At 68.2% G+C, this 57,671-nt stretch carries 53 protein-coding genes (2 of these 53 only partly in view); 19 read left to right on the top strand and 34 right to left on the bottom strand.

The features are described 5' to 3' along the window. The 5 genes from ABD225_RS15400 to ABD225_RS15380 form a co-directional block, all read right to left on the bottom strand. Window positions 1–541, bottom strand: the 5' portion of a protein-coding gene (locus tag ABD225_RS15400) for an Abi family protein (protein WP_344087418.1). Its footprint begins 452 nt before the window's first position; 541 of the gene's 993 nt are visible here — the first part of the coding sequence; the start codon lies at window positions 539–541; its stop codon lies off the left edge, out of view. Window positions 542–652: 111 nt separating this feature from the next. Continuing rightward, window positions 653–1,585, bottom strand: a complete 933-nt coding sequence (locus ABD225_RS15395; RefSeq protein WP_344087415.1) for a DUF5655 domain-containing protein — start codon at window positions 1,583–1,585, stop codon at window positions 653–655. Continuing rightward, window positions 1,578–2,669 (bottom strand): restriction endonuclease subunit S domain-containing protein, encoded by a 1,092-nt coding sequence (locus ABD225_RS15390; RefSeq protein WP_344087412.1) that lies wholly within the window; start codon window positions 2,667–2,669, stop codon window positions 1,578–1,580. Before ABD225_RS15390 ends, ABD225_RS15395 begins: the two co-directional genes overlap by 8 nt. A 152-nt stretch (window positions 2,670–2,821) precedes the next feature. Continuing rightward, window positions 2,822–5,584: a type I restriction endonuclease subunit R gene (locus ABD225_RS15385; protein WP_344087409.1), complete on the bottom strand. Its 2,763-nt coding sequence runs from the start codon at window positions 5,582–5,584 to the stop codon at window positions 2,822–2,824. A 48-nt stretch (window positions 5,585–5,632) separates the two neighbouring features. Beyond that, window positions 5,633–5,842, bottom strand: coding sequence for a hypothetical protein (locus tag ABD225_RS15380; RefSeq protein ID WP_344087406.1), 210 nt, complete (start codon window positions 5,840–5,842; stop codon window positions 5,633–5,635). 56 nt (window positions 5,843–5,898) lie between these two features. Here ABD225_RS15380 and ABD225_RS15375 point away from each other — a divergent pair, with 56 nt between their 5' ends. After that, the gene (locus tag ABD225_RS15375) at window positions 5,899–6,426 is read left to right on the top strand and encodes a hypothetical protein (protein ID WP_344087403.1); all 528 of its coding nucleotides are present in this window, start codon (window positions 5,899–5,901) and stop codon (window positions 6,424–6,426) included. A 34-nt stretch (window positions 6,427–6,460) separates the two neighbouring features. Here ABD225_RS15375 and ABD225_RS15370 read toward each other — a convergent pair whose 3' ends face one another. The 8 genes from ABD225_RS15370 to ABD225_RS15335 form a co-directional block, all read right to left on the bottom strand. Next, the gene (locus ABD225_RS15370; protein WP_344087400.1) at window positions 6,461–7,759 is read right to left on the bottom strand and encodes an ATP-binding protein; all 1,299 of its coding nucleotides are present in this window, start codon (window positions 7,757–7,759) and stop codon (window positions 6,461–6,463) included. Window positions 7,760–7,847: 88 nt separating this feature from the next. After that, window positions 7,848–8,174, bottom strand: coding sequence for a DUF202 domain-containing protein (locus tag ABD225_RS15365; RefSeq protein ID WP_344087397.1), 327 nt, complete (start codon window positions 8,172–8,174; stop codon window positions 7,848–7,850). Between the two features lie 5 nt (window positions 8,175–8,179). Then, window positions 8,180–8,557, bottom strand: a complete 378-nt coding sequence (locus ABD225_RS15360; RefSeq protein ID WP_344087394.1) for a YidH family protein — start codon at window positions 8,555–8,557, stop codon at window positions 8,180–8,182. A 16-nt stretch (window positions 8,558–8,573) separates the two neighbouring features. Then, window positions 8,574–9,095 carry a DUF3806 domain-containing protein gene (locus tag ABD225_RS15355; RefSeq protein WP_344087391.1) on the bottom strand — a complete coding sequence of 174 codons (522 nt, stop codon included), beginning with the start codon at window positions 9,093–9,095 and terminating at the stop codon, window positions 8,574–8,576. 13 nt (window positions 9,096–9,108) lie between these two features. Continuing rightward, a complete protein-coding gene (locus ABD225_RS15350; RefSeq protein ID WP_344087388.1) occupies window positions 9,109–9,432 on the bottom strand; it encodes a rhodanese-like domain-containing protein in 324 nt (107 codons plus the stop codon). Window positions 9,433–9,456: 24 nt separating this feature from the next. Further along, entirely contained in the window at window positions 9,457–10,995 is a 1,539-nt protein-coding gene (locus ABD225_RS15345; protein WP_344087386.1) for a S10 family peptidase, read from the bottom strand. A 150-nt stretch (window positions 10,996–11,145) separates the two neighbouring features. After that, window positions 11,146–12,006, bottom strand: a complete 861-nt coding sequence (locus ABD225_RS15340) for an Fpg/Nei family DNA glycosylase (RefSeq protein WP_344087383.1) — start codon at window positions 12,004–12,006, stop codon at window positions 11,146–11,148. A gap of 3 nt (window positions 12,007–12,009) precedes the next feature. Next, window positions 12,010–13,098: an App1 family protein phosphatidate phosphatase gene (locus tag ABD225_RS15335; RefSeq protein ID WP_344087380.1), complete on the bottom strand. Its 1,089-nt coding sequence runs from the start codon at window positions 13,096–13,098 to the stop codon at window positions 12,010–12,012. A 61-nt stretch (window positions 13,099–13,159) separates the two neighbouring features. On the opposite strand from ABD225_RS15335, the gene ABD225_RS15330 reads away from it, so the two are divergent. Both ABD225_RS15330 and ABD225_RS15325 read left to right on the top strand, forming a co-directional pair. Further along, window positions 13,160–13,855: an N-acetyltransferase gene (locus ABD225_RS15330; RefSeq protein WP_344087378.1), complete on the top strand. Its 696-nt coding sequence runs from the start codon at window positions 13,160–13,162 to the stop codon at window positions 13,853–13,855. Continuing rightward, window positions 13,852–15,042, top strand: coding sequence for a hypothetical protein (locus tag ABD225_RS15325; protein WP_344087376.1), 1,191 nt, complete (start codon window positions 13,852–13,854; stop codon window positions 15,040–15,042). The genes ABD225_RS15330 and ABD225_RS15325 overlap by 4 nt, the downstream gene beginning before the upstream one ends. Window positions 15,043–15,049: 7 nt before the next feature. Here ABD225_RS15325 and ABD225_RS15320 read toward each other — a convergent pair whose 3' ends face one another. Further along, window positions 15,050–16,009: a DUF2207 family protein gene (locus tag ABD225_RS15320; protein ID WP_344087373.1), complete on the bottom strand. Its 960-nt coding sequence runs from the start codon at window positions 16,007–16,009 to the stop codon at window positions 15,050–15,052. Window position 16,010: 1 nt separating this feature from the next. Next, a complete protein-coding gene (locus ABD225_RS15315; protein ID WP_344087370.1) occupies window positions 16,011–18,203 on the bottom strand; it encodes an alkaline phosphatase family protein in 2,193 nt (730 codons plus the stop codon). Window positions 18,204–18,232: 29 nt separating this feature from the next. On the opposite strand from ABD225_RS15315, the gene ABD225_RS15310 reads away from it, so the two are divergent. Further along, entirely contained in the window at window positions 18,233–19,555 is a 1,323-nt protein-coding gene (locus tag ABD225_RS15310) for a glycosyltransferase 87 family protein (RefSeq protein ID WP_344087367.1), read from the top strand. Here the strand turns inward: ABD225_RS15310 and ABD225_RS15305 are convergent. After that, a complete protein-coding gene (locus tag ABD225_RS15305) occupies window positions 19,461–20,072 on the bottom strand; it encodes a TMEM165/GDT1 family protein (RefSeq protein WP_344087364.1) in 612 nt (203 codons plus the stop codon). The two genes, ABD225_RS15310 and ABD225_RS15305, sit on opposite strands and share 95 nt — an antisense overlap. Window positions 20,073–20,173: 101 nt before the next feature. Between ABD225_RS15305 and pheA the strand changes: the two genes are divergently transcribed. The 4 genes from pheA to efeB all read left to right on the top strand — a co-directional run bounded on the left by pheA (window position 20,174) and on the right by efeB (window position 24,697). Beyond that, window positions 20,174–21,103, top strand: a complete 930-nt coding sequence (gene pheA / locus ABD225_RS15300; protein ID WP_344087361.1) for a prephenate dehydratase — start codon at window positions 20,174–20,176, stop codon at window positions 21,101–21,103. A 258-nt stretch (window positions 21,104–21,361) separates the two neighbouring features. Continuing rightward, complete coding sequence (gene efeU / locus ABD225_RS15295; protein ID WP_344087358.1) at window positions 21,362–22,210, top strand: iron uptake transporter permease EfeU; 849 nt, start codon at window positions 21,362–21,364, stop codon at window positions 22,208–22,210. Between the two features lie 44 nt (window positions 22,211–22,254). Next, window positions 22,255–23,406 (top strand): iron uptake system protein EfeO, encoded by a 1,152-nt coding sequence (gene efeO / locus ABD225_RS15290; protein ID WP_344087355.1) that lies wholly within the window; start codon window positions 22,255–22,257, stop codon window positions 23,404–23,406. Further along, complete coding sequence (efeB, locus tag ABD225_RS15285; RefSeq protein WP_344087352.1) at window positions 23,387–24,697, top strand: iron uptake transporter deferrochelatase/peroxidase subunit; 1,311 nt, start codon at window positions 23,387–23,389, stop codon at window positions 24,695–24,697. Before efeO ends, efeB begins: the two co-directional genes overlap by 20 nt. Before the next feature lie 10 nt (window positions 24,698–24,707). On the opposite strand, the gene ABD225_RS15280 is transcribed toward efeB, so the two are convergent. Further along, window positions 24,708–24,920 (bottom strand): hypothetical protein, encoded by a 213-nt coding sequence (locus ABD225_RS15280; RefSeq protein WP_344087349.1) that lies wholly within the window; start codon window positions 24,918–24,920, stop codon window positions 24,708–24,710. 319 nt (window positions 24,921–25,239) lie between these two features. On the opposite strand from ABD225_RS15280, the gene ABD225_RS15275 reads away from it, so the two are divergent. Continuing rightward, complete coding sequence (locus tag ABD225_RS15275) at window positions 25,240–25,623, top strand: ATP-binding cassette domain-containing protein (RefSeq protein ID WP_344087346.1); 384 nt, start codon at window positions 25,240–25,242, stop codon at window positions 25,621–25,623. 33 nt (window positions 25,624–25,656) lie between these two features. Here ABD225_RS15275 and ABD225_RS15270 read toward each other — a convergent pair whose 3' ends face one another. Both ABD225_RS15270 and ABD225_RS15265 read right to left on the bottom strand, forming a co-directional pair. Then, the gene (locus tag ABD225_RS15270) at window positions 25,657–26,661 is read right to left on the bottom strand and encodes a 1-acyl-sn-glycerol-3-phosphate acyltransferase (RefSeq protein ID WP_344087343.1); all 1,005 of its coding nucleotides are present in this window, start codon (window positions 26,659–26,661) and stop codon (window positions 25,657–25,659) included. Between the two features lie 5 nt (window positions 26,662–26,666). After that, window positions 26,667–27,488, bottom strand: a complete 822-nt coding sequence (locus ABD225_RS15265) for a patatin-like phospholipase family protein (RefSeq protein WP_344087340.1) — start codon at window positions 27,486–27,488, stop codon at window positions 26,667–26,669. A 92-nt stretch (window positions 27,489–27,580) separates the two neighbouring features. On the opposite strand from ABD225_RS15265, the gene zwf reads away from it, so the two are divergent. Then, window positions 27,581–29,008, top strand: a complete 1,428-nt coding sequence (gene zwf, locus ABD225_RS15260; RefSeq protein WP_344087338.1) for a glucose-6-phosphate dehydrogenase — start codon at window positions 27,581–27,583, stop codon at window positions 29,006–29,008. Window positions 29,009–29,172: 164 nt separating this feature from the next. Here zwf and ABD225_RS15255 read toward each other — a convergent pair whose 3' ends face one another. Beyond that, entirely contained in the window at window positions 29,173–30,303 is a 1,131-nt protein-coding gene (locus ABD225_RS15255; protein ID WP_344087335.1) for a diacylglycerol/lipid kinase family protein, read from the bottom strand. A gap of 46 nt (window positions 30,304–30,349) precedes the next feature. On the opposite strand from ABD225_RS15255, the gene ABD225_RS15250 reads away from it, so the two are divergent. Genes ABD225_RS15250 through ABD225_RS15230 form a run of 5 tightly spaced genes read left to right on the top strand, consistent with a single transcriptional unit; the run spans window position 30,350 to window position 34,511 of the window. Beyond that, the gene (locus tag ABD225_RS15250) at window positions 30,350–30,895 is read left to right on the top strand and encodes a DinB family protein (RefSeq protein ID WP_344087332.1); all 546 of its coding nucleotides are present in this window, start codon (window positions 30,350–30,352) and stop codon (window positions 30,893–30,895) included. Window positions 30,896–30,897: 2 nt separating this feature from the next. Continuing rightward, a complete protein-coding gene (locus tag ABD225_RS15245; RefSeq protein ID WP_344087329.1) occupies window positions 30,898–31,545 on the top strand; it encodes a LysE family translocator in 648 nt (215 codons plus the stop codon). A gap of 51 nt (window positions 31,546–31,596) precedes the next feature. Continuing rightward, the gene (gene serS, locus ABD225_RS15240) at window positions 31,597–32,865 is read left to right on the top strand and encodes a serine--tRNA ligase (protein ID WP_344087326.1); all 1,269 of its coding nucleotides are present in this window, start codon (window positions 31,597–31,599) and stop codon (window positions 32,863–32,865) included. Window positions 32,866–32,868: 3 nt separating this feature from the next. Next, window positions 32,869–33,690, top strand: coding sequence for an HAD family hydrolase (locus ABD225_RS15235; protein WP_344087323.1), 822 nt, complete (start codon window positions 32,869–32,871; stop codon window positions 33,688–33,690). Then, window positions 33,687–34,511, top strand: coding sequence for an RNA methyltransferase (locus tag ABD225_RS15230; protein WP_344087320.1), 825 nt, complete (start codon window positions 33,687–33,689; stop codon window positions 34,509–34,511). The genes ABD225_RS15235 and ABD225_RS15230 overlap by 4 nt, the downstream gene beginning before the upstream one ends. Here the strand turns inward: ABD225_RS15230 and ABD225_RS15225 are convergent. From ABD225_RS15225 to ABD225_RS15205, 5 genes are all read right to left on the bottom strand, one after another. Next, window positions 34,501–35,136: a VOC family protein gene (locus tag ABD225_RS15225; RefSeq protein ID WP_344087317.1), complete on the bottom strand. Its 636-nt coding sequence runs from the start codon at window positions 35,134–35,136 to the stop codon at window positions 34,501–34,503. The genes ABD225_RS15230 and ABD225_RS15225 overlap by 11 nt on opposite strands. 115 nt (window positions 35,137–35,251) lie before the next feature. Beyond that, window positions 35,252–37,522, bottom strand: coding sequence for a heavy metal translocating P-type ATPase (locus ABD225_RS15220; RefSeq protein WP_344087314.1), 2,271 nt, complete (start codon window positions 37,520–37,522; stop codon window positions 35,252–35,254). 1 nt (window position 37,523) lies between these two features. Then, window positions 37,524–37,805 carry a metal-sensitive transcriptional regulator gene (locus ABD225_RS15215; RefSeq protein WP_344087311.1) on the bottom strand — a complete coding sequence of 94 codons (282 nt, stop codon included), beginning with the start codon at window positions 37,803–37,805 and terminating at the stop codon, window positions 37,524–37,526. A 130-nt stretch (window positions 37,806–37,935) separates the two neighbouring features. Continuing rightward, complete coding sequence (gene purB, locus ABD225_RS15210) at window positions 37,936–39,339, bottom strand: adenylosuccinate lyase (RefSeq protein WP_344087308.1); 1,404 nt, start codon at window positions 39,337–39,339, stop codon at window positions 37,936–37,938. A 57-nt stretch (window positions 39,340–39,396) separates the two neighbouring features. Next, on the bottom strand, window positions 39,397–40,197 hold the full coding sequence (locus ABD225_RS15205; protein WP_344087305.1) for a VOC family protein: 801 nt from the start codon (window positions 40,195–40,197) through the stop codon (window positions 39,397–39,399). 153 nt (window positions 40,198–40,350) lie between these two features. On the opposite strand from ABD225_RS15205, the gene ABD225_RS15200 reads away from it, so the two are divergent. Then, a complete protein-coding gene (locus ABD225_RS15200) occupies window positions 40,351–41,151 on the top strand; it encodes a GNAT family N-acetyltransferase (protein ID WP_344087302.1) in 801 nt (266 codons plus the stop codon). On the opposite strand, the gene ABD225_RS15195 is transcribed toward ABD225_RS15200, so the two are convergent. From ABD225_RS15195 to ABD225_RS15165, 7 genes are all read right to left on the bottom strand, one after another. Then, complete coding sequence (locus tag ABD225_RS15195; protein ID WP_344087299.1) at window positions 41,117–41,626, bottom strand: low molecular weight protein-tyrosine-phosphatase; 510 nt, start codon at window positions 41,624–41,626, stop codon at window positions 41,117–41,119. The two genes, ABD225_RS15200 and ABD225_RS15195, sit on opposite strands and share 35 nt — an antisense overlap. Before the next feature lie 61 nt (window positions 41,627–41,687). Then, window positions 41,688–42,443 carry a polysaccharide deacetylase family protein gene (locus tag ABD225_RS15190; RefSeq protein WP_344087296.1) on the bottom strand — a complete coding sequence of 252 codons (756 nt, stop codon included), beginning with the start codon at window positions 42,441–42,443 and terminating at the stop codon, window positions 41,688–41,690. Between the two features lie 50 nt (window positions 42,444–42,493). Further along, on the bottom strand, window positions 42,494–44,146 hold the full coding sequence (cydC, locus tag ABD225_RS15185; RefSeq protein ID WP_344087293.1) for a thiol reductant ABC exporter subunit CydC: 1,653 nt from the start codon (window positions 44,144–44,146) through the stop codon (window positions 42,494–42,496). Continuing rightward, window positions 44,143–45,756 (bottom strand): thiol reductant ABC exporter subunit CydD, encoded by a 1,614-nt coding sequence (cydD, locus tag ABD225_RS15180; RefSeq protein WP_344087290.1) that lies wholly within the window; start codon window positions 45,754–45,756, stop codon window positions 44,143–44,145. Before cydD ends, cydC begins: the two co-directional genes overlap by 4 nt. A 17-nt stretch (window positions 45,757–45,773) precedes the next feature. Then, window positions 45,774–46,823: a cytochrome d ubiquinol oxidase subunit II gene (gene cydB / locus ABD225_RS15175; RefSeq protein ID WP_344087287.1), complete on the bottom strand. Its 1,050-nt coding sequence runs from the start codon at window positions 46,821–46,823 to the stop codon at window positions 45,774–45,776. 17 nt (window positions 46,824–46,840) lie between these two features. Beyond that, a complete protein-coding gene (locus tag ABD225_RS15170) occupies window positions 46,841–48,277 on the bottom strand; it encodes a cytochrome ubiquinol oxidase subunit I (protein ID WP_344087284.1) in 1,437 nt (478 codons plus the stop codon). Window positions 48,278–48,430: 153 nt separating this feature from the next. Continuing rightward, entirely contained in the window at window positions 48,431–50,629 is a 2,199-nt protein-coding gene (locus tag ABD225_RS15165; protein WP_344087281.1) for a molybdopterin-dependent oxidoreductase, read from the bottom strand. A 281-nt stretch (window positions 50,630–50,910) separates the two neighbouring features. Here ABD225_RS15165 and ABD225_RS15160 point away from each other — a divergent pair, with 281 nt between their 5' ends. Further along, window positions 50,911–52,701 carry an HNH endonuclease signature motif containing protein gene (locus ABD225_RS15160; RefSeq protein WP_344087278.1) on the top strand — a complete coding sequence of 597 codons (1,791 nt, stop codon included), beginning with the start codon at window positions 50,911–50,913 and terminating at the stop codon, window positions 52,699–52,701. Here the strand turns inward: ABD225_RS15160 and ABD225_RS15155 are convergent. Both ABD225_RS15155 and galE read right to left on the bottom strand, forming a co-directional pair. Then, window positions 52,678–53,640: an alpha/beta hydrolase gene (locus ABD225_RS15155; RefSeq protein WP_344087275.1), complete on the bottom strand. Its 963-nt coding sequence runs from the start codon at window positions 53,638–53,640 to the stop codon at window positions 52,678–52,680. The two genes, ABD225_RS15160 and ABD225_RS15155, sit on opposite strands and share 24 nt — an antisense overlap. After that, on the bottom strand, window positions 53,586–54,605 hold the full coding sequence (galE, locus tag ABD225_RS15150) for a UDP-glucose 4-epimerase GalE (protein WP_344087272.1): 1,020 nt from the start codon (window positions 54,603–54,605) through the stop codon (window positions 53,586–53,588). The genes ABD225_RS15155 and galE overlap by 55 nt, the downstream gene beginning before the upstream one ends. 65 nt (window positions 54,606–54,670) lie before the next feature. On the opposite strand from galE, the gene ABD225_RS15145 reads away from it, so the two are divergent. Both ABD225_RS15145 and ABD225_RS15140 read left to right on the top strand, forming a co-directional pair. Then, window positions 54,671–56,464, top strand: a complete 1,794-nt coding sequence (locus tag ABD225_RS15145; RefSeq protein ID WP_344087270.1) for an outer membrane protein assembly factor BamB family protein — start codon at window positions 54,671–54,673, stop codon at window positions 56,462–56,464. Between the two features lie 233 nt (window positions 56,465–56,697). After that, a protein-coding gene (locus ABD225_RS15140) for a hypothetical protein (RefSeq protein ID WP_344087267.1) crosses the window boundary here: on the top strand, window positions 56,698–57,671 show its 5' portion. The gene runs 742 nt beyond the window's last position; only the first 974 of its 1,716 coding nucleotides appear in the window; it begins with the start codon at window positions 56,698–56,700; its stop codon lies off the right edge, out of view.

Here is a 57,671-nt window from a genome sequence, read left to right as displayed (position 1 = left end):
TCCAGGTCGGGGGCCGTGCCGGCTCGCCGTAGCGCGTGACGTAGTGCTCGAGGGCAGATACGAACGAGTCCTGGCCGACCAACTGCTCGCGAGGCCGCTGAATCTGATCTGTGACCATCCGGTCGACGTCCTCGAGCAGCCGCGTATGGGTGCCTGGGCGGGCGAAGTGGGCGCTGTTCTCGTACCAGTGCGGTCCATGCACGAGGGCCATCTGGTCCCCCAGGGCAGCCCGCACTGCGACTTCGACCCGTTCCAGTGCGTCGAGGACGATCAGGCGTAGCTTGCGATCGAAGATGTAGAGGCCTAGCACCTCATCGAAGGTTGTACCGGCGCGCAGGATGTCCCTCTCGTCGGCCTCAAAACTGCGTACGTATGCGGACATCCGGTAGTAGCCGATGTGCCTCAGATACCGGGCGGCACGATCCCGATCGTCAAGGATCAGCCCTCGTTGCTGCCAGCGATCCAGGAGGTCGCTCTGCGAGAGGGCGGGCTTGAGGTAGCGCTCAACGCCTCGCGCCCGACTCCGTTGGCGTTCAGGCAAGAGAAAATCCCCCAGTTGCGCATCGTTGAGAGGCTCGGGGGATTTGGTGTCCCAAACGTACACCCCAGCGGCGACTCCGCGCGGGAACTGTGATCGGTTCGTTCGTCACAGTCAGCCCTCCTCGTAGGAGCGCTGGACGAGCGGCAGCGCTTGAGCGAGCGTCTCCGGGCCGTTGACTCGAACCTCGAGATCACCGGTGCCGAAGTGGCCGATCTGGCGCACGTCGCGGCTGAAGCCCTCCACGAGATCCACGGTGTCCGGGTTCACCTTCAGATACAGGGCGAGCTCGCGCCGCTGCGGCAAGATCTCAACGCACAGGAAGTTCTTCAGGCGCCGGTAGGCGATGTAGTACTTCAGGGTCTTCTGCGTCACGTCGTCGCCCAACGCCCGCACGTAGTCGTCGAGCTCGCCGTAGAGGTCCTTCAGCTCGGTCGGCGATTGATCGAGGTACTCACTGACAGTCTTGTACGTCGCGGGGGTTGGCGACTCGGTCACCGGTGGCGTCACGTCAGGCGCGCCGGTCGAGGTCTGGGCATCCACCCGCGAGGAGTGGACCAGTTCGAGAGCGAGCAGCTCACCAGCGAAGTCGCGGTAGCGGACAAGGTCGATGCTGCGGTCCATCTGGTTCACCGCGTGCTCGTCGTACCTGGTGAACCCGTTGGCCACGCAGATCAGTCGCGGGTTGCGCCAGTCGATCCCTGATGCCACCTCGGTACCTAAACGCTCGAGCACGAGCACCTTGAAGTCGCCACGGTGGTCCATGAGCCAGTCAAGGTAGAACAGGCCCTGGTTGATGACGCTCTCGTTGATCGCCCGCTTGTACTCGAAGATCACCGGGCTGCCGTTCTCGTCGATCCCGAGCGAGTCCATCCGGCCGCCATGGCGGGTGCCCGTGGAGTACTCCGTCGCCAGGAGCCGCACACCGAACAGCGTGTCCATGTTGGCTTCGATCAGCTTCTGGAGGGAGCGCTCCAAGGCCACCGAGGCGCCCTGCAACTCCGTGGCCACGCCGTCGGTGATGCGGAACAGCTTGAGGTCAGACATCGGTCAACTCCTCGATCATTTCGGCGTCCGTGTGCCGCCCGGTGAGCTTCCCCTCAAACGCCGCCGCCAAGACGGCTCTCCTCAGTGACGTGTGTCGCCTTTCGGCCAAGGAAATGGCCGCGATGAGTCGGCGGCGATGGTCGTCGATAGCCCCGATGCTGGCGACGAACCGTTGTTGGTCCTCGAGCGGTATCAGAGGGAGCTCGATTCCCTCGAGTTGCGACTGGTTGACCTTGTAGATGCCAGCGCTGGTTCGGGCGACCCCTTCAATCTGCAAGCGGGTCCGCCTCGAGTTCCACACCATGTCGAGGAACTCCGGGAGCATCGTTTCCGCCCTCGGCCTGGCGCGAATCGCAGTGTCAGGGAAAGCCACCTCGTCGGGCTGGGCGCGTACCAGCGACCCCCTGCCCACCAGCCGCAAGCTCCCGCTACCTCGGGCGATGAGATAGTCGCCGCGCTGCACGAGGAACCGGGAGGCCTCAGCGCGCGACCAGTCACCCGCCTTGCGCTCAGACAGATCGACACCAGCGCCCTTCAGGGCCGTGAGCCGTAACACGGGGAAACCCCCGTCTCGTGAACGTACCGATCGACCGTTCGTGAGTGGTGTCTCAAGGAAGCCGGGCAGGGGTCGGGATGGGCAGTCGTCGGGGATGAGTGATCGGATGGCTGACTCGTGGAGGTTCTCCGCCCGTTGGCTGGCCTGGCGCAGCCCGTGGTGGGCGGCGTCGAGGTGGGAGAGGTGTTCTTCGAGGATCTCGACGATCCGCCGCTGCTCAGACAGAGACACGCGCGGTATGGACAGGGTCGAGAGGTTCCTGCGCGAGATGCGCTTGCGTGTTGTACCGCTCTGCAAGGCCTCAACTCGCATATGGAACTGCGGCGCATTGATCATCCACGCCACGTAGGCCGGCTCGAAGGAGCTCGTGTCCGCACGCAGGATGGCGACGTCAACGGCCGTTACAGCCCTGCCGATGGTGGGTGGCACGACGCAGGAGCGGCCAATGGGATCGGGCATCCGCGCGATGAGGACATCGCCTGGTTCAAGGAACGTGCAGTTCAGGCGGGAAGCCTGGTCCTCGCGCATCCATCGATCCGATCGATCGCGGAACATTCCCACCCCGACATCCGCGAGCTGGGTCAACCTAACAGTTCCTTGCGGGTCCTGATTCTTGGACTCCACCCAGTCCCCATCTGAGAAGAGCCCTGCACGCCCGACCTCTTCGAGGGAAGCCCAAGTCACGCGGTCAGCTCCGCATTCAGTGCATCGAGCAAGTCACCGGCGCGGTCGCCGAGGTCGCGGAGGGCACCATCGACGCCGCCTCTGTCGGTGAAGGGTGCGCGGTCGAGGTCCTCTGCGGTGATGCCGGCGCTTGAGGCGATCACGTCGACCATTCGGTCGAGCCACCACCTTTCGAGAGGGGAGAAGTCAGAGCCCGCCTGCGCCTGTTGAGCCAGCCACGCGGCATACCGCTCCTGGACCTTCGCGGCGTAGGGGACGAGCTCGTTGTCGAGGCCGACCGTATAACGCAGCAGTGACACCAGGTCGGTCAGAGTGTGGCGGTCGCTGTGCTTGACCTTGCCGATGTCGACCGCTTCGTATGCGGCCCAGATGATGTCGGGAGTCCAGTTGTGCGGCGGCCGGGAGATGCGGTCGGCGAGCTCTTGGATATCCGCGAAGGCGATTCGGTGAACCTTGGCCTCGGTGATGACCTGGATCGCGGTGATCTCGTCGCGGTGCTCGGTCAGATACTCAGCCCAGGACTCGACGACCGACTTGGCCCGGTTGGGGTCGACGACCCCGTGGGCGTCGAGGAGGACGTCGACGCTAACCTCATCGACGATGCGGTCGTGGGTGGCGCGCAGCTCGAGGATGCGGGTCCGCAAATCGGGGTTGGACGCGAGCGGCGTGACGGCGCGCTCGAGTAGGTCGCGCCGCGCTTGGTTAGGGTCAGTGGCCCCTTCGATGGCCTTGGCCTGGGTGTCCGGATCAACGGCATCGACGAGGAGGCGCACAATGTCACGAACGGAGCCGCCGGCCACCTCGTCGAGTTCGGTGCGTTCCTCCGGTGTCAGCTCGAGTTCCAACTTGGCCAGGCGTGAGCCGAGGGTGGCGGTCTCGTCCTCGGTGATGGTCAGATTCGCTGCCTTGTCGAGGAGCTTCTTGAGCGGGACGGCCTTGTCGCGGTTCAACGGCGGGTCGACGAACTCGTGCTCGGTGACGCCGACAGCGTCGACGATGACGAAGCGGGTCTTTGCGGTCGCGTCGGGGGTGACGGACTGGAAGTCGGCAGGCGCGATGGTGCGCGCCCCTCGGCCCTTCATCTGCTCGAAGTACTGAGCCGAGCGGACGTCGCGCATGAAGAGCACGCATTCGAGCGGCTTGACATCGGTGCCGGTGGCGATCATGTCGACAGTCACGGCGACCCGAAGCGTCGGGGACGTGCGGAAGGCCTGGAGGTGTCCCTTGGGGTCCTTCGCGGCATACGTGATCTTGGCGGCGAAATCGTTGCCCTTGCCGAAGACCTCGCGGACGGTGGTGACGATCTCCTCGGCGTGCGCGTCGTCCTTGGCAAAGATCAGGGTTTTGGGGACCGTGGAGCGGCCGGGGAAGATCTCGGTGAAGAGCTTGTCTCGGAAGGTCTCCAGGACGAGGCGGATCTGTGACTTGGCCGTGACCGCGCGGTCGAGCTGCCGTTCCGTGTACTCCAAGTCCTCCTCGATCGCCTCAAGTCGCTGCTTGCGGGTGCGGCGGTCGATCTTGGGCACGATGGTGCCGGCGTCGATCGTGGAGCCACGGTCGCTAATCTCAGTGCGGATCCGATAGAGGTCAAAGTCGACGTTGACCCGGTCGGCAACGGACTGGGGGTAGGTGTATTCGGAGACGAGGTTCTGCCGGAAGAACGCGAACGTCTGCTTGCCGGGGGTGGCGGTCAGGCCGATGACGTGGGCGTCGAAGTACTCGAGGACGCCGCGCCAGACGCCGTAGATGGAGCGGTGGGCTTCGTCCACGATGACGAGGTCGAAGGCTTCGGGCGGGAGGTCCGTGGAGTAGCTGACGGTGACGGGTGCGTCGGGGACGTAGTCATCGAGGCCCGGGTCGTCGCCCTCGGTGACGTCGTTGCCGCGCAGGACTGAGTGGACGCGCTGGATTGTGGAGACCACGACGTCGGAGGAGCCGAGCATGCCGGCGCTGGTGAGCTTGTCGACGTTGTAGATCTCGGTGAAGCGGCGCCCGTCGCCGGGGGTGCGGTAGTTCTGGAACTCGGCGATCGTCTGCTCGGCGAGATTGTTGCGGTCGACGAGGAAGAGGATGCGCCGGAAGCCGCCGTGCCTGAGGAGTCGGTAGGCGGTGGTCGCTGCCGTGAATGTCTTGCCCGCTCCGGTGGCCATCTGCACCAGCGAACGGTCGAACTGCTGGTCGGCCAGGCTCTGCTCGATGCCCTTGATCGCGGTGATCTGAGCAGGCCGAAGCGGCGCCTCGTCCAGTGTTGGGAGGTGACGCACCTTGGCACGCCAGGTCGGGGTGTCCGGATCAGCCTCGGCATCCCGGACGAGCTTCGCCAGGGTTGCGGGCTTGGGGAAGTTGAAGATCCGCCGGGCGCGAGGGCTGGGGTCGTAGCCATTCGTGAAGTGGGTCTCCGACCCGCTGGCCTCGAACACGAACGGCAGGCGTCCGTCGACGGTGATCGATCGCAGCTGTGCGTCGGCAGGGAGGCCGTTGGCGTACATCGCCGACTGCCACTCGACGCCCGAGAGCGTGGTGCCCTCGGGCTTGGCCTCGATGACCCCGACGACCTTCTTGTCGACGTAGAGGAGGTAGTCGGCCCGGCCGTGCCCTGTCTTCATGACCGCCTCACGGCAGGCCACGCCATCGTTGGCGAACAGGTTCAGGTCCTTCTTGTCCTGCACCGACCAGCCTGCATCAGCAAGCTGACGGTCGATGAGCACACGCGCGCGCTGCTCGGCCGCCAACTTGGGGTCACCATTACCGGTATTCACTGATCGCAACCCTAAGGGTCGAGCAGCGCGGGCGTCCCGAGACGGCGACTACCGCGCACCGCCCAAGCCGCGATCGAGGGCATCAACAACCGTTCGGCCAGCGAGGTCGAGCTCGTTGATGGCGTGGATGTAGAAGCGCTCGACCATCGCAGCTGGCTCGACTTCATCGAAGGCCCGGAGCAGTGAGCGTAGGTCATCGATAGCTGCTGCCAACTCGTGGCGAACATCCCGCTCGTCGAAAGCATCACCACCTGGCATGAGACCAGCCTGCCGCAGTCGCCGGCGTTGTCGGTGGCGTCTGAGTCAATAGGTCCATGGATCAGACGTGGACTGTGCGTGACCTGCCCGTACTACGGGCGATCGTTGAGCTCTATGAAGAGACGGGTCAGATCGTGAGCCCCAACCAAATCGAGGCGAAGACCGGACTCGCCGCCGAGGTTGTCCAGTCGGCGCTCAGAGCGCTCGACTCTGAGCAGCCGCCCTACGTCATGAAGATGCAGAGGTACTCCTCGGGCCACGTCGTCATGATCGGCGCTCCAACCGGCCACGCGCGTCGCGCGGTCGGTGCCTGGCCGACAGCTGAGACGATCGCAGATCGACTCGTCAGCGCCCTCGATGGGCAGCAGAGCGCGAGCCAGACCCGAGCGGAAGGGCTGGCTGCGCAAGACGGCTGCATACCTGGGCAACGCCGGCCGAGATCTCGCAGTCGAGATCGGAGCGACCGCGATCAACCGCCAGATGGGGATGTGACCGAAGCGGCCGTCTCAAACTCCGCGGCTGACGTCTCAGAATCCACCGCTGAAGCGGCGATCCGTCTCACGCCGTCTCATACTTCCGAGTAAATCTCAAAATCGCTCGCCGTTGACACACCCCGGGTCAGGGGTGGTCGCGGAGGTAGCGGCCGAAGTGGGGGACGGTGAAGGCGATGCGGCCGCGTTCGGTGGAGTAGATCAGGCCTTTCTTCAACAGGGCGTCGCGGGCGGGGGAGAGGGATTGGGGTTGCTTGCCGAGCCACTTGGCGACCTCGGAGGTGGGCACCGAGTCGAGTTCGATGACCAGGGAGGAGTTGTATGCCGTTGTCCCCGAGCCAGATTCGTCGGTCTCCTCCGTGGCGGCCCCGCCCTCGATGCGGCTGGCGCCGCCGAGGGGGTTCCCCTCCGCGTCGACCAGCGCCACCTCGGCCATCGCGCGAAGATAGTCGCGCTCGGCGGGGGTGGCGCGTTCATACCGGCTGCCGAAGAATCCAACGGCGAGTTCCGCCTCCGCGCGCGGGACGGCGACAAGCACGTCCTCGCGTGTGATCGGCGTGCCGGGTGCCAGATCCCAGACCTCCTTGCCATAGGCCTGGATGAAGTACGGATAGCCGCCGGTCACGGCATACATCTCGGCCAGGGCATCGACCTCGAAGTCCGCGTCCTCCTCCTCGGCCGGCACAGCAAGCGCTGCGTCCGCAGCGTCGCGCTCGAGGCGGTCGATGCGGGCATACCGAAACAGCCTCTCGGAGTAGGACTTTGACGCAGAAAGCACCGCCGGGAGGTGCGGCAGACCCGCGCCGACCACGATCACCGGCAGTGAAGATTGGGAGATCTCGTGGCACGCCGCGCAGAGCGCGGAGATGTCCTCGGGCCCGAGGTCTTGCATCTCGTCGATGAAGATGGCGATCCCGCGCCCCAGGTCGGCGGCAAGCCCGCCGATATCGGTCAGCAGTTCCACCAAGTCGATCTCGATGTCGCCCGAGTCGGCCCGGCCGGCGATGGCGGGGGCGTCGATGCCGGGATTCCAGCGGTCGCGCAGCTTCGCATTCGCGGCGGTCTCGCGCTGCGCGAACGACTTCACCACCCCCAGCACGTGGTCCACCTGGTCGAGCTGCGTATGCCCGAGCTCTCGCACCGCGACATGCGCCGCGGCGGCGATCGGGCGCCGGAGCGTCTGGTCAGGGCGCGCCTCGAACTTCCCTGTGCCCCAACCCGCTCGGACTGCCTGGCCGCGAAGAGCGTTGAGCAGCACGGTCTTTCCGACGCCCCGCAAACCGGTGAGGATCAGCGAGCGCTCGGGGCGCCCCTTCGCCACGCGTTGCAGCACGACATCGAACTGGGAAAGCTGCTCATCACGGCCGGCCAACTCGGGCGGGCGCTGACCGGCACCGGGCGCATACGGGTTCCTGATCGGGTCCACGATTGGACTGTATGTCAGTGTCTAACCTTCTCGGCAGATTCGCCGCCCACCCGCCGTTCGTGTCCTCGCAGCCGCCCCGCGAAGCACCTCAGCCCGGCACGCCGATCGTGATCAGCACCAAGCCCGCCAAGCCGACGAGGAGCACGAGCGCTGTCAAGCCAAAGACTTCGACGACGGCATCGCCATGCCCCGCGAAAACCTCCGCGCGCCGCCCATGGCGCAGCCGGACCAGGCCCAGACCCGCGAGGATGCCGAAGACGACCGGGAGGAGGACGCCACCGCCATACTCCGGCAACCAGCGCAAGAAGAGCGCGGTGACGGTCATAACCGACAGCAAGGTTCGACCCCAGGAGAGATCGGAGCGCTCGCGGGCCAGGCCGGTGTCACCGGACCACACCGGATGCGCGTCGGTCACGCCGATCACCCCCGCGCGACGATCGAGATCGCCAGGGCACCGGCCGCAATCGTCACCCCTGCCGCGAGCGCGAGGGCCACCGGATTGAGTGGCAACGGCCGGCCCTGACGCATCGCCCGCTCCAGGCTCACCCACCGATAACAGGAGACGCCGGCGAGCACCATACCCAGACACACCAGCCCGAGGGAGAGCACGCGGCGCTCCACGACGCCGAGGGCGTTACCGGCGAAGGCTTCGATCGCGACACCGCCACCGAGCAGAGTGAGAGCCGTGCGGATCCAGGCAAGAAAGGTGCGTTCGTTGGCGAGGCTATAGCGCGGATCGGGCTCGCGTCCCGGCCCGAGCACCCGGCGCTCGAACCGGCCCCCGCGCTCCACGTCCACCGAAAAGCCTTGCGGATCAGACGGATTCGCGAACCGTGATGATGTGGCGGACCACGCCGGGCAGCCAGCCGGTCTCGCCGCGCATCCACCGCGCGGCGACCAGATTCTGGGGGACGACGACGAAATCGCCCTCCTTCTGATCGGTCACGGCGAGATCGGTGCCGAAGACATCGGTCACCACGCGCCAGCGCAGATCCGTCGTGCGCGTCAGGTGCTCGCCGACCCCGATGGCAAACATCTCGACGATGCCGTCGTGGTCCGGACGCTTGCGACGCGAGACATCGCGCCACGCGGTCAGTTCCGCGTCGAAGGCAGCACCGAGCGCGTCCAGATCGTCCACGTCGATCGACTCGGCCTGCAGCGCAGCCAGCCCGCTAGCGACCCGCGCCTCCTCCTCGTCCCGTAGCCGCCGGTCCCGGGGCCGCAGCGGTCCCATGCCAGCGTCATCGATCGAGGATTCGTCCGCCGCGGGATAGCGGGAGGGTGTCGCCTCCGCGGCCTCGGGGGTGTCGTCCTTGCGTCGCGAGAACAGGCCCATGCGTCGAGCGTAGTCACATGACGCGCGGGGCGTCGTCGTCTCCGGCGAGCGGCTTGCCCGCGGCGAACCAAGCCCGCATACCCCCGTCGACATTGATCGCGTCGATGCCCTGGGCGTTCAGCCACTGCACGACCTGCCCGGACCGCCCGCCGGAGCGACAGATCACGGCCACCGGCTCGAGATCCGGCAAGTCGCCCAATCGCACCGGGATCTCGTTCATCACGATATGCACCGCCCCGGGTGCCCGGCCGGCCGCCCACTCGTCGTCCTCACGGACATCAAGCAGCACCGCATCATCGGCGAGGTCGGTGACGGACACGGAGGGCAGTTCGTTCATGGGGCCCATTGTGCCCGGGGGCGCTCACGCTGGCGGCGCCTGGCGGCTGGCCCGACGTATGAAGTCCGCCAGGTCCGCGCTCTGGCGCACCCGCGACTCCTCGTGGACGTACATCATGTGTCCGGCGTTGTAGTAGGCCTTTTCGATATTGCCGCGCAGCTCATCCGGCAACCGCAGCAGGGCGAGCACCTGCTCCGCGGCGGCGGGCGGGGTGGCCCCGTCATACACCCCGAAGGCAACGTGCACTAGCAGGTGCGGATTGCGCCGCATCGCCCGCTCCAGCAGCGGCGAGACGTCGATCGGGCGGCCCTCGAAATCGGCATACGACCACGGGTGCACGCGCTCGGCGATCCGCTCGTAGGGCAGGTCGTTCTCATAGCCCAGCTCGGCGCGCAGATAGTGATTGATCGCCGCGGTGTAGCCGCCGTCGATCGCATCGAAGGACGGATCCGCGTCCATCTCTTCGGCGATGGCCGACGCGGCCGGGCCGGTGAAGCGCGAGTCCAGGCGCCCCACCGTGCGACGCTCGGCGCGCAGCAGCTCGCCGAAATAGCGCCAGTGTTCGATCCGCAGATCGGCCCGGTCGACATACTCCTCGCTCAGCCCGGTCAGACGAGCCAGCGTCGCCACCGCATCGGCGCGCTCCGCGGCGGTGAGTCGAGACCCCCGGGACAGGACCCATGGGTAGTCGCGGTCCGCATACTCCTGAGCTTCGGCGACCACATCGTCCCGGGAGCGGCCGGGGTGCTTGCCGTGCCGGTGCGCGGTCGCGGCATAGAAGGGCAGATAGAGCGCGTGCGCGCGGTCGTTGCGCTGATTTTCGAAGTCGATCGAGGACAGATCCAGGACGCTCGAGATGAGGACCAGGCCGTTGAGATACATGCCCAGCGGGCCCTGCAAGTGCTCGGCCAGGGCGGCTCCACGCAGCGTGCCGTACGACTCTCCGATGACGAACTTCGGTGACAGCCAGCGGGATTGGCGAGAGGTCCAGAGTCGGATGAGCTCGCCGATGGCGCTGATGTCGCCGGCATAGCCGTGATAGTCGCCGGGCTTCTGCCCCTCGGCGGCCCGCGTGTAACCCGTCGACATCGGATCGATGAAGACCAAGTCGGTGTGCGCGAGCAGGCTCTCGGCGTTGTCCACGAGCGCGTAGGGCGGCGCCGCCGGTTCTCCGGTATCCCCCGCGAGCACCCGGCGCGGCCCGAGCAGGCCGAGGTGCAGCCACAGGCTCGCGCTGCCCGGCCCGCCATTGAAGACGAACGCGACGGGCCGTGTCGTGGGGTCCGCATCGTCGGCGGTGTATGCCGTGAGGAAGACCTCCGCCTTGGCCCGCGTCCCCTGGAAGACGCCATCGTCATAGACCTCTTCGCGCAGCACGATCCGGCCGGTGGTGGCCGTATAGGGCAGCTCGCCCGATGCGGTTCGGAGGGTATGGCGGGTGGTCACCGTCGCATCGCTCGGTGCCGGGGCGGCGGTGCTCGTGCGGGTGGTGGCGGTGTGGGTGGCCGTCACCGTGCCGGGCGTGGCCGGTGTGACCGGCGCGGGCGTTTCCGGGGAAGTCATCCCGCGACCCTATGTCGGTCGGTCGGTTGCGTGTCGGGTTCGCGAGGTCGTCAGGTTCGGCCGAGATCGTCACATCAACCTGACGACCTGGGCCCAAACTGACGACCTCAGCGCGAGATCATCACTTTGGACAGGCCTCGTCCCGGACGGCTACTTCAGGAACTTGGAGGTGCGCCGGTCGGCGAGTGGCTTGCCGCCGGTCTGGCAGGTCGCGCAGTACTGCAGGGAGGAATCGGCGAAGGACACCTCACGAACCACATCGCCACATTCGGGGCAGACCTCGGCGGTGCGGCCGTGCACGCGCATGCCCGCCCGCTTGGCGTCCTTCAACTCGGCGGCCGGTTTGCCGGATGCCGTCGCCACGGCCGCGGCGAGAGTTGAGCGCATCGCGGCATACAACCGGCTCACCGCGTCCTCGTCCAGCGAGGCCGCGATGGCGAAAGGCGACATCTTCGCGACATGCAGGATCTCGTCGGAGTAGGCATTTCCAATGCCGGCGATGATGCCTTGATCGCGCAGCACGCCCTTGATCTGCGCCCGGCGCGCCCCGAGGATCGCCGCGAAGTCGGCCTCCGAAAAGTCGTCGGCCAAGGGGTCCGGGCCGAGTGAAGCAATCCCGGGAACCTGGGAAGGATCGCCGACGACATAGGCCGCCAACCGCTTCTTGGTGCCGGCCTCCGTCAGGTCGAAACCGGACCCGTCGTCGAGCCGCACGCGCACCGCGATCGGCGACTTGCCGGGCCGAATCACAGTGCTGGGCAAGGCATCCGACCAGCGCAGCCAACCGGCCCGCGCGAGGTGGAAGATGAAATGCGTTCCGCCGCAGTCGATATCGATGAACTTGCCGAACCGTGACACCCCGTCAACGGGTGCACCGATCAGCGCATCCGGCGGCGGATTGAAGGTCTTCAAGACCGTGAAGGATCCGAGCTCAACGCCGACCACCGCCAATCCCGTTGCGCGAGAGCGCAAAAAGTCGGCGAGCGCTTGCACTTCGGGGAGCTCCGGCATACCTCAGTCCTCCACGACGACATCATTCGGCACGGGCAGTTGCCCCAGCGCCACGCGCAACAACCGCAGCAGGCCATAGCCATCGCTCGCCCGGCAGATCGGCACCGACGACAGCTTGCGCCGGCCGGCGCCGACGTCATCTTGCGCCAAGGGCGTGAAGTGCGACAGGAGTTGCTCTGTCGCGGACAGCCGGCGGATGGCGATCGCGCGCACCTTCTCCGGGCGCTGCTCGGCGAACTCGCCATAGATGGCCGGGTCGTGTTGTCCGTCGTCGCCGACGAGCACCCATTCGATCGACGGCAGCTCGCGCGCGAGCCGATGCAGCGCCGCCCGCTTATGATCCTGCCCGCTGCGGAACCACCCGGTGTTCGTCGGTCCCCAGTCAGTCATCAACAGCGGTCCCGCGGGATAGCCCTTATCGCGCAGGAAGCGCGTGAGCTGCGGGACGGTATTCCACGCACCCGTCGACAGATAGACGATCGGCGCTCCGGTGTTGTCCCGCAACAACTCTCGATACGTCGTCGCCATGCCGGGCACCGCATTGCGGGTCCCCTCATGCCGGACAAAGGTGTTCCAGGCGGCGATCATTGGCCGCGGGAGCATCGTCTTGATCACGGTGTCGTCGATATCGCTGACGATGCCGAAAGTGACATCGTCCGCGACGATCCGCACCGCCGCCTCGACCTCCTCGCGCCCGGACGTGGCGATCCGCGCGGTCTGCCACCCGGCGTCCAGGCCGTGCCCCGTGATCGTGACATCGATGATCCCGGCCCGGTCGGTGCGGGTGTTGACCGTTCGGTCGCCGAGGGTGATCGTCACCGGCAGGTCGGTGCCCGGCGTCGAGAGGAAGGAGCGCCAGCCGCGGCGCACATGCATCGCGCGATACAACTCGATATCGCTCGCGGCCGCGTCGGCCGCTGCGTGCTCCGGATGCCGGGTCAGCAGCACTCGCGCGAGGACCCGCGCTTGCGATGTGGAGCCATAGCCGGTGAAGGTGACGACCTCGCCCTGCCAGCCGCGCGTGCGCAGCCGCTCGCCCTTCGCGCGATTCCAGCGGTCCTCCAGGATCGCTGCGGCGTGGGGCTGGGCCATGGTCGACAAGCGTAACGGGGCGGCTTCCGGTCGGCCTCGTGCGGTCTGAGAGGGTAACCCCGTGCCGGCCCAGCTCCCGCCGCCCACCCAGCCCCCGGGTGGCGACCACCCACTCGCCCCCATCCTGCGGGACGCGATCGCCGGCGGCTGGCCGCCCGCCGACGGGGCCGTTGTACACCTGCCCGCCTGGCGCGCCGGGGTGAGCGGGATCGTCGCGCTGACCGGCCGGGCATACCTGTGCACCGACCGGTCCCTCGACCTCGACGCGCTGACGCGAGCGGGCGCCGACGGCTTCGGCGGCGCCACCTTGCCGCAGGCCGTGCTCGATATCGCCGGCCCCGGCGCGGTCATCGACTGCCTCGATGTCCTGCTCGCAGGACAGGGCCGCGGCCGCGTTGGCCGTCTCGTGGACCGACCCGACCTGCGCGACTCCCCGCGCGCCGCCGCCGCGAGGCGCAGCCGCTCGCACGTGCGGGTCCTGGGGTATGCCGACACGCACCGAAGCGACCTCGTCACCCTCTCGCGTGGCGTGGCCGGGCTGCCGGAGCTTGGCGTCGAAGCCGCCGAACCCGGAAGGGGCTCAACGCTTTTCGGCGATGCCCTTGACTCGCTCTCCGAGGGTCAACTGCTCCTGGCCGGCGTCGCGCCGGGGAACGCCCGCTCCTTGCGGTCGGCGCTTGGGGCCGGGTTCGTCATAATCGGGTCCGTGCAAATCATCGTGCACACCGCGCCACTCCCCGACGAGAGAACCCTGTGACCGAGCCGCTTCTCATCAAGACGATGGGCTGCCGTTGGCGCGTCGATGTCAGTCGCGTGACGGAGGCGGACGCGGACCGGCTGCGCGTTCTGTGGGGACGCACATCCGGCTGGGAACCCGATCCCCACGAGCCGCCGGACTTCCCCCGCGAATTGACGGTCACCTACCCTGACCTCACCGATGGGCTCTCCGATCCGCTGGTGATCGGCCGCAACATCGAGACGGCGAGCTATACCTTCTCCGGCCTGATGACCGTCCGCAGCCTGACCGCGCAGGCGGGGCGCGTGACCCTGTTGCATTCCGCGGCGCTCGCCCTCCCCGAGACCGGAGCCACGGTGCTGCTCGTCGCCGAATCGGGAACCGGCAAGACAACCGCCGCTAAAGAGTTGGGTCGCCATCTCGGCTATCTCAGTGACGAGACCGCCGCGATCGATGCCGACGGGATCGTCATACCGCATCCCAAGCCGCTGTCAGTCATCCCCAGGCCCGGCGAACCGAAGGTCGAGATGGCCCCGGATGAGGTCGGCCTCTTGCCGCCGTCGACCGTCGAGCCGTGGGTCGCTGCAACCATTTTGTTGTGGCGCAGTGATGCCCCAGGTCCCCTCGACCTGACGCCCGTCGATCTGCTCACCGCTCTCAGCGAAGTTATTCCGCAGTCCTCCTCGGTGCCCGTGCACGACGAGCCCCTGCCGACCCTGGCGAATGTCCTCACCGCTGGCGCCGGCACCTTCCGGCTGCGATATGTCGAGATCACCGACGCCATCGGGATGATCCTTGAACTGCTGCGCGGTGTCGCACCCGGCGACCACCGGCCGCGGGACTGGGAGCGCATCGCCCCCAGTGCGGATCGCCGCACCGGGCCGTGGTCGCCGTCCCCGGCGTGGACCCCCCCGAACGCGGACTTTGACGGCCCCCTGGAGCGGGCACCCTGGCGAGATGCCTTGCGGGACATCGAGACCGAGAGCATCTTCGTGCTCAACGCGCACCAGCCGACCAAACTCCTGGGGTTGGGCGCCACGGTCTGGACGCTCTGCGAGAGCCCGCAAACTCCTGCCCAATTGTTGGACGAGGTCATCGCCCAGCACGGATCGCATCCACAGGCCGCAGACCTGGTCCGTCAAACGATCGCCACGCTCGCCGCAGAGGGCCTGCTCCGGGCTGCCGACCCCGCCGCAGCCCCGGACTGACCGCACGTCAGCGGGGCGTCGGCGCCTCCGTGGGGATCGACCGCACAAACCCCTTCAGTGGCCGGTCGTCCACTCCGAGGGCGACCAGGACGGCCGGCCAGTTCGAATCTCTTTGCGCGCCAGCGCCATCGCGCCCCGCCTGGGTATGCCGCAACTCGCGTGTCGCGCCCACAGCTCGAGCGAAACCCGCGAGTTGCTCGGCCAGTGCCCGGCCGGTCTGGGTCCGGTTCGGGCGGCGCCGTGCCGAGTAGCGGAAGGCGAAGCCGAGAATGACGAAGAGTCCGGCCACGGCATACAGAGCCAGACTGAACGTCCAATAGCCGGCGATGAGCAGGCGGGTGGAGAAAGCGGCGCAGATCGCGCCGAGCGTGAAGGTCGTCGCGGCATACAGGCGGGGCCCATAACTCGTATAGTCGGGGCGCCCCGTGAACCAACCCTGTTGTGTCGCATCGGCATAGAGCGCACTAAGCGCCCAGTCCCGCCATTCGAAGCGCGTGTTGCGGCCCTGAACAATCCGCAACAGCCGGCGCTGAAACTCACTCTCCGGAACCCGCCCTTCGGCCTGTACCGCACTCGCGCGACCGTCCGTGTCGATACGCACGAAGCCCTGCGACTCCAGGTCGAGCAGGCCCGCCGCGATGGCGCGCTCGGGACTGCCGTCGTGCAAGAGAACCGCCATCTGCTCGGGCCGCAGATCGGCGGGCAGATCGAACTGGACGACGGCATCGCGCACCCGGTCGCTGACCCGCGCGCTCGGATCGTCTTGCAACGGAAGCAGATTGCGCGGGGTCACCAACGACTGATCGTCCCGTCCGGCCAACCGGGCGTGCGTGATGAGCGGGATGAGCAGCAGCGCAGCGGCCACCGCGCAGCCCGCCGCGATGAGCAAGGCCCAGGGCAAGAAGTCGAGGACTTCGGGGCTGCGCAGAACCTCTCCCCACGGCTTGTCGGCAGTCTGGATGACCAACTCAGTTCGCCCCGTGTGCGGCCTCTTCCACCAGCGTGCGCGAGCTGATCGCGACGATGAGCGGAATGGCGACGGTCGCCCCCACCGCGGGGATAGCGACACCGGAATCGTTGATGAAGAAGCCGATCGTCATGACGACCAGCCACGCGATCAGGCCCGGCCGCAGATAGGGCACCCGCTCGAAGGATCGGTGCAGTGACCGCGACCCCCACGAGGTCGGGCGCAAGAGGACAAAGATGACGAAAAAGAGCCCGAACGGCACGAGCACCGTCAGCGGGCTGCTGATGAGGATGCCCCAGTTTTGCTGGGCCTTGCGGATGATGATGTCCAGCGCACCGCCGCTGCCGATGGTGTCGAAGAATCGGCCGAGGTGGCTCTGATCCTGCGCGGGCCGCAGCGAATCGAGGAAACCCACCAGCAGGAAGAGCCCGGCGGTCACCGCCGCGATGACGGCGGCCCGGCGCACCGTCATACGGATGCCCAGCAGGGCGAGCACAAAGAAGGCCAGGCCCGGGAGGTATGCCGGGGGCCCACCCCCGTCGGCCCCCCACGCGGGGCTGCCGTCGATGACGACCGTCGCGAGACCAATGACCAGCACAGCAGCAAGCGCCGCGCCGCGCCCCCAGCGGCGATTCGCGCAGTGCGCCAAGGCAATTGCCAGCATCAACGATGCCGTCGCGAAGATTGAGAAGGTCACATTGCCCATGCCATAGAAGCGGCCGCCGACCACCGGCTGCAGGCCCATCAGCGAGGACTGCTGCAGCCGCGATCCGGTCATCACATCGACGGCGAGCACGAGCATCGTCGCCCCGCCGACGACCGCGACTGGCCCCATGAGCGTGCGCCCCCACGGCGGCAGCAGGGCGGCACCAGCGATGAGCGCCACGAACAGGGCGACCGATCCGACAATCGCCGGCAGCGGGTGCGCCGAGCGCCACCACGGGATCAGGTTGGCCAGGAAGGTCGCCGCCGGCACGCTGGCGGCAACGACGCCGACCACGCGCACGATCGAGACCAGCCGCAGCCGCTGCGCCACCGAGCCGCGCTCGCGCGCCCACACCCGCCAGGTGAGCAGATAGATGAGCAATTGGGCGAGGATCAGGCCATAGAAAAAGATCGGCACGAGCGGGTGGATCTCGTGCGACGCATCGTCGACGTCATTGAGATGCACCTGCCGCTGCGCGACCGCTTCCGCGGAGGTGCTTCCGGGATTGCGCGGGGCGAGCAGGGCGCCGCCCATTCCCGCGGGCACCTGGGCCTCGACCAGCCGCAGGATCGTCACGGTGAGGTCCTGACTCTGCGCGAGCCCGGGCTGCCGCGTCGAGGGCGAATAGAGCTCGCCGGGGCCATAGTCCGGGCCGCGCACCACGATCGGCCGCAGCCGCGAGCCGACGCCGGCGTCCGACAGGCCCGCCAGGATCAGCGTCTCGTCGCTGGCCCGGGCTCGCTCGACAAGGCCGACGCGACGAGAAATCTCCGCGAGTTGCGCCGCGACATCCGCCTCCGGCCGCGCCTCCCCGGCGGCCAGGTCGGCGGGATCGCGCACCGACCCCACGTCGACGAAGACGACCCGGGCCTCGCCCATCGCCTTGCGCATCTCGAACTGACTCGCGCTCGTCCAGTCCACGACGGCGTATGCCGGGACTCGCCCCTGCGTGTCGGCCGCGGCGATCGCGGCACCGGGCCCGATGGCCGCCCTGGAAACCCCCGCCGTGTCGAGTTGCGTTCCCAGCAGCCCCGGTTCGGCATCGAAGCGCAGGGAGTGCGCCGCCGCGACATAGGTCGCCCACTCCGGCACCGTGATCGCGCCATTGTCCGTGGGCTGCGGAATGGCGGGGCAGGGTGCGCTCGTGGGACGAAGCGCCGCGCCGTCGGCACTGGGCGCCGCCGCGCGCTGCCCGGCGGACAGGCTCAGCCAGCCATCGACCGGGCAGGTGTTGGGATTGACCGATCGCACGCTATTGGTCGTGGAACTGCCCGCGGCCAGCAGCTCCCACAAGGCCGGCGTTGCCTCCTGCGAGACCTGCGCCCAGGTGAAGCCGCCGGTCCCGACGACGATCAGCCGATCGGCCACGGGATCGGAGGCGGCGGCGGGGGCGGGAGCGGTCGGCATACCCATGACCACGGCCAATCCGAGCCACGCGAGCAGCCGGCACCAGAGGGCGGCGCGGCGCGGCCGGGGCGGAATCGTCACCGCCCAAGGCTACGGGCGACAATTGGCCGGTGCCGAACCCTGCGACCTCACACCACCGCGCCCCGGCGTGGCACTGGGTGCTCGCGACGGCGCTGATTCTCGCGGCAGCGAGCATCCCGGTCCTGCGCTTCCTCATCTTCTGGCCCAAGGACCAGTGGCAGGTCGATGTCGAGGTCTATCGCGAGGCAGGCGTCTCCATCCTCATCGGGCGGCCGATCTATGACGCGATGACCGAGGCGCCGCAACTGCTGCCCTTCACCTATCCGCCGTTCGCGGCGATCCTCGCGATTCCGCTGGCCCTGCTCCCATTCGGGGTGGTCGGGTGGCTCTGGACGGTCGCCCAAATCGCCGCGACCACCGGGATCGTTTGGTATGCCGCATACCGGCTCATCCACACCGGCCCCGGCGGGGCGGCCCGCCCGCTGATCCTCGGGGCGCTCGCGGCGCCGATGTTTTGGCTGCATCCGGTCGGCGACGGTATTCGCTTCGGCCAGGTCAACGCCTTCATCGTGCTGGCCTGCCTGATGGACCTGCGCCGCCCGCGGCCGCGGCTGCTGCGCTCGATCGCCCCTGGGGTGCTGGTCGGGCTGGCGATGGCGATCAAGCTGACGCCCGGCGTTTTCCTCATCCACTACCTCGTCACCAAGCGCTATCGCGAGGCGGCCGCCGCGGTGGCTACGGCGGCGGGCACGTGGATCGCCGCCGCCATCCTGCTGCCCTCGGCCTCCCTCGCGTTCTGGGGTGGCGCCCTGCAGGACCCGGCCCGGCTGGGCCCGAATATGGGGACCTCCAACCAGTCGATCCGCGGCGTCCTGATGCGGCTCGGACCGGACGGGGTCGCGGGCAGCGCCATCTGGCTGGTCTGTGTCCTCGCGGTCGGCGCCTTCGGCTTCGCCCTCGCGCGCCGCGCCTATCTCGCCGGGGACTCCATCACCGAGGTCGCCGCCGTCGGTCTCATGGCCTGCCTGCTCTCACCCGTCGCGTGGATTCATCACTTCCACTGGATGGTCGTCGTCGTGCTCGCCATTCTCGGCGCCCAGCCCTGGCGGGACCGCCGCCGCGCCTTCGCCGCCGCGCTCATCTGGGTGTGGTTCACCTGCCGACTGCCGTGGTGGGGGATCTCGTGGATCGCTAACGACTGGCCCCCAGAGGTGATCGGCCGGATCCTGCAGAATGCCGATCTGGCCGGCGCCCTGCTCGCCCTCTGGCTCATGCACTGGGCGCTCAGGCGCTCAGCTCCGGGCCGGCCGGGCGCCCTCAGCCCCGGACCAACTCCACCAGCGTCAGGAGCGCGAGGAGCAGGCATACGCTCGCGCCGACCCGCCGGATCGTCGCCAGGCGCATCCGCTTGAGCAACTGGCGCCCGAGCGCAGCGCCGAGCGCCGAGATCGTCGCCAGCGCCAGGAAGGCGCCGACGCCCACCGACAGCGGGTCCTGATAGCGCGCCGCCAGCGAGGCGGTCAGCAACTGCGACAGATCGCCCCACTCGGCGAGGAAGAGCACAAGGAAGCTCGCGCCGATGGCCCGGAAGCCGGTCGCCGGGCCGGCGACCTTGGCCTCGAACTCCTCCTCAACCTCGGCCTCCTCCGCATCCGCCTGTCCCGACCCGCGGAAAAGCAGAACGGCCCCCAGCAGGAACATCGCCGCCGCGACGGCCTGCACCGGGCGGTGCGGCAGTTGCGCGACCAGCCCACCGAGGGTGACGGCGACCAGGGTCTGGACGGCGAAGGCGGCCGTGACCCCGATCCACACCATCAGCGGGCGGTAGCGGGTCGCGAGCACCAGCGTGGCGATGAAGGTCTTGTCCGGCAGTTCGACCGGGAAGATCAAGCCAAAGACGATGGCGGCGGTGACGAGGCTGAAAGTCATGGCGAGGTATGAGGTTACGCGCCTGCCGAGAAGCCCCTCGCTGCTCATCCGCACACCGGACCGACCGAGAGTCAGGTGCCCGAGCGGCCTACGCTGCCCCCGTGACACGCTTCGGCTACTTCGGCCCGTCGGGCACCTTCACCGAGATGGCGCTGCTCGACTGGCCGGCCGCCCGCGGAGCCGAGCATGTCCCCTTCGCCTCCGTCGATGCGACCCTCGCCGCGGTGCGCGCCGGGGAGGTCGAGGCGGCGATGGTCCCGATCGAGAACTCCGTCGAGGGCGGCGTCACCGCGACCCTTGACGCCCTCGCGAGCGGCAGCCCGCTGATCGTCGTGGGCGAGCGGCTGGTCAAGATCCGCTTCGTGCTCGCCGCCCGCCCGGGTATGACGCTCGCGGACATCGCCACCATTGGCACCCACTCGCATGCCTGGGCCCAGGTCCGCGGCTGGATGACCGCGAACCTGCCGGACGCGACCTATGTCCCGACACTGTCGACGGCCTCGGCCGCCACCGACCTCGCGCCCGGCGGCGAGGGACGCCACGACGCCGCGGTCTGTGCGCCAGTCGCCGCCGAGCAAGCCGGGCTGCAGGTGCTCGCCGAGGACATCGGCGACATCAAACGCGCCGTCACCCGCTTCGTGCTCGTCGCCCGGCCCCATCACATCCCCGCGCCCACGGGGGCCGACAAGACCACGCTCGTGCTCTTCCAGCGCACCGATATGGCGGGTGGCCTGCTGAGGTTGTTGGAGCAGTTCGCGACGCGCGGGATCAATATGACGCGCCTGGAGTCGCGTCCGACCAAGCACTCGATGGGTGACTACTGCTTCTCCGTCGACATCGAGGGCCACGTCCTGGACGAGCGCGTCGGGGAGGCGCTGACCGGACTGAAGCGGGTGTGCGCCGATGTGGTCTTCCTCGGCAGCTATGCCCGGGCCGATCAGGCGCGCGCCGAGGTCGCGCCCTACAACTCCGATGACGACTTCCGTGCCGCCGACCGCTGGCTCGGCGCCCTCCGCGACCTCGTGGACTGACCCGCCCCTCGTCTATCACCTGCAGCGGCACCACCGAGCTAACCACCGGCCTACCGCCTGGTATTGGTCGTGATCGCGACCAATACCAGGCGGTAGGCCGGGTGATAGCCGCCGCTGCGAGCCTGGTCCGCGCACCTGCGTCCGCCACGGTGGACGGGGGCGGCGCGGGTTACGCCATGCGGAACATCATTTGACAGGGCCGATTAGGTAAGGCTTACCTTAGCTCTGTTGGAATCCGTCCGGCGCAAGGATTATCAGATGCTCGTCAGCAACGCCCTCGTCGGCTTGCGCGAAGGTCTCGAGGCCTCACTGGTCGTCGTCATCCTGATCGCTTTCCTCGTCAAGACCGACCGGCGCTGGGCGCTGAAGTGGGTGTGGGCGGGAGTGGCCACCGCGGTTGTCCTGTCGGCTGGCCTGGCCGCCCTGCTGACCTATGGCACCCGGCAGTTGTCCTTCGAGCAGCAGGAGTTGATCGGCGGCTCCGCGTCGATCCTGGCGGTGGGCTTCGTCACCGTGATGATCTTCTGGATGAGGAAAGCCGCCCGAACCATCTCCGGTGAGCTCAAGGGGTCGATGGACCGCGCGCTCGATGCCGGCGGCCTGTGGGTCGCTCTCGTCGGCTTCCTCGGCGTCGGCCGCGAGGGCCTGGAGACGGCGATCTTCTTCTACGCCACCGCGCAGGCCGCGGGCTCCGGCACGAGCCAGCCGCTGATCGGCTGGGTCGTCGGCATTCTCGGCTCCATCGTGATCGGCGTGCTGATGTATCGCGGCGCCATCCGGTTCAACATCGGGTCGTTCTTCCGCTACACGGGAATCTTCCTCGTGCTGGTGGCCGCGGGGATCCTCGCCTATGGCCTGCACGATCTGCAGGAAGCCGGTTTCCTGCCCGGCCTGCACTCGCTGGCCTTCGACATCAGCCACATCATCGAGCCCGGCGGCTGGCTCGGCACCTTGCTCAAGGGCATCCTCAACTTCACCCCGGCCACGACTTGGCTGCAAGCGATCGCCTGGACGGCCTATGTCGCGATCGTCATGCCGCTCTTCCTGCGGCCGGTGGCGAGCCCGCCGGCCCCGGCACCCGCGCGAGACGCCCGCGTCGCCGCCTGATCCGCATACCCCCTGCCCGATTAGTTCTCAGGAGTTCCGTCCGTATGTCTGCACGCCTCACCACTCGCCCCGCCCTCGCCCTCCTCGGGGCGGCCGGCTTGGCCCTGACCGGCTGTGGCGGGTCATCCTCGCCGAGCGGATCCGGCTCCGCGAGCGGCGGACCGATCACCGTCAACGCGACCGACACGGAGTGCCAGGTCTCGACGGCCACGGCGCCCGCGGGCACCATTACCTTCAAGGTGACCAACACCGGCACCAAGATCAATGAGTTCTATGTGTATGCCGAGGGCGACCGGATCGTCGGTGAGGTCGAGAACATCACGCCCGGCATCTCCCGCGACTTCCACGTTGAGGTCACCGAACCAGGGACCTATCAGACGGCCTGCAAGCCGGGCATGGTCGGGGACGGCATCCGCGCGGCCTTCACCGTCACGGGTGATGCGCCCGCGGCCAAGACCGACGACGAGGACCTCAAGACGGCCGTCACCGGCTACTCGCGCTGGGTTAACAGTCAGGCCGACGAATTCCTCAAGGAGACAACGGCTTTCGTCGCGCTCGTCAAGGCGGGCAAGGTCGAGGAGGCCAAGGCGGCATACCCGCACGCGCGGTCCTATTGGGAGCGGATCGAGCCGGTGGCGGAGTCCTTCGGCGACCTCGATCCGATGATCGACGGCCGCGAGGATGTCACGGCTGAGGGCATGGAGTTCACCGGCTACCACCGGCTTGAGAAGGACCTGTGGGTAGATGGCCTGCAGAAGGACTCCAACGCCATTGCGGACAAGCTGCTGGCCGACGTCACCGAGTTGGTGACCAAGGCCAAGTCCGTGGAGCTCAACCCGCTCCAGCTCGCCAACGGCTCCAAGGCGCTCCTCGACGAGATCGCGACCGGCAAGGTCACGGGCGAGGAAGAGCGCTACAGCCACACCGATCTGTGGGACTTCGAGGCCAACTTCGAGGGGTCCAAGCAGGCTATCGCCGAGCTTCGTCCGTTCTTGGAGAAGAAGGACCCGGACCTGGTCGCAAAGATCGACTCCACCGGTAAGGCCCTCGGCGACCTGCTGGAGACCTACCGCGATGGGGACGGCTTCAAGCTCTACACCGACCTCACCGAGGACGACGTCAAGAAGCTCACCCAGGCGCTCGACGCCTTCTCCGAGAATGTCGCGCAGGTGGCCGGTGTCGTCGCCAAGGCCTGACGGCCACGCCGTAGACCCCTCCCGCCGGGCCGCTGTCGGCTCGGCCCTCGGGGTCGCCGCCGGTGCCGCCGGGGCGTCCCTGATGTATGCCGCCACCCGCAACAGCGGGCACGTCGCCGCTGCTCCGTCTCCGGATTCGGTTGGGGGAGAAGGTGGCCCGGTCGGAACGCCGATCGCCTTCCGCGGCGCCCACCAAGGCGGCATCGTCACCCCGGCGCAGGACCGGATGCATTTCGTCGCCCTCGATGTGGTCTCGGAGTCGGCCGAGGACCTGCGGTCGATGCTCACGGCGTGGACCCGCGCGGCCGAACGCATGACCTATGGCGCGGAGGCCGCCCCGGGTGGCGCCGTCGGCCTCGGACCATATGGCGTGCCCACCGACACCGGTGAGGCGCTCGACCTGCCGCCGGCGAATCTCACGATCACGATCGGCTACGGCCCCAGCCTTTTTGAGCGCTTCGGTCTGGCCGGGCGCAAGCCCGAGGCGCTGCACGACCTGCCAGCCTTCATGGGCGACGACCTTGACCCAGCCACCTGCGGTGGGGATATCTGCATCCAGGCGTGCGCGGACGACCCGCAGGTGGCCGTGCACGCGGTCCGCAACCTGATCCGGCTCGGCTTCGGCGTCGTCGCGGTGCGCTGGAGCCAGCTCGGCTTCGGCCGGACCTCTTCGACCTCGGTCGCGCAGAAGACGCCGCGCAACCTCTTCGGCTTCAAGGACGGCACCAACAACGTCAAGGCCGAGGACGCCGAGGGCCTTGCCCAGCACGTGTGGGTGGCCCCCGAGGATGTGCCCGGTGGGGCGGCCTGGATGGCCGGCGGCTCCTATCTCGTCGCGCGGCGCATCCGGATGCATATCGAGGTCTGGGACCGGACGAATCTGCAAGAGCAGCAAGACATTTTCGGTCGCGGCAAGCTCGAGGGCGAGCCGCTCGGGGCCAAGAAGGAGTTCGACGCGATTAACTTCGCGGCCACCCGGACCGATGGCCAGCCCGCCATTCCCATGGCCGCCCACATCCGCCTCGCCCACGCCGACAACCTCAATGGCGTGCGCATCCTGCGCCGCGGCTACAACTTCACCGACGGCTCCGACGGCCTGGGCCACCTCAACGCCGGCCTCTTCTTCGTCGCCTTCATGCGCGACGCGCACGCCCAATTCGTCCCGATGCAGCGGGCGCTCGCGGCCAAGGACGTCCTCAACGAATACATCGAGCACACCGGCTCTGCGCTCTTCGCCTGCCCGCCTGGCCTGGCCGACGGCGCCGACTGGGGCACCCAGCTCTTCGGTTGATCTCCCGAGATTACTCGGGCAGGCAGCGGTCCGGCAGGACGAACCAGCGCAGGCCAGCGAAGTCCTCGGCATCCGCGCGGTGCCGTATTAGGTCCGGCGCGTCCGTGGCCGCGAGCAGTTCGCGGGCCTGCTCCTGATAGCCCGCCAAGGCCCCCGGCGGGGCGGTGGTCGCGTGGCTCGGCCAGGTCATCGTGCCGTCCGTGGCGTACGAGATGTCGCTCAATCGCAGCGGCGGCTCGACCGGCCCGAGCCGGTGGCGCCACAGCCCGGTCAGCGGCTCGAAGCGGTAGTCGCCGAGCAGCCATGGGGCATGAAGAGCTCCCCGCTCTTGTCGCGGGGGCTGCTCCGGCCACGGCAGGTCGTCTGGTGCTGGCTGGCGAGGACCTCAGTGCGGCCGGCATCGGGGAACGCATCGCGCGCGGGATCAGCATGGTCCCGGGCAATCGACAGCGTGATGGCGTCTGGCTGGACGCTCAAGCGAGTGAAATCTCGCGATCCTGCCGGACACGCGCTCCTCGTCCCTGGCGCGCCGCCGGCGGGGCGTGGAGGTCACCCGGGCGGGTGATGCCATGCGCCGATTCGGCGTGCGTCCGCCGGATCCGACGGCCCGGGTCGGGCAGTTCTCCGGCGGCAATCAGCAGAAGGTTGTGCTGGCGAAGTGGATGGACCACCAACCCACCGTCCTCGTGCTGGACGAGCCGACCCAGGGCATTGACGCAGGCGCGAAATTCGATGTGCTGCAAACGATTTGCGACGCTGCGGCGGCGGGTGCGGTGGTCCTGATCGCGTCCGGCGATTACGAACAGTTGGCGCATATCTGTCACCGCGTGCTGGTTCTGCGCCTCGGCGCAGTGGTCGCCGAACTCTCGGGTGCTGAGCTGACGGAGACGAGTATCGCCGCGTGCGCACAAGGCGCCACCGGCTAGGCCGTGCTGCGAACGTCGTGGGGTGTCCCAGATCTATTCGTCCTGGGCGTCGACCCAGGCGTCGATCTCGCTCCATCGGTCCGCGAGCCACGTCTCGATGGCGGCGGGGTCGCGCGGGACGTCGGTGGCGGCATACGTCCAGGTCCGCACGAGGAAGGGCCGATCGAAGGGGAGTGCGTTGTAGATCGCTCGGGGACTTGTCAGCCGGCCCAACCCGGCATGCGCCACGATCATGACATCGGCGTCGGGCCGAGCCATCAACGTCGCGATTGCGCCTTTGGTCTTGGGCGGCAAGACATTTCGCAGTCGTTCTGCCTGTCGCAGCCGGGCTTGCTGGCCGGCCGCACGCAACCGCTCGATGCGCCGGTGACGGCGATCCGGCGTCCAGTTCTCGCCCTCCGGGAAGATCAGCAAGGCGTCCTTGGGAGCCAGGGAATCCGCGAGCCGGCGCACCCCGAGCAGCCGGTCGTCGCCGGCGCCGGATGCCGACGGCACAAAGGAGGACCCGAGACGCGTGAGCACCAAATCGAGGCCGGGATCCCAGCGCAGGGCATCGGCGAGCACGATCCGTGGCAGGCGCCCGGCGGTGCGTGAGAGCAGCCAGGCGACCGCGACCGAGTCGGCCGGTCCGGCGTGCCGGGCGAAGGAGATCAGCGGTCGGTCCGGCTCGCCGAAGTCCATTACGGCATCCAGACGCACCTCAAAACCCACCCACTTGCGGGCCAGACGCATCACGGTGTCCAGGACATCGACAAGCAATTTCTCGTGGTCAGCCTGCCACTGCGGCCCGCTGCCCAGCGGCTCCTGCACACGCAATCGCCAACAGCCCCACAGCAGTTGCTGATCTAGCCATACGACGAGCAGCAGCATCCCAGTGGCCCGGAAGAGTCGGGCGCGCCGGTCCACCACCGACCACAGCGCGCCAGCCACCAGCACCGGAGCGGCGACGAAGGTCACCGCGATCGCGACGACCGGCCACACCAGGCGCAGCAGTCGCCGGACAAAGACCGGTGGTGGTTTGATCCCGCCCATCGCCATCGCGATCAGTCCTGCGCGTCGAGATAGTTCGTGGACGCGTCATATGCGGCGTCCATGCGATCACGCATCTTGCGGCCGCGTGCTTGGGCTAGGGAGACCGTCGGCGCGCCACTGGCACCGCTCGGAAGGACATGCAGCGCAATGGAATCGGGCACGCGCGTGATCTCCTCTACATAGCGGTGCCGGCGCGAAATCTCGAAGGCCACCGCGGCGACGTCCCAGGGCGCGCGCGGCACCGCGAGCCCTTGCTCGACCCGTCCCACCTGCAGAACATAGATCTCGTCAGCCCCGAGGTCGATGGCGCGACCAACGGGGATCGAGTGCACCAGGCCGCCGTCGAGGTAGTGCGATCCATCGATGGCGACCGGGGGGAAGAGCCCCGGCACCGAACATGACGCGAGCACCGCGGGCCGAATCGGGCCGTGGGAGAACCACATTGCGCTGGCGTCCTCGAGGCGCGCGGCCACGCACTGAAAGGGCACGTTCAGGTCTTCGATGCGCTCGAGCGGGAGGTAGCGGTCGATGACCGTCGCAAGGGGGGCATGCGTGAGCAGGTGCGTGGGATTGCGCGCGATGCGGGCGGCCTTGCGGACCGGACGCTCCCACAGCACGCCCTCGCGCACGACTTCCTTCCACACCTCCGCCAGCCGCTCCGCTCCCTCAACGCTCGGGTCGGCCGCGATGAAGGCCCCATTGAGCGCGCCGATGCTCGTTCCCACCACGAGATCGGGAACGATCCCCGCCTCGGCGAGCGCGCGCACCATACCTACCTGCGAGGCACCCAGCACACCCCCGCCGCCGAGGACGTATGCCGTGCGAGAACCCACGAGCCCAGCGTAGGCCGCGAGCTCCTCCTCGGCCTCGGGACCGACGCCTTCTCGTGATGGCGCGGCGAGCCGTGGAGGGGTTAGATGGGTGAATGAGCGCACCCGTCACCGTGATTCTCTTCGGCGCCACCGGAGACTTGGCCAAGCGCAAGCTCATCCCCGGACTGCTCCATCTCTTCCAGTCCCGCCTGCTGGATGACCTTCGCGTCGTCGGCACCTCGCTGGACGAAATGAGCGTTGACGACTTCCGCGATCTGGCCCTGACGGCCATCCGCGAACACAGCACGCGGACGTTGAAGGACGAGGACTGGAACGCCTTCAGCCAGCGCCTCGACTATGTCCCGCTCTCCGCCGGCCCCGACCAACTCAAGGCGGCCGTCCTACGCGCGGAGGAGGAATTGCCCGGAGACAACGAACTGCGGTTGCACTATCTATCGGTTCCGCCGAAGGCCGCCCTCGCGGCGGTGAGCACGATTGCCGCTGCTGGCTTGGCCGATCGCTCGCGGATCATCATGGAAAAGCCCTTCGGCACCGACTTCGCCTCGGCCGTCAAGCTCAATCGGCAGTTGCACGAGGTCTTCGACGAAAGCCAGATCTTCCGGATCGACCACTTTCTCGGCAAGGAAGCCGCGCAGAACATCCTGGCCTTCCGCTTCGCCAACGGTCTCTTCGAGCCCATCTGGCACCGCAACAACATCGACCACATCCAGATCGATGTGCCGGAGACGCTTGGCCTGACCCAGCGCGGCGACTTCTATGAGGCGACCGGCGCCTACCGCGACATGGTCGTCACCCACCTCTTCCAGGTGCTCGCGTTCACCGCGATGGAGCCGCCGTCGGCGCTGGAACCGGCCGCCATCAACCGGGAGAAGACCAAGGTCTTCCGGTCCATGTCTCCCATCGAGCCGACCAATGTCGTGCGCGGGCAGTATGTCGGCTATCGCCAGGAGCCCGGGGTCGCCCCCGACTCCGAGACCGAAACCTTCGTGGCCCTGAAGTGCTACATCGACAACTGGCGCTGGGCCGGCGTGCCGTTCTTCCTGCGCACCGGCAAGCGGATGGGCGAGGGCGCCCGCATCATCTCCATCGCCTTCAAGGAGCCCCCGCGCTCGATGTTCCCGCCCGGGCCCGGCGTCGGTGACCATGGGCCAGACCACCTGACCTTCGACCTGTCCGACCAGCCGCGAATGTCGTTGTCCTTCTACGGCAAACGACCCGGTCCGGGCTATCGGCTCGACAAGCTGTCGATGCAATTCGCGATGAAGGACACGACCTGGGCGGGCTCGGTGCTGGAGGCCTACGAGCGGCTGATCTATGACGCCGCCCGCGGCGACTCGACGCTCTTCGCCTCCGCCAATGGCATCGAGCGCCTGTGGGAGATCAGCCAGCCGCTGCTCGACAACCCGCCGATCGTGCGCCCATACGACCAAGGCTCCTGGGGCCCGAACCAGATTCACCAGTTGGTCTCGCCCTTCGGCTGGCGGCTGCCCTTCGAGCGCAAGTGGCGCGAGCCGAGCTGACCGACGCTGCCAGCCTCGAGCCGAGCGGGCTTTGTGCACGCGAGCGGGGTTTCTGCCGAGCCGAGCGGGGTTTCTGCCTAGCCGAGCGGGTCTGCTGAACGCGAGCGGCCCTATAGCCCCGCTCGCGTTCAGAAACCCCGCTCCGCTCGGGGCGGGGAGGGGCGTCAGGTGCTGCGGACCAGCAGCGAGCGCGGCGCGATGCGCACCCGGATCTCGCGGGTCTCGCCGATGACATCGCCGTCGAGCTGAACCGCCTGCGGCTTGTCGGTCGTGATGGTCACCGTGGTGGCCGTATGCCGTTGCAGTCGTTCGGTTCTCGTCCCTCGGTGCTGGGTCAGGACCCGCGCGGTGACATTCACCCAGCCAGGAAAACCCTTGGGCGCCAGGATGACGCAGTCGAGCACACCATCGTCCGGTTCGGCATCGGGCATCAGGTTGATGCCGCCGGTGATCCTGCCGCAATTGCCGACCAGCACGGTCTGGGCGAGCACCGAGGTGGCCGGGCCGCCGTCGATCGAGACGTGCGCTTTCAGGCGCGGCCCGAGGAAGTTACGGAAACCTGTCGCGGCATACGCCGGCCAGCCGATCTTGGCCTTCGCCTCCTCGGTCGTCTCCGACATGATCGTCGCGTCCAGACCGACACCGGCCATCACGAGGAAGGCATGCTCGACCGAGGGCGACTCACTCGTGGAGGAATCGCTCGTGGATGCATCCGCTTTGGAGGCGTTGGCAGGAGCGAACGAATCCGGTTGAGCCAGAACGGCATACGCCACGTCGATCGCTCGGTTGCGGCCCGTGCACGCCACGCGAAAAGCTTCGGCAAGATCAGAGACGGGCAACTCCAGATTGCGAGCGAGCAGGTTCCCCGTGCCGCCGGGCAGCAGCCCAAGCGGGGTCGAGGTGCCAGCCAGCGCGCTTGCCACATTGCGGACCGTGCCGTCACCGCCGAGCGAACAGACCAGATCAACGCCCTCGGCGACCGCCGCGCTCGCCTGGCCGGCACCGGGATCTTCTTTGGTGGTCTCGACAATCAAAGGGGCGTCCCAGTCGAGGCCAGTCGCGACGGCGGCGAGCGTGGCTCGCACGGTCGCGAGGTCGTCGAACTTCGTCGGATTGATGATGACCGCGGCCCGCTTCTTGCGCGGCGGCTCGACGGTGGCTTGCCGGAAACTGTCCCGATGCGGCCGAATCCGGGCATGCCGACCAGGGCGGGAGTTGATGCCCAAAAGCACCGCGGCAACAAGCAGGAAGCCGACGAATGCCAGGGCTCCGAGCAGCATCACGGTGTTGGGCACGCGGGTGAAACTACCAGCGTGCCCCGCGCTCCTTAACATGTGTGGCATGAGCGACGACCGCGCGGGATCCTTGGCTGCCCCCGAGCCCGACGACAAGGACTGGACCTGGGTGCTCGACCGGCCCTGCCCCGACTGTGGTTTCGACCCCGCGGCCGTCGCGCCCGGGCAGTATGCGGATGCCATCCGCCAGGCAAGTCTGCCCTGGCAATACGTCCTCACCCGCCAAGACGTCCGAGAGCGGCCCGCGCCACGCGTCTGGTCGCCGCTGGAATATGGCTGCCACGTCCGCGATGTCTGCCGTCTCTTCGACGACCGCACCCACCTGATGCTCGACCAGGACGATCCGCCCTTCGCCAATTGGGACCAGGACGCGACGGCGATCGAGCAGAGGTATGCCGACCAGGACCCCGCCGTCGTGCGCACCGAGCTGGCGAGCGCGGCGGAGCGGCTCGCGACGACATACGCCACCATTCCCGAGCGTGCCTGGGAGCGCACCGGGCGACGCGGGGACGGCTCGGCCTTCACCGTCACGACGCTCGGTGCCTACCTGCTGCACGACCTGACCCACCACGTGTGGGATGTGCGCAGCTAGCTATGCCACCGCTGAATCTCTGGCTCGGCTTCCTCGTCGCCAGCCTGCTGCTGGCGGCCATCCCCGGGCCCAGTCTGCTTTTCGTCATCGGCCGCGCGCTCGCCGAGGGTCGGCGCGTCGCGATGCTGTCCGTGCTCGGCAACGGCCTCGGCATCCTCGCTCAGATCCTGCTTATTGCCGTGGGTCTCGGTCCGCTGGTCGCGCGCAGCGCGGCGCTCTATACGATCCTCAAAGTCGCGGGTGCGGCATATCTGATCTATCTCGGGATCACCACGATCCGGCACCGCGGCGACGCGGAGGCGGCGTTGGCGACTCTTGATGCGCAGCGCCGCCTAGCCCACCACGCCATCCGTGACGGCTTCATCGTCGGGGTGACGAATCCCAAAACCGTCGTGTTCTTCGTCGCCCTGCTGCCGCAATTCGTCGCCCCCGGGCACGGCCCAGTGCCATTACAGATGGCAGTCCTCGGCCTCACCTTCTTCGTCGTCGGCGTGACGAGTGACGGGCTGGTTGCCATGGCCGCCGGCTCGGCCCGCGCCTGGCTCGCCAGCCGCCCCCACCGCCTGCGCCGGCTCAGCGCCGCTGGTGGCGTGATGATGATCCTGCTCGGCGTCACCCTGATGCTGACCGGCCGGCCGCAGCAGGCTTGAGTCGCGGGAAAGTCGCGAGAGGTCCGGGGCGGGCGCCGATAAACTTGCCCAGTGATCGACATCAAAGTTCTTGCCGACGACCCGGATCGGGTCAAGGCCAGCCAGGTCGCGCGCGGAGATGACCCCGCGCTCGTCGACCAGGTCCTCGACGCTGACGCCAAGCGACGGGCCGCCCTGACCGAATTCGAGCAACTCCGCGCCCGGCAGAAGTCCATGGGCAAGGAGGTCGCCGCGGCGCAGGGTGAGGCCAAGCAGGCGCTGCTCGCCGAGACCAAGTCGATCGCAGCCAAGGTGAAGGAACTGGACGCGACGGCTGCCGCCGCCGTCGCCGAGCGCGACGCGCTGTTGATGTCGATCGGCAATGTCATCGTCGACGGCGTGCCGGCGGGCGGCGAGGACGACTATGTCGTGCGCGAGATCATCGGCACGCCAAGGGATTTCGCGACCGAAGGGTTCGAGCCCAAGGATCACCTGGACCTCGCCGAGGGCCTCGGCGCGATCGACATGGCCCGTGGTGCGCGGGTCGCGGGCTCGCGCTTCTATTTCATGACCGGCCCCGGGGCACGGCTCGAACTCGGCCTGCTCAATGCCGGTATGGCGCTCGCGCTTGAGCACGGTTTCGTGCCGATGATCACCCCGACTCTGGTCCTGCCGGAGGTCATGAAGGGCGCCGGCTTCATCGACCGGCACGCGGACGAGGTCTATCGCCTCGAAGCCGACGACCTCTATCTCACCGGCACCTCGGAGGTCGCGCTCGCGGGCTTCCATACCGGCGAGGTCATCGACCTCAGCGCCGGCGCGAAGCGCTATGCCGGCTGGTCGACCTGTTACCGCCGCGAGGCCGGCAGCTATGGCAAGGACACCCGCGGCATCATCCGCGTGCACCAGTTCAACAAGATCGAGATGTTCGTCTACTGCGACCCGGCCGACGCCGAGGCCGAGCACGAGCGCCTGCTCGACATGGAGCGCGCCATGCTCGCCAAGATCGAGGTGCCCTATCGGATCATCGACACCGCCGCCGGCGACCTCGGCCAGAGCGCGGCCCGCAAGTTCGACAGCGAGGCGTGGTTCCCCAGCCAGGGCCGCTACCGCGAACTCACGTCCACCTCGAATTGCACGACCTTCCAGGCTCGCCGGCTCGGCACCCGGATGCGCGGCGAGAAGGGTAATGAGGTCGTCGCGACCCTCAACGGCACGCTGGCCACGACCCGCTTCCTCGTCGCGATCCTGGAGAACCACCAGCAGCCGGATGGCTCGGTCGTCGTGCCCGAGGCGCTGCGCCCGTATGTCGGCCTCGATGTCCTGACGCCGGTCGCCTGACTCGTGCGCGACGCCCATCTGGTCGCCCTCGACATCGACGGCACGACGATCACTCACGAGGGTGAGTTGCGCGAGCGCGTCCGCTTGGCCGTCCGCCGCGTCGCCGACGCGGGTCACCATGTCGTCATCGCGACCGGCCGCTCGGTGCTCGGCACACTACCGATCCTCACCGAGCTCGGTCTCGATCAGGGGTATGCCGTGTGCTCCAATGGCGCCGTCACCATCGCCTTGGACCCCGAGCACCCGAGCGGTTACGAAGTCCTGGAAGCGGTTACCTTCGACCCGGGTCCGGCGCTGGAGTTGCTGCGGGGGGCGTGGCCGGATGCCGTTGTGGCAGTGGAGGATTTGGGCGTCGGCTTCAAAGTGAGCGCGCCCTTCCCAGATCCATTGGAGGGCGTCGTCACGGTCGTGCCGTGGGAGGAACTGCTGGCCGACCCGGTCACGCGCGTGACCTTCCGCAGCCCCACCGGGACCAGCGAGGACTTCACCAAACTCGCCGAGCGGATCGGCCTGCACGGCGTGAACTATGCCGTCGGCTTCTCCGCCTGGCTCGACATCAACCCCGAGGGCGTCTCCAAGGGCAGCGCCCTCGAACTCGTCCGACGCCGCCTCGGGGTCCAGCCGATGCATACGCTCGCCGTCGGGGACCAGCGCAATGATGTCGAGATGCTGCGCTGGGCCGCCCGCGGGGTCGCGATGGGCAATGCGCCGGAGGAGGTCAAGGCGGTCGCCGACGAGGTCACCGAAGATGTGTATGCCGATGGCCTCGCCCTCGTCCTCGACTCGCTGCCCGGTCGGCGGGGTCGGGAAGTCGCGGCGCCATGAGCGCACCTCGACCCGATCTCGTCATCTCGTCCCCGGCCAACGCGCGCATCAAAGCCGTTGTGGCGCTGCGCAATCGGCGTGACCGCGATGTGTCCGGATTGACCCGCTTAGAAGGGCGCGAGGAACTGGAACTGGCCATCGCGGCCGGTGTCCGCCCGCGAACCCTGTTCCACTGCCCGCAGTTAATGGGCCCAGGCGGGTCTGGTGACGATCTGGTCGAGCAGGTCCGCGGACTCGGCGCCGAGATCATCGAATGTTCGCGCGCGGTCTTCGAGAAGGCGAGCTACCGCGAGGGCCCGGACGGCTTCCTCGCTGTCGCCCCGAGCCCGGGGCGCGGGCTGTCCGCACTCGACATACCCACCGACGGGCTCCTGCTCGTGGCCCAGGGGATCGAGAAGCCGGGCAATCTTGGCGCGATGCTGCGCACAGCCGACGCGGCCGGTGTGGCCGCGGTGATCGCCGCCGACCCGGTCACCGACTGGGGCAACCCGAACGTCGTGCGCGCGAGCAAGGGGACGGTCTTTTCGGTGCCGGTGGCGTCCGCGACGACGGCCGAGACCATCGCGTGGCTCGCCGAGCGCAAGGTCGCACTCGTCGCGACGACCCCGGACACCGACCTACTGCATAGCGACGCCGACCTGCGCGGCCCGGTCGCGATCGCGGTGGGGACCGAGAAGTACGGCCTGGATGAGGAACTCTTCGCAGCCTCGACGATTCGCGTCCGCATACCCATGGCCGGCCGCGCCGACTCCCTCAACGCCGCGACAGCGGCCGCGATCGTGCTCTTCGAAGCAGTGCGCCAGCGCGCGGTCAGACGGTGACGTCGCCCGCGGGGGTGTTGAAGGTGACCGACATCAGGCCCGGCATACCGTGGGGCGCAATAAAGTCAAAGGCGATGACCGAACTCGTGGTCTCGGCGGGCAGACCCAGCCAGTCGGTGACGCGGTCGGGGTCGCCAGCGATCTCCAGCGACTTCATCGTGACCTCGGTCGCGGCTTCGTCGGAGGGGTGCGGCGACTCGCCATCCCACTGGACGAAGAAGGGCAGCTGCGGGTCGGCCTGCAGGCCCTTGACGCCGAGCTGACGCCACTTGAACTCGCGGCCGTCGGGCATGCGGCGATTGCCGTCGACCGCCGCGCGGCCGAGCCGCTCCTCGAGATTGGACAGGTCAACGACGCGGACGACCCAGCCAAGCCAGCCGCCACCCAGTTCGCTGCGAGCACGGACGGCCTGACCGAACGGCGCCTTGTCGGCGGACGGGTGATCGAGCACCTCGACGACCTCGACATAGCGTTCATGCGCCAGCGGCAGGATGATGTTGCGCGTGCCGAACCGGGGGTGAATGCCACCCTCGACGGGCGTCACCCCGAGCTTGGCGGCCAGCCGTTCGGCGGTCGCGTGGAGGCCATCCGACTCGGCGGCATACGACACGTGATCCACTCGCATGCGTTCATCGTTCCACACGAAAAGGGGTGCTCTTGACCACACGGGCGGCGTGCAGTAGTGCGCGACGACGGGCCGCCCGACCCTTTGAACGATCAAGAGGCACCAGCGCCCGGAGTCAGCGGCCGAAACGCCGCAACCGCAGGCTGTTGGTCACGACCAGCACGCTTGAAGCGGCCATCGCGGCGCCGGCGATCATCGGGTTGAGCAGCCCGGCCATCGCCAGCGGAATCGCGGCCGCGTTATAGCCGAACGCCCACGCGAGGTTCTGCTTGATGATGCGCAGCGTCGCGCGCGAGAGCCCGATGCCCTGCCCGATGGCGCGGACGTCCTCCCGCATCAGGACCAGGTCCGCGCTCGCCGCGGCCACATCGGTGCCCGAGCCCATCGCGATGCCGAGATCGGCCTGCGCGAGCGCGGCGGCATCGTTGACACCATCACCGACCATCGCGACGACCGCGCCGTCCTCCTGCAGCCGACGGATCATCGCGAACTTCTCCTCGGGCCGCACGCCAGCGATCACACGCTCCGCCGGGATGCCCACCTGGGCGGCTACCGCATCCGCCGTCACCTGCGAGTCCCCGGTCAGGAGGTATGCCGTCAGCCCAAGCCGGTCGAGTTCGCGCAGTGCGGCGGGGGCGTCGGGGCGCAGAGCGTCGGCGACCGTGAGGGTCGCCCGCGCCATACCGTCCCACCCGAGCCAGACCGTGGTTCCGTCCCCGCGAGCCGCCAGGTCGGCGGGGACCTGCTCAAAGAGTGTGGCGCGCCCGATGACGACCTCCTGGTCCTTGATCCGGGCTCGGGCACCGTCGCCCGCAAGGGCTGCGAAGTCGGTGGCCGCGGGTATGTCGAGGGTCCGGGCCTTCGCCGCCTCGACGATGGCGTGGGCGATCGGGTGCTCGCTGCCGGCCTCGACGGCTGCGGCGGCTCGCAGGGCGGCTTCCTTCGGGAGCGAGCCGTGCGTGGTCACATCGATCAAGGTGGGGCGGCCGAGGGTGAGGGTGCCCGTCTTGTCGAGCACGATGGTGTCGATGCGCCGGGTGTCTTCGAGCACCTGCGGGCCCTTGATGAGGATGCCGAGTTGGGCGCCGCGGCCGGTGCCGACGAGGATCGCCGTCGGGGTTGCGAGGCCGAGGGCGCAGGGGCACGCGATGATCAGCACGGCGATGGCGACGCCGAGTGCCGTTGTGGCGCTGCCGGTTCCGATCCACCAGCCCACGAAGGTCAGCAGCGCGAGGCCGAGGACGACGGGGACGAAGATCGCCGAGATCCGATCGGCGAGCCGTTCAACGCCGGCCTTGCCGGTCTGGGCGTTCTCCACCAGGCGCGCGATGCCGGCCAAGGTGGTGTCGGCGCCGACACGGGTCGCGCGGACCAAGAGCCGCCCCGCGCCATTGATCGTCCCGCCAGTCACCTCATCGCCGGCATCCACCTCGACCGGCATCGACTCGCCGGTCACCAGCGCGGTGTCGATCGTGCTGCGCCCCGTGAGGACCAGACCGTCCGTCGCGACCTTTTCACCGGGACGAATGACAAAGGTCTCGCCAACAGCCAACTGCTCGACGGGGATTCGCTCCTCAACGACCCGCCCGGAGCCATCCCGTCGTTCGATCGTCACCTCCTTGGCGGCGAGGTCGAGCAAGGTCGTCAGGGCGTTCTTGCCCTCCGCCTTGGCGCGCGCCTCCAGCCAGCGGCCGATGAGCAGGAAGGTCGTGACGACCGCGGCCGTCTCGAAGTAGACATGCACTCCATGGCCGCTATGGCTCATGTCGGTCATCGCCCGTCCGGTGAGCACGGCGATCGCCGACCAGAGGTATGCGGAGAGCACCCCGATCGAGACGAGCGTGTCCATCGTCGAGGCCAGGTGGCGGGCGTTGATCGCCGCGGCGCGGTGGAAGGGCCAGGCCGCCCAGAGCACCACCGGTGTCGTGAAAGCCAGCTGGTACCAAGCATTCCCGGGCAGGTCGCCGAGGGCCGGCACCATCGCCAGCAGCACGACGGGCAGAGTTAAGGCGGCGCTGATCAAGGCTCGGCGCTTCAGCGTGTCGGCAGGCGCGACGTCGTGGTCGAGATGATTCGTGTGTTCCGGCTGACCGTGAGCGTGATGCTCCGTCGCGGCAGTCGTGTGGTGGTTCGCGTGGCGTTCGTCGGGAGCGCTCGCTCGCGGCGGTTCGATGACGCTGGCGCCATAGCCGGTCGAGCGCATGGTGGCCAGGATGTCCTCGAGACGAATCGGGTCGTGGAAACTGACCCGAGCCTTTTCGGTCGCGAGATTGACGCTCGCGTCGACGCCCTCGAGCTTGCCGAGTTTGCGCTCGATGCGCGCGGAGCAGGAGGCGCACGTCATACCCGTGATGGCCAGGTCGACCTGCTGGGTGTCCTGGGGCATGTCAGCTCCGCACGAGTCGGGCGATGGCCGCCGATGCCTCGGTGACCTTGGCCTGCGCGGCGTCATCGGACTCGCGCGCGGCGTCGACGACGCAATGGCCGATGTGGTCTTCGACGAGGCCCAGGCTGACGGCCTGCAGGGCTCGGGTGATCGCGGACACCTGCGTGAGGATGTCGATGCAATAGACGTCCTCATCGACCATCCGCGCCACGCCGCGCACCTGTCCTTCGATGCGCTTGAGGCGGCGAAGGTAGTCGTCCTTGCTGCCGCTATAGCCAGCCATGCTGCACCTCCGTGCTGTCGTTAACTCACCCAACAGCATACCCCTATGGGGTATTCCGCACCGGAGCTGGACGTTGAGTACGACGATCGGCGGTGAATGGCCCGCCGATCGTCGTACCGAATGCAGCGAGCTAGTCCAGGTGCTCGACCAGGTCGGGGGCGAGACCGATATATGTCTGCGGGGTCAGCGTGCGCAGGCGGGCGGCGACGTCCTCGGGCAGGCCCAGCCCGTCGATGAACTCCACCAGCTCGGCCTGGCCGATGCGCCGACCTCGGGTCAGTTCCTTCAATCGCTCATAGGGATTCGCCATGCCGGGCACGCCCCGCGCCGCGAGCGCGCGCATCGCCGACTGGATGGGCTCGGCGAGCACTTCCCAGTTGGCATCGAGATCGGCGGCCATCGCCTCGGGCGCGGCGTCCAAGCCGGCCAGGCCGCGGCTTGCATTGTCGAGTGCGAGCAGCGAATGTCCCACGGCTGAGCCGATATTGCGCTGCATCGAGGAGTCGGTCAGGTCGCGCTGCTGCCGGGATGTCACCAGGGTCGACGCGAGCACATCAAGAAGCGCATTGCTCACCTCGAGATTGGCCTCAGCATTCTCGAAGCGGATCGGGTTGACCTTGTGCGGCATCGTGCTCGACCCGATGGTGCCTTGCCCCCGGACCTGAGCGAAGTAGCCGAGGGAGATATAGCTCCACATATCGGTGCACAGGTTGTGCAGGATGCGATTGAAGCGGGCTAGATCGGCATACAACTCGGCCTGCCAATCGTGACTCTCGATCTGGGTGGTCAGCGGGTTCCACTGCAGCCCAAGGCTTTCGACGAAGTCATGGCTGATCGACTGCCACGCGGCGTCGGGCACGGCGGCGAGGTGGGCGCCATACGTCCCGGTGGCGCCATTGAACTTGCCGAGGAATTCGGCGGCCTCGATGCGACGCAGCTGGCGGCGCAGCCGCCACGCGAGCACGGCCAATTCCTTGCCCATGGTCGTGGGGGTTGCCGGCTGTCCATGGGTATGCGCGAGCAGCGGCACCGCGCGCAACTCCCGGGCCATGCCCTCGAGTTGCTCGACCAGCGCGCTCGCCCGGGGCAGCCAGACCTCGCGGATCGCTCCGCGCACCATCAGGGCATAGGAGAGGTTGTTGACATCCTCGGAGGTGCACCCGAAGTGGATGAGTTCGGTCAGCGGGTCATCCGCCGCGCGGCCGGGCAGGGCGGCGAAGCGCCGCTTCAAGAGGTACTCGATCGCCTTGACGTCATGTTGCGTCTCGGCCTCGATGGCGGCGAGTTCGGCGATATCGTCGCGGCCGAATTGCTCGGGGATGGCCCGCAGGGCCTCCTGCTCAGCGGACGTCAGGGAGCCCGCGCCCGGAATCACCCCGTGATCGGTGAGGAAGATCAGCCACTCGATCTCGACGCGCAGCCGCTCGCGGTTCAGGGCGGGTTCGGAGAGGTGGTCGATGAGGGGGGCCACCGCGGGCCGGTAGCGGCCGTCGAGGGCTCCCAGGGCGACGGCATCGTCGGCGAGGCTCGGCATACGCCCCATCCTGCCAGGGGTGTATGCCGGGCCGTCATCGCGCCCGAGGGGCGGCGGTCAGTCCGCTTCCGCCGGAGCCTGCACGGCGATCAGGCCGAAGAATTCGCCCTGCGGGCCGGCGACCACCGAGGCGCGCCCGACCGGCATATCCGTCGCCGGCATCATGGCCTGCCCACCGAGTTGGGTGACCAATGCGGTGGAGGCATCGACATCGTCCACGGCGAACCAGGTCAGCCAGTGCGTGGGCGCCTCGGGCGCGTCCGGCATCGCCGTGTCATCGCAGATACCTCCGACACCGTCCTCGCTGCCCGGGAGGGCGAAGGTGGCATAGCCGTCCTCGGTCTCGCCCATCATGCCGGTGTAGGTGTAGCCATAGACCTCGGCGTAGAAGCGCTTGGCCTCGGCGTACTGGCGCGTGTGGAGTTCGTTCCAGCACAGCGTGTTCGGCTCGTTGAAAATGCCGACGCCGATGTGGGACTTAGCTTCCCAGACCCCGAAAGCGCCACCGGTGGAGTCGAGTCCGACGAACATCCGACCCACATCCGCCACATCGAAGGGCGGCATCATGACCTGACCACCGGCCGCCGTGATCTTCTCCGCGACGGCATCGGTCGAGTCGGCGGCGATATAGGTCGTCCACACCGATGGCATCGGCATACCGTCGGGCTTCGGGCCGATGCCGGCTGCGGCTCGGCCGTCCTTCATTGCCATGAGGTAGCCGCCGAACTCCTCGGGCCCGTCGGCGATTTCCCAGCCGAAGAGGCGGCTGTAGAACTCGCGGGCGGCGGTGGTGTCGTCGACCTGGCAGTCAACCCAGCAGGGCGTGCCTTCGGGCCAGGCGGAATCTCGGGTGGGCATGGGCGGACCTCCGGAGGGGAAGCGGTCGGGCAACGGGTTTGGTGCCTCGGCCATCCTGCCCCTGCCCGACTCGTGCGTCGAGTGGCGGCGGTGAGTTCCCAGGGAACTCGCAGAAGGGACCCTGGGAAGCCCTGGGTCATGTTCAATGACGGGATGGGAGTTGAGGGGTTGCGACGACTCCGGACGCGCGCGGAGCTGGTGGCGGCGCTCGGCGCGGAGGACGCCTTCGCGCGCTGGGATCCGCCGGCGAATCTCGCCGCCGGCTATGCGCTCGGCGGCGCGGTGGCGTACCTGCGGCGCTCCCACTCGGGCCGCTCCACGTTGAGCATCTGGGGCGCCGACGTCGAGCCGCTGGTCGCCGAGCTTGCACGGCAGGGCGTGCTGACGGAGTTGGCGCCCGGCTGGATCTCGCTGCCGCGCAATCAAATTCACGTTCTTGACGCGTATGTCGTCACTCGCGGCGGCGGCGAGTGGGACTGGATGTGGTGCGCCAGCTCGCCGCCGATCCAACCCGAGGAGGGTCGGGTGATCGAGCTGGATGATGTGCGCGATGCCGACGAGATCGCGCGGCTGCTGTCGGAGAATCCGCGCTCCGAGGGCTACCCGGGGCAGGGGCGCTCGGACCTCTGGCTCGGCATCCGCGACGGCGATGATGCTTTGCTCGCCTGTGGGGCGATTCACCGATTGGATTCCGGCACAGCGCATCTCGCGGGTATCCACACCGCGGAGCGAGCGCGCGGCCAGGGCCTCGGCCGCGCGGTTACGGCCGCGTTGACCCGCTGGGCGGTCGAGCGCGAGGGGGTCTGCACGCTCGGGATGTATGCCGATTCCCACCCCGCCCGCGCGCTTTACCACTCCCTCGGCTACCGCACCGACAAGGAGTGGACTAGTCGGGCTTTGGTCGCGTACCGCAACCCAGCTAGCGCGTACCTCGTTCCGCGAGAGCATCTTTGACGAACGAGACGATGCCAGGGACGGCGGCCGTGAGCTCGTCATAGGTCTGATCGAAAGCGCGCTCCGAGAAGCCGTACCACGGGTCGTCGACATCGAGGGTCCGGGCTTCAACGGCCACAGGATCGAAACTGCGAATGGTGCGGATGTGGTCGGCGTCCTCGCCCGCCATGCGCTGCAGGGAGTGCAGGTGCCCACTGTCGGCCGCGAGAATCAGGTCCCGCTCGGACAGCCACGATCGCTCGATCCGGCGCGCGCGATGAGCACCCGCGCCCCAATCAGCGTGTCCATGCCGCTGCAGCGCGGCGATGGTGCGCTTGTCGGCCGGATTGCCGGACTCTTCGGCCGAGATGCCTGCCGAGTCGACCTCGACCTGATCACCGAGGCCCTCGCGATCAAAGGCCTCTCGAAGCAGGAATTCCAGCATGGGGGAGCGGCAGATATTGCCCGTGCACACGACGACAATCCGATAGGCCACGGTCTCATTCTTCACTGAATCGCCACCGCACCCGACGTGGCCCCACATGAGAGGGGCACCTTCAGGCAGGCAGCAAGCCCAAGGCAAATCGACGGCGCTGCAGTTCCGTCAGCAGATAGGGGAGGGCTGCGACGGTGCGGCCACGGTCGATCGATTGTGGATTGGGTCCGTCGAGGTGGCCACCGTCGTGGAGCAGCAGCACCGATCCAGGGACGACAGATCGGGCAATCGCGGTGCCGGCCGCGCGTGCGGTCAGGGCAGCCGGCTGCGCCTCAAGGCAGTTGGTCCAGAAGGCGGTGCGCAGACCGAGGGCGGCGGCCTCACGTCCCACGGTCGCATTGGTCCAGCCGCGAGGCGGCCGGAACAGCCCTGAGTTCGGCAGGCGCAGCGCCGTGGCTGAGTCCTCCCAGGCGCCCAGCTCCGCGCGGACTGCCTGGTCGGGGAGTGTGTCGAGCCACAGATGGTTCTGTGTGTGGTTGGCGATTCGATGACCGCGGGCTGCGACGGTATACGCCAGCTCGGGGTATGCCTGCAGATTGCGGCCGATCATGAAGAAGGTCGCGGGCACCTCGAAGCGGGCGAGGATATCCAGGACCGTGGGGGTGTAGTCGGGGTCGGGGCCGTCGTCGAAGGTCAAGAAAGCCATCCGGCGATGTGTCGCAACGCGGCCGATGGCGTCCGGTTGGATGGCGAGCCGCCACGCGAGAGAGGAGGTATGAGGGCTGGCCGCCGCTGGCGGGCCAGCGACGCTGACGCCGATCCCGGCCAGCAAGCACGCGCCGGCCCCGACGAGCGACTGACGCCTCCCGATGATCACCTAAAGCCCCCTGCATACTCGGTATGTTGTCCAGAGCGTAAATCGTCGGGTTACCGCTGTCCAGTGGTCTGCGGGGGCAGCACCGATGACTCGGCGAAGGCGTCGTGGCCGTCCTCACGATGGCTGACCATCACCAGCGTGCGCCCCTGGGAAGCGGACACGAGATCGCCGATGACCGCGCGCGCCGTCGGGGCGTCGAGGTGCGCGACGGGCTCGTCGAGCAGGATGATCGGGCGCTGCGAGAGGATGGCGCGCGCGAGCGCGATGCGGGCCCGCTCACCGCCCGAGACGCCGCGCCCGCCGGTCCCTAGGCGCGTGTCCAGCCCGTCCACGAGGCCGTCCAGCCAGGGGCGCAGGCCGGCGCGGTGCAGTGCCTCGATGAGACTGTCGTCGTCACTGCCCGGTGCCGCGAATCGCAGGTTCTCGCGCAGGGTGGAAGCGAACAGGTGCGGGCTGTCGTCGACGATGGCGATCCGTCCGCGCGAGCCGTCGAGTGGTTCGGCGAGGGCGTCGGCACCGGCCACGGCATACCTCCCCGACGCCGGGTCGAGGTGGCGGGCGAGGACGGCGAGCAGGGTCGACTTCCCGCTGCCATTGGGGCCACTGAGCGACAGGTGGGTGCCCGCCGGGAGGTCCAGGTCGAGCTCGCGCAGCGCGAGCGGGCGATCGTCGGACCAGCGCGCGCTGACGGCGCGCAGCGCGATGTCGGGCGCGCCGTTGTGGGCCGGTTCCTGTTGATCAGGGGTATGCCGGGTGGCCGCGACGGCCGGTTCCTGCGCCAGGACGGCCCCCAGGCGCTGCGCGCTCCCGCGGGCCCGGGCGAGTGCGCGCGCGGCCTCGGCGAGAGGAGTGAGAGCGTCGGCAGTCGCCACGGGAGTGAGCACGAGAAGTGCTGCGACGGCCGGGGTATGCCGTGCCTCCCCCACGAGTGTCTGCGCGACAAACAACGTGGTCGCCCCGACGGCCAGCAGGATGCTGCCGGCCGCCACGGCTCGGCCTCGCGCCTGGCGCAGCAGGGCGGCGCGCCAATTCGACTGTGCCGCATCGAGATCCGCGAGCACTGCGGGACCTGCGCCAATGGCGGCGATCTCGCCCGCCTGCGAGGTGAGCAGGTCCGCGACGCGATTGACCTCGGCGCGCGCGGCGGTGAGCGACGGCATACCCGCCGACTCCAAGCGCAGGGCGAGCGCGCTGATGGCGGCCACCGCGAACCCCAGCAGGGCGATGGCCGCCCCGACGCGCGCATCGAACGCCGTGATGATGGCGCTCGTCAGCCCCCACGCCACGAGCGCCGAGATGCCCGGCACGGTGACGCGGATCTGCGCGCCGATGATGTCGTCGAGGTCGTCGACGACGCCTGTGAGCAGGTCGGCGCGGCCGCGCGAGCCGAGGCGTGCGGGTGTGAGAGGGATCAGCGCGTCATACGTCCGGACCCGTTGTTGCGCAAGGTCGTTCAGGGCGGCGTCGTGCGTGAGCAGTCGCTCGACATAGCGCAGCACCGGGCGGGCCATGCCGAAGGCGCGCACGCCGACGATGGCCATCAAGAGGGTGAGGATGATCGGCATCTCGCTGGCGCGAACGATGAGCCAGCCGGAGGTCGCGGTGAGCGCGATTCCGCTCGCGAGGGCGAGGCCCCCCACGAGCCCGGCGCGCACCAAGGCCGGTGTCACGCGGACGGTCCGCAGGTCGGGTCCGGTCGTCATCGTGGCCCCGCCGATCGCGTCGTATGCCGTGCTGCGCCAGCGATTTCCGGTGCGCTCAGGTCAATGTGCTGGTCGGCTAACGCCACCAGCTCCGGCCGGTGCGTGACGGCGATGACGCAGCGGCGGGTGGCGAGGTCGACGATCGCGCTGTGGGCGAGTTCGGCACTCTCGGCGTCGAGGTGGGCCGTCGGTTCATCGAGCAGGATGACCGATTCGGGAGCGAGCAGGCCTCGCGCGAGGCCGATTCGGGCTCGCTGCCCCGCGGAAAGTCCGAAGCCGTCGTCACCGATCCGCGTGGCCAGTCCGTCCGGCAGCGCGGCGACGAAACCGTCCAGGCCGACCGCGCGCAGCGCTGCCCACTGGGCGGCAGGTTCTGCGTCATTGCCGAGTGCCAGGAGGCGGCCGAGAGTGCCGGTGGGCAGGAAGGGCCGCTGCGTCACGAGGTGGCACGCGGGGGCGAGAACAGTCCCGGCATCGGGCGCGCGCAGGCCGGCGATGATTTCCAGGAGTGTCGTCTTTCCGACGCCAGATGGTCCCGTGAGCGCTGTGAGGCCTGCGTCCGACGCAAGCGAAACACCCTGGAGGACAGCACCTTCGGCTCCGGGATAGCAGTAGGTCACGTCCGACATCCGAACCGTGAAGGACTGGCTGCCTCCTGGGGAGTTGGTCGCGGACGCGGCATCGATGGCATCGGCAATCTGATCGAACGCCAGCACACCATCGGCAGCGCTGTGAAACTCCTGACCCACCCGGCGCACCGGCCAATAGGCCTCGGGCGCAAGGAGGATCGCGAGCATAGCGGTGTCGAGTGGCATGGTGCCGTGGGCCAGTCGGACACCGCAGAGCACGGCCACGATGGCCACCGAGATGGTCGCGAGCAATTCCAGCGCGCCCGTGGACAGGAAGGCCAGGCGCAAGGTGCCCATCGTCGCGGCTCGATTGCGCTCGTTGACATCGGCGATGACCGGCAGTTGCTTGCGCGCCCGCCCGTAGTTCACCAGCGTTGGCAGGCCGCGCACGACGTCGAGGAAGTGGCCGGAGAGGTCCGCCAGTGCCCGCCAGCGTTTCTGCGTCTGCTCTGCTGTCGTGCGCCCGATGAGAGCGGCGAAAAGTGGCAGCAACGGCAGGGTGAGGATGACGACCAGCGCGCTCGGCCAGTCCACGAATATCAGGGCGGCGACAGCTGCGGCGGGCACGACGGCCGCGGCGATGAGGGCAGGGAGGTAGCGGGCGACATACGGCTCGATGCTCGTCGCACCCGCCGTGGCGAGCGTCAGTCGCGTTGCGCTGGAGTCACTTCCGGTATGCGGTGCGCCGGCCCACGCGGCGAGCAACCGCCGGCGAAGGGCAGTGGAGACGGCGGCACCGGCGCGCGCCGCGACATACTCCGTGACCGCCGCGAGCAGCGCTCGGACCACGAAGATCGCGGCGAGCCAGGCCAGGGGAGCGCGCAGGCCCGTCCCGCGCGCAATCGCGACCACGACGCCGGTGAGGGCGAACGCGGTCGCGATCGTTGCGGCTCCGCTTGCCGCGCCGGCCGTCCCCAAGGCCAACAGGGGGCCACGGGCCTCGGGGACAGTCCGGATGATTCGCGGATCGAAGGGCTTCACGCCGTCTTGCTCACCCGTCAGCGGGTGCCGACGGGGACGTGGCCCGGATCCTGGGCTGCGGGAAGGTGTTCCACGCGGATGCGCTTGCGGAACACCCAGTAGGTCCAGGCCTGGTAGGCCAGGACGATGGGGGTGAAGACCAGGGCCGCGATGGTCATGATCTTCAGCGTGTAGTCCGTGCTCGACGCATTGTGGATCGTCAGGCTGAAGGCGTCATCGGTCGAACTCGGCATGACATTCGGGTAGAGCAGGAAGAAGTAGGTCGCCACGGCCGCGCCGATGGTGACGGCGGTGCCGGCGAACGCCTGCCCTTCGTTGCTCTTGGTGTTGGCCCAGATCGAGAACAGCAGGGCGACGGCGGCGATCGCGGTGGTGAGCCAGCTCCATACGGAGCCCTTGCTGATGCCGAGGACGAGCAGGAGGATGACGGCGAGGCCGGCGGCGACCAGTCCGGTCTTGGTTGCCAGCGCGCGCGCATCGGCTCGGATCGGGCCGTCGGTCTTCAGCGCCACGAAGTATGCGCCGTGGGTCAAGAAGAGCGCGACGAAGACCAGTCCACCGAGCAACCCGATTGGGTTGAGCAGGGTGACGAGGTTGCCGGTGTATTCCATGTTCTGATCGATCGGCACGCCGCGGACGATATTGGTCAGGGCGACGCCCCATAGCAGTGCCGGCAGGAACGAGCCGATGATGATTGCCTTGTCCCAGTTGGCTTTCCACGCCGCATTGTCACGCTTGCCGCGATAGTCGAAGCCCATATTGCGGACGATGAGCGCGACGAGGATGAGCAGCAGCGGGAGGTAGAAACCGCTGAAGAGCGTGGCGTACCAGTGCGGGAAGGCCGCGAAGGTGGCGCCACCGGCGGTGAGCACCCACACCTCGTTGCCGTCCCAGACGGGGCCGATGGTGTTGAGGAGCACGCGGCGGCGCTTCTCGGTGTCGTCGGCGTCGCGGCCTTTCCCGAGGATCGGGAAGAGCATGCCGACACCGAAGTCGAAGCCCTCCAGGACGAAGTAGCCGGTCCACAGCACGGCGATGAGGAGGAACCAGATCACTGCGAGGTCCATGTCTGAATCTCCTTATCTCAGTAGGCGAACTGCAGTTCGGTGTCGTCGGTCATCTGATCCGGCGACTTGGGCTGCTCGAAGGGGTCAGCGCCCTTCTTGATGTAGTCGGTGTAGAGCTTGATCTCCACGACCGCGAGGGCGGCATACAGCAGCGTGTAGACGATCATCGAGATCCAGACCTCGGCCGAGCTGACGCTCGGGGAGACGCCGGTCGCGGTGGTCATCAGGCCGTTGACGAGCCACGGTTGGCGGCCCATCTCGGTGAAGATCCAGCCGAAGCTGTTGGCGAAGACCGGGGCGAGGGGGGCGCCGAAGATCACGAGGCTCCACCACTTGCCGCGTGGGGTGCCGCCCTTGCGGGTCGACCACAGCACCGCGGCTGCGGCCGCCATCGTCACGAAGCCGAGGCCCATCATGAAGCGGAAGGACCAGTAGGTGACGGGGATGTATGGCGTGTAGGTCGCGTCCTTGACGAGGGCGCTGGAGTCGGAGCCGTATTTGGCGATCAGTTGCTCGCGCAGCGGGTTGATGCCCTCGACGGGCTTGTCCAGGCTGCCGGTGGCCATGAAGCCGAGGACACACGGGACCTTGATGGAGAACTTCTCCTTCGTGCCATCGGGGGTGCCGATGGTGAATACGGAGAACGGGGCGCAGGTGTCGCTGGTCTCATAAAGTGCCTCTGCGGCAGCCATTTTCATCGGCTGCACTTCGGTCATGATCTTGCCCTGGAGGTCACCGGAGAAGATCACGCCGAGGCTGGCGATCAGGGTCACGATGGCGCCAACGCGGGCCGAGCGACGATAGAGGGAGTTGTCGGCGGCTGGCCGGCTGCGACGCATCAGCCAGACGGAGACTCCCATGACCATGGCGCCGCCGACCATGTATGCCGAGGTGATGACGTGCGGGAAGGTCACGAGCTGGACCTTGTTGGTGAGCACGGCGAGGAAGTCGGTCATCTCGGCGCGGCCGGTGGTCGGGTTGTACTTGTAGCCAACCGGGTTCTGCATGAACGAGTTTGCCGCGAGGATGAAGTATGCGGACAGCACCGTGCCGATGTGCACGGCGAGCATCGTCAGCGCGTGGAGCTTCTCCGGCAGCTTGCCCCAGCCGAAGATCCAGAGGCCGAGGAAGGTGGATTCGAGGAAGAAGGCGAGTAGGGCCTCGAAGGCCAGCGGCGCGCCGAAGATGTCCCCGACGAAGCGGCTGTAGTCGGACCAGTTCATGCCGAACTGGAACTCCTGCACGATGCCGGTCACGAGGCCGAGCGCGAAGTTGATCGTGAAGAGCTTGCCGAAGAACTTCGTCAGGCGCAGGTAGTCAGGGTTGTGTGTGCGGACCCACTGGATGTGGAAGTAGGCCACGATCGCACTCATCCCGATGGTGATCGGGACGAAAAGGAAGTGGTAGACGGTCGTGATGGCGAACTGCCACCGGGCGAGGTCTAGGGCGTCCATCGCGTGAGCTCCGAGAGAAGGCAAATTCCGGGTATGACGAATCGACCCTAAGAAGGCCTTTTGATCGCCGCATGTGAGGCGAACCTTCGTGAGGCGGACCTTCGTGACCGATCAGACAGGCGGGGTTACTCCACGGGGCTTGACGGGGGGCGGCTAGTCGGCCCGAGATACGCCCACAGGTATGCCATTGAGGATCGCATTCCCGGTGATTGCCTCGGTGCGCTGCGGGTCGCTGAGTTCGTTAAACGACACTCCCGCAAGGGTTTTCGCGTGTTCAAGCCGTATGCCGTCCGCCCTCGCGTGGCCATATCCGTGCGGTAGACAGACCACTCCCGGCATGACGTCGTCGGTCAGGTGGCAGTCGATGCTGACCTTGCCCGCGGCGGATGTGATGTCGACAACATCTCCATCGCGGATGTCCCGCTCGGCCGCGTCGGTGGGGTGGATGAGCAGGCGGTGGCGGGGTTTGCCGCTGGTCAGGCGCGGGACATTGTGCAGCCAGGAATTGTTGTCGCGCTGGGCGCGCCGGCCGATGAGGAGCAGCTCATCACCCACGCCGTTGTGCGCGGTCGCCCCGGCTGCATCCAGGGCCGCGATCGCTTGGGTGATGAGGGGCTGACCGAGGTGGACGAGTTTGTCCTCGGTGTAAAGGCGCTGGGGGAGGCGGGGTTCGAGCGGTCCGAGGTCCGCTCCGCCCGGGGTCTGCGCCAACTTCTTCACCGACAGGCCGGTGCCCAAAGCCTTGAGGAGCAGGTCGACCTGCTGCTTGGGCGTGCTGCGGAATCTCGCTTGTGCCTCAACAGTTTTGGGCAGGTCCTTGACGGCTGTCGCGGCCGTGTTGGCCAGGCCGGTCAGCCCTTCGGCGTCGGCAAGAGCCTTCTTCTCGCGCAGGGTCACGATCCGCAGCGCCAGTTCCTTGGCGATCTCCCAGTCGTGGCGGGCTTCCTCCGGCTTGTCGAAAAGCGCGCTGGACCAACGGGCGGTGTTGCGCACCGCGAGCAGGTGGAAGACGAGGTCGTAGTGGTCGCGCTCGAGGGGACCGGTCGGCGGGAGGATGACATCGGCATACCGGCTGGTCTCGGTGATGTAGAAGTCGATGGCGACCATGAAATCGAGCCCGGCCAGCGCGTCGCCGAGGTCATCGCCGGCGGGGGTCGAGGAGACCGGATTGCCGGCGAGACAGACGAGCCCCTTGATCTGGCCGTCCCCGGGTGTTGAGATCTCTTCCGCAAGAACGGAAACGGGAAGTTCGCCGCCGAACTCGGGCAGGCCGCGGACGCGGGAGGACCAGGCGCCGAGGTGTCCGGCGCCGAGCATCCGCTTGCCGATCAGGTCGATCGCCGGGGTGGTGAACATCGTGCCACCGGGGCGGTCGAGATTGCCGGTGAGGGCGTTGATGCACTGCACCGCCCACTGGCAAATGGCGCCATGCTCCTGCGTGGAGACGCCCATCCGTCCGTGCACGGCGGCGCTCTCGGCGCTCGCGATCTGGCGAGCGAGGGCGATGATCTCGGCGGCCGGCATACCGCTCATGGGCTCGGCGCGATCGGGGGTGAACGGGGCGACGGCGGCGGCGACCTCGGCGAGGCCACGGACATACTCGGCGGGCTTGGTCAGGCCCTCGGTGGTGAGGACGTGGAGGATCGCGAGGAGGACATAAGCATCGGTGCCGGGACGGATGAAGTGGTGCGCGTCGGCGACCTTGGCCGTCTCGGTGCGCCGCGGGTCGAGGACCACGAGCCGGCCGCCGCGGGCCTTGAGTTCGCGCAAGCGGCCGGGGAAGCCGGGGACGGTCATCATCGAGCCATTGCTAGCCATCGGGTTGTTGCCGATGAGGACGAGCAGTTGGGTGCGGTCGATGTCCGGGACGGGCAGCAGGAATTGGTGGCCATAGAGCAGCATCGCGTTCAGGTGATGCGGGAGCTGATCGACGCTGGTGGCGCTGAAAGTGTTGCGCGACTTGATGGTTCGCACGAGGTTCACGCCGTGGGTGAGCGCCCCGAGGCTGTGGACATTCGGATTTCCGAGGTATGCCGCGACCGCGTCCGCCCCGTGCTCCGCCTGGATCGCGACGATGCGCTCGGCGACGAGATCGAAGGCCTCATCCCAGCCGATCGGCTCCCAGGTCGCGTCCGCGCCGGGCGCGCCGACCCGGCGGACGGGGGTGCGCAGGCGATCGGGATCGGTGTGAAGGTCTTGGAGCGCAATGGCTTTGGGGCAGATGTGGCCGCGCGAGAGCGGGTCCTCCTTGTGGCCGCGGATGCTTACCACGGTCGGCCCGTCAACCTTGACCTCCAGCCCGCAACTCGCCTCGCATAGGACACAGGTGATGTAGCGGGTCTCTTCGGCCATGCCTGACAGTCTTCCACCTGGACCGGTGCCTCGCCCGCGGCCCGAGCTTGTGGTGAGCGGCCGCCCGCCCGCCGCGCCAATCACCGTCCCACCGGCGCGGGCCGTGGGGGGCTGTCGGTGCCCTCCGATAGCCTGGGCAGGGCATCGCCTCGACGTCATCGTTGTGACGCGAATAGTGTTGATGCGCAAAGATATTCGAGCAATAGAGGCTTGTTTTCCGAGTGCTTTTCCGGTAGTGTGGTGAGTCACGACTGGGGGTGTCAGCGGCGATGATGACGGCAGTGTCAGAGCATATGGTCGAGGGGTTACGCGGCCTCGCGGAGCAGGTGTATGCCGTGTCCGCCGAGCCCTCCACGGCGCGTGATCGTGCCGGCTGGGTGCAGTTGGTCGCCGAACTTCAAGGTTTGCTCAACACTCTGACCGGAGCTCAGGATCAGGCGATCGTTCGCGCCGTGGCCATCGATCAGGACTGGGACCAGGACGGCGTCATCGTCGAGACGCATCGGGCGCTCGGGCACATCAGCCTCGACGGTCCCGACCTCGTTGCTGCTCGACTGCGGATCCCCCATACGCTGGTGCAGAGTCGAGTCGAGACAGCGGTTCGGGTGGCGGCGGGTCGGCAGCCGCGGTATGCCGAGGACTCGCTCTCACCCACGGCGGCGCCGGATGCCGGGCCGGGTCAGCCGACGGGTCTGGGTGCGGTCGCGACGGCGATGCGCGAGGGACGTCTGGATGGTTATCGCGCCAAAGTTCTCGCCGAGGAGTTGGCCGATGCGCCCGCGGAAGCCGCCGCTCTCGTGATAGCTCGCCTTGGGGATCGACTCGATCGCTGCACCGGATCGCAACTGCGGGGGCACACGCGCAAACTGCTGGCCCAGATCGACCAGAGTGCCTTGAAGCAGCGCATCGAGCGAGCGCGCGCCGACATCCGCCTCCAACGGCGGGTCTCAGATCCGGGCGTCGATAGCTGGTCCGCCTTGCTGCCGGCCGAGTCCGCACTGCCCGCCTGGGCTGCTGTCGACCAACTCGCTCTTGAGTATGTTCAAGCGGGCAAGTACCCCACGATGGCCGTGGCCCGCGCCCACGCGATGATGGACCTGATCACGGGCAATGCGACGGTTGAGGTTCAGGTGCACCTCACGGTCCCCGCCGATGCCCTCCCGACCGATGGCGAGATGCCCGTACCGCCGCCCGCTGATCCTGGGCCCGACTGTCCAGGTGCAGGTTCTGATCTTGCGGCCGGTTGCGGAGTTGACCGGGCAGCGAGCGCCCCGGTTGCAGCGGCGTGGGCGAGCGCGGAGGCCGGGCTGGTTGAGGCGACGCCGATCGGGAAGACCGAGACGGTCTTGTTGGATCGCGAATGGTTGCGAACGAGCGCTCTGGTCACGCGGCACATCCAGCCGTGCGATCCAGACACCGGAGCCCTCCGATTCCACGGCGACAACCTGGCGGAGGGAGACGCCACGGCCCGCTATCGGCCCGGCGAGCGGCTCATCGCCCACGTCAAAGCCCGCGACGGGCGATGTCGATTCCCCGGCTGCACCATCAACGCGCGATTTTGCGACGTCGACCACGTCCGCGCCTGGCCCGACGGCGCGACCGGGCCGGACAACCTCATGTGCCTATGCCGTCGGCACCACCGGATCAAGCAGTCACCCGGGTGGCAGGTGCGGCTCGATACGGGAGCAGTTGCGCGATGGCGCGATCCCACGGGGGTCGAGCACACGACATACCCTCTGGATCGGCTCACCGCGGCCCGCGTCGCGTTCGACAAGCCTTGCCCGCCAACGGCATTCACGCAGCCGACGCCTCGTTGCCAGCCTATGACCATGCTCGAGTACTCCCTCGAACACCAACTCGCCCACCACGAGGCCATGCAGGAGGACTTGGTCCGCCATGCTCGCGCTCTCTCGCTGGACGTCCGACCCAAGGACACGGTCTTGGAGCGGTCCGACCCTCGAACGCCCTCGGCGATACGGGCGCTCTCGGGCCTGCGCGTGCTCCGCGTCACCCTCGCCGAACTCGACGATCTCGACGTGGGCGGGTGCCTACGTGACGAGCCGCCCTTCTGATGTCGCACCCAGGAAGTCGGCGACCATGTCGATATAGGCCTGGCGGTCCTGGAAGTAGCCGCCGCAGTGATCGGCGCCGGGGAAGATGTGGAGGGTCGGCTTGGGCTCCCCGGCAGCGGCATATAGCCGCTGCGCGTGCTCCACGGGTATGACGCGGTCCTGGTCGCCGTGCATCAGCAGCACCGGCCGCGGGGCGAGGTCGGCGAAGCGATCGATGGGGGAGACCTCGCCGAAGGCATAGCCATAGCGCCACTGGGTCGCGCGATCGGTCAGCCAGAGCAGCGGCACCGGCGGGAGTCGCAGTTTGCCGATGGCATTGCGGATGACGCCATGCAGATCGGCGAAGGGCGAGTCCAGGACGAATGCCGCCACGCGCGAGTCACCCGACCCGACCAGGATGCTCACCGCGGCGCCCATCGAGAAGCCCACGAGGACGAGCGCCGCGTCCGGGCGGCGAGCGACGGCATACTCAATCGCCGCCCGCAGGTCGGCTTGCTCGTAGTGCGCCAATGACTGCGGCCCATCCTGGGAGTCCCCATTGCCGCGAAAGTCAAAGAGCAGCACAGTATTTCCCGCGCGCCACAGCCCCGGCCCAATGCCCAGCATGTCGGACTTGTTGCCGCGGTGCCCGTGGCTGACGATGACGACGCGCTCGCTGTCGGGCCGGTCCAGCCACCACCCGGCAAGCTGAGTCCCATCGTCGGCAGTGAAGCTGACATCTTCGGACGACGCACCGACCTCGAACGGGCTGAACCGGTAGTCCGGCCACGGCCGTTGCGGTCCACTGATCTGCCGCGCACCCGCGAGGACCCCCGCCACCAGCCCCGCGCCAGCAGCCGCGACGAAGCCAACCGCGCCCGCGGCGCCCTTGCGACCCACCCGGGTCAGCCCTCGTAGCCCGTCGGGTTCGCCGACTGCCAGCGCCAGGTGTCGGCGCACATATCGTCGATCGTTTTGCATGTCTGCCAACCCAATTCGGCGTTCGCCTTCGCCGGGTCCGCCCACGACTGCGGCTGGTCGCCGGCGCGGCGCGGGCCCACGTCATACGGCAGTTCGCGCCCGACGGCGCGTTCGAAAGCGTGCAGCATCTCCATGACGGAAGTCCCCTGCCCGGTGCCGAGATTCCAGATCGAGACCGGCTCCTGCGTGCTGGCGAGTTTGTTGAGCGCGGCGACGTGACCGGCGGCGAGGTCTTCGACGTGGATGTAGTCGCGCTCGCAGGTGCCGTCGGCCGTGGGGTAGTCGTCGCCGAAGACTGTCAGCTTGTCGCGGCGTCCGACCGCGACCTGGGCGATGAAAGGCATCAGATTGTTGGGGATGCCCTGCGGGTCCTCGCCGATGGTGCCGGAGGCATGCGCGCCGACCGGATTGAAGTAGCGGAGCAAGGCCACTCGCATCTGCGGATCAGCCGCCGCCACATCGGACAGCACGTGCTCGATCATCACTTTGGTGCGGCCATAGGGCGAACTCGACTGCAGCGGAGCGTAATCCTCGCGATAGGGCAACGGAGCGTGCTCGCCATAGACCGTCGCGGACGACGAGAAGACCAACAAGTTCACGCCGTGCCGACGCATGGCGCGCACGAGCGAGAAGGTGGAGTCGAGGTTGTTCTCGTAATACTCCAGCGGGATCTGAGCGCTCTCCCCGACGGCCTTCAGTCCGGCGAAGTGGATGACCGCATCGAAGGCCTCGTCGGCGAACAGCCGCTCAGTCTTGTCTCGGTCGGTCAGGTCGAAGGCGTGCACCGGCAGATGGCGCCCGGTCAGCGCCTCCAGCCGCCCGATCACCGCCGGCTTGCTGTTGGCGAATGAATCGACGATGACCACGTCATGACCGGCTGCAACCAGCTGAACGACGGTATGGGAGCCGATATAGCCGGCGCCGCCGGAGACGAGAACACGCATGGCTCAACCGTATGCGACCCCAGCGGCGCCGTGCGCCGACTGCGAGCCCGCCCTACAGTTGCGGCGTGGGGATCAGGGTGCAGCCGGGCCGTATGCCAGCCGCGAACGCCTTCCTCGTGCTGGCCCTGACCGCCACAGGAATCAGCAGCACCTACATCGCCCGCACGGCGGCGCCCAACCCGCCAGCCGCGCGCTTCTTCACCACCGACCCGGCCTGGAGCGTGCATACCCCCGGCAGCGGCACGCCGGACTGGGTCGCGTCCGCCGTCCGCGCCCCGGGGTTGGAGTTCGTCGGAAGCCTGCCCCCGGTCATGGCGAACGCGGTCCGCGAGGTGGCGGCACGGCATACCGACTCCGCGGTGTGGACAAGCGTCACCACCTTGCGGCACCGGGACGGCCAGCACTACAACATTCCGGAAGTCTTCGTCGCCAGCAGCGAGGGCATCGTGCAGCCGATCGCCCCGAGCACTCTCCCGCTGCCCCTGCTGTACCAGCCCGCGATCCAGGTCCTTCCAGCCCGAATCGCCATGGGAGAGAAGTGGTCCCAACTCGGGCGCTCGTCATACGCCGGCATCGAGATCACCAGCTACACCGCTGAAAGCGAGATCACCAAGGTTGGCAACGACGGGTGTGTCGAAGTCCGCTCCCGCACTACGTTGACTCCCACCGACGACGGCTCCGATCTCGGCGCCACGCCTTTGGACGACACCAACACGACGACCTACTGCCCCGGTGAGTGGTCGGTCCGCACAACCGGCGGGTCCGGCGATCAGCAGACCGTCGACGCCGCCGATGCTGTGGCAACGATGGCGGACTTCGCTGCGCCGCAAGCGAATACGGGATCGGACCTGGCCGTCGGCACCGACACGCTCTTCACTCGGCCCACCCCCGGTGCGGCGAGCACCGACCCGCTCGTCATGCCATCGGCCAATGTCGTCCTCGATGCCGAGGGCGCCAGCCAGGTCATGTCCGCCGTGGTCGCGGACGGACCGCTGGCCTTCCCCGTTTGGCGGGTGCCCGCCGCCGCGCCCTTCATCGCCGCCCCGATCCAGGCCGGGAAGTTCGCCGTGCTCGCCGACAGCGCCGGCGTTGTGACCGGGGTCGAGCCGGCGACCGGGTTCGTCCATTGGCAGGTGCGGCTCGACAAGACAATTCGCAAGCTCGCCACCGAGCCGGAGGGCCGCCTTGTGGGAGTTCTCGACGCTCTCGGCCGCATCACCGTGCTTGACGTAGAGACCGGCACTCGCGTAGCGCAGGTCCAGGGTGCCGCGAATGATCGTGGCCTAGCCATGCCGGATGGTGGGTTGGTCGTCTCCGGTGGCGAGGGCGGCCTGCGGGGCGTGCGCATCGCGGCGTCCTCGGCCGCGGATTCCGTCACCTTCACGACGGGGGAGGCGTTGCTCGCCGGGCCGGTCGTCACGAACGGCCGTCTCGTCGTGGCGACGGATCGCGGGGAAGTGGTTGCCTCCTCTCTGGCGGGCGATGAGCTGGCCCGCCGGTATGTCGGCTTCACCGCGGTCGATGCGCTGACCGCTGGTGACGGCGTCGTCGCCATCGCTGCGCGCGGACGCATCACGGTGCTGGACGATGCCCTGAATATCACTGGGCAGCAGGGCGGTTCAGCGGATGCCCTGACGGTCGGGACCAGCGCGGACGGCAAGCCTGTGGTGACGGCCACAGCGGCCGACGGGACCTTGCGGGTGTTCGGTCGCGATGGGCAGCTTGTATGGCGTGGCCACGCCACCGTGCAGACCCCAACCGGTCCGTCCGTCCTCAAGGCCGCGGCGCAGACGGTCGACGGCGTCACGTATGTCTCCTCCGCCACTGGCGTCGAGCGCTTCGCTGGGGACTCCCGATGACGGAACATCCCCTCGAGTCGCATCCCCTCGAGTCACATCCCCTGGAGTCATTGCCCCCGTCGGATGCCGAGCGTGGCGCGCAGCCCACCCGCGGTGACGTAATCCGGTCGAGCCCAAGCCTCAGATCAGCGCTCACCCCCGAGCCGGGTGCCTCCATCGTCCTGCCTCGGCGCCCACCCCGTGTGGGTCAGCTCATTGGCCGGGACTTCCTTCGGGCCTTCATCGCAAACCCGGTGCGCGAGAATGCTATCCGCGCCCGAGGTGGTGGCGCCTCGGGAGTCATGGTCGTCTCGCTCGGACTCGTCGCGTTCGGGGTTGCTGCACTCGGTGTGCTCCTCGCCGCGCGTCTGGCAGCCCTCCCGATTGGCCCGGGCTCGGCGACGCTCGGCAGCGCCACGGCGCCGGGGCGACCGGTCGGCATACCCGTCTTCGCTTATCCCGCCCTGATGTGCCTGCTGCTGTTCGCGGTGGCGATCGGCATCTTCGGGGCAACCTTCGCCAAGCGCACACTCGCCACCCTCGCCGTCGTGATGCTGCTCGTGCCGACCGTGCTCCTTGCGGGGACGGCCTGGCAGTTCCGAAGCAGCGCCTGGAGTGGCTATCTCGCTTTGCCGACCGTCGCCCTCATCGCCCCGGCCGTCGTGGCCATGCGTCGCCGCCAGGCATCAGCGGACCTGGTCATCGTCGTCGCCGCCATCCTGGCCAGCCTGGCCGTTGGCGCCACGGCGATCACGCAGATCATCGCCTACACCGCCGCTGGCACCTCCGGAGGGCTGCCGCTCTTCGGCGCGGGCCTGGAACAGGTCGTCACGATGCTCGGGGTCCTCGTGGCGCCGATGGCGATCCTCGCGGGCGGCGGGGCCGTGTCTTTCGCTCGGACGGCGACGGGCTTCGTTGGCCGGTCGATCGAGCGGACGGCGCGCGGCCGAAGCGCGCCGCTCGTGGTCATCGCCACCCTCCTCCTCGTTCTGGCCGTCGCGATGACCGTCATGGATGTGGCGGGCGCTCGCAGCCCCGGTCGATGGCTGGTGCGTCTCGCCGTGACTGCCGCTGTGATGGTGCTGGGCATCGCATGGTGGCGCTGGGCTGCCAGAGGCGTCCCGGCGACCGCCGATGCCGTCGAAAGCGGTGCCTCGACCGGTGCGCCGACCGTCGCTATCGTCCTTGCCGCGTTCACCGCGCCCCTGACCCTCGGCCTGGTCGCCGC

Origin of the sequence: Nostocoides veronense (assembly GCF_039531185.1) — a bacterium.
Taxonomy (GTDB): domain Bacteria; phylum Actinomycetota; class Actinomycetes; order Actinomycetales; family Dermatophilaceae; genus Nostocoides_A; species Nostocoides_A veronense.
The sequence above is the reverse complement of the archived record's forward strand: the minus strand, read 5'-3'. Positions and strand labels throughout refer to the sequence as shown.

Coding starts and splice junctions, on each gene's coding strand:
- ABD225_RS15395 (WP_344087415.1), bottom strand. CDS start 1,585: ATGTCTGACCTCAAGCTGTTCCGCATCACCGACGGCGTGGCCACGGAG.
- ABD225_RS15390 (WP_344087412.1), bottom strand. CDS start 2,669: ATGCGCGAGGACCAGGCTTCCCGCCTGAACTGCACGTTCCTTGAACCA.
- ABD225_RS15380 (WP_344087406.1), bottom strand. CDS start 5,842: ATGCCAGGTGGTGATGCTTTCGACGAGCGGGATGTTCGCCACGAGTTG.
- ABD225_RS15375 (WP_344087403.1), top strand. CDS start 5,899: ATGGATCAGACGTGGACTGTGCGTGACCTGCCCGTACTACGGGCGATC.
- ABD225_RS15355 (WP_344087391.1), bottom strand. CDS start 9,095: ATGGGCCTGTTCTCGCGACGCAAGGACGACACCCCCGAGGCCGCGGAG.
- ABD225_RS15350 (WP_344087388.1), bottom strand. CDS start 9,432: ATGAACGAACTGCCCTCCGTGTCCGTCACCGACCTCGCCGATGATGCG.
- ABD225_RS15345 (WP_344087386.1), bottom strand. CDS start 10,995: ATGACTTCCCCGGAAACGCCCGCGCCGGTCACACCGGCCACGCCCGGC.
- ABD225_RS15340 (WP_344087383.1), bottom strand. CDS start 12,006: ATGCCGGAGCTCCCCGAAGTGCAAGCGCTCGCCGACTTTTTGCGCTCT.
- ABD225_RS15335 (WP_344087380.1), bottom strand. CDS start 13,098: ATGGCCCAGCCCCACGCCGCAGCGATCCTGGAGGACCGCTGGAATCGC.
- ABD225_RS15305 (WP_344087364.1), bottom strand. CDS start 20,072: ATGACTTTCAGCCTCGTCACCGCCGCCATCGTCTTTGGCTTGATCTTC.
- efeU (WP_344087358.1), top strand. CDS start 21,362: ATGCTCGTCAGCAACGCCCTCGTCGGCTTGCGCGAAGGTCTCGAGGCC.
- efeO (WP_344087355.1), top strand. CDS start 22,255: ATGTCTGCACGCCTCACCACTCGCCCCGCCCTCGCCCTCCTCGGGGCG.
- ABD225_RS15270 (WP_344087343.1), bottom strand. CDS start 26,661: ATGGCGATGGGCGGGATCAAACCACCACCGGTCTTTGTCCGGCGACTG.
- zwf (WP_344087338.1), top strand. CDS start 27,581: ATGAGCGCACCCGTCACCGTGATTCTCTTCGGCGCCACCGGAGACTTG.
- ABD225_RS15250 (WP_344087332.1), top strand. CDS start 30,350: ATGAGCGACGACCGCGCGGGATCCTTGGCTGCCCCCGAGCCCGACGAC.
- ABD225_RS15245 (WP_344087329.1), top strand. CDS start 30,898: ATGCCACCGCTGAATCTCTGGCTCGGCTTCCTCGTCGCCAGCCTGCTG.
- ABD225_RS15230 (WP_344087320.1), top strand. CDS start 33,687: ATGAGCGCACCTCGACCCGATCTCGTCATCTCGTCCCCGGCCAACGCG.
- ABD225_RS15225 (WP_344087317.1), bottom strand. CDS start 35,136: ATGCGAGTGGATCACGTGTCGTATGCCGCCGAGTCGGATGGCCTCCAC.
- ABD225_RS15220 (WP_344087314.1), bottom strand. CDS start 37,522: ATGCCCCAGGACACCCAGCAGGTCGACCTGGCCATCACGGGTATGACG.
- ABD225_RS15215 (WP_344087311.1), bottom strand. CDS start 37,805: ATGGCTGGCTATAGCGGCAGCAAGGACGACTACCTTCGCCGCCTCAAG.
- purB (WP_344087308.1), bottom strand. CDS start 39,339: ATGCCGAGCCTCGCCGACGATGCCGTCGCCCTGGGAGCCCTCGACGGC.
- ABD225_RS15205 (WP_344087305.1), bottom strand. CDS start 40,197: ATGCCCACCCGAGATTCCGCCTGGCCCGAAGGCACGCCCTGCTGGGTT.
- ABD225_RS15200 (WP_344087302.1), top strand. CDS start 40,351: ATGGGAGTTGAGGGGTTGCGACGACTCCGGACGCGCGCGGAGCTGGTG.
- cydC (WP_344087293.1), bottom strand. CDS start 44,146: ATGACGACCGGACCCGACCTGCGGACCGTCCGCGTGACACCGGCCTTG.
- cydB (WP_344087287.1), bottom strand. CDS start 46,823: ATGGACCTCGCAGTGATCTGGTTCCTCCTCATCGCCGTGCTGTGGACC.
- ABD225_RS15170 (WP_344087284.1), bottom strand. CDS start 48,277: ATGGACGCCCTAGACCTCGCCCGGTGGCAGTTCGCCATCACGACCGTC.
- ABD225_RS15165 (WP_344087281.1), bottom strand. CDS start 50,629: ATGGCCGAAGAGACCCGCTACATCACCTGTGTCCTATGCGAGGCGAGT.
- galE (WP_344087272.1), bottom strand. CDS start 54,605: ATGCGTGTTCTCGTCTCCGGCGGCGCCGGCTATATCGGCTCCCATACC.